This window comes from Lysinibacillus sp. FJAT-14222, from assembly GCF_001278875.1.
Taxonomy (GTDB): domain Bacteria; phylum Bacillota; class Bacilli; order Bacillales_A; family Planococcaceae; genus Lysinibacillus; species Lysinibacillus agricola.
Map to the genome: position 1 here is coordinate 1 of NZ_LIYL01000009.1, position 55754 is coordinate 55754.

Sequence of the window (55754 nt, forward strand, 5' to 3'; positions counted from 1 at the left end):
TTTTCTGCAGTATATTTAACCATAAAAAACTGCACCTCCAATTGTTAGATGTGTCTAACAATTGGGGCGCAGTTCATGGAGGTCATTTTTTATATTGTCGCTTTATATGTTGAATACAATTGCTATATTGTAGCCATGGAGAATTATTTATTTAATATACGATGTAACACTTGAACAGGTACAAACAAACCAACACGACCGTATGGCTCATGTTTCATCGTTGCAAAGACGATTCCGATAACCTCACCATCGGCATTTATGACAGGACTCCCACTGTTTCCTCGATAAACAGGGGCCTCCATCATCATTACAGGTTCCTGCCAATCCTCAAGAGGGGTTGACTCAAGTAAAGTTCCTTCATTAGCAATGCCCGTAAAAGCTAGTGGATTACCGATGAAATATACATGCTCATTTTTGCTATAGCTAGGATTTTCAGCAAGCGATAGGGAAGGTAGCTCATCACCAGTTACTTGCAATAATGCTAAATCAACATCTGGAAAGCTTTGCAGTAACTTGGCTTCCATTAACCCTTCCTCAGGAAAAATGACTAATAATGTTTGAGCATCTTCTACAACGTGTGCGTTAGTTACAATAAGACCATCAGGAGAAATCGCAAAACCAGTACCTTTACTAGAACCTGTAGAGATTTCTACCACGGCTTTTTTATATGTTTTTATATCTTCTTGCGCTGATAGTTGTGCTGACACCTTTAAAAATTCAATAGCTGGGATGGAGTAAATTTGAAAGATAAGTGCAAATGTATTCAGAAACAACACAAATGCCATACTCCAGACAATCCATTTTACAATTGGTTTTTGTTTTTTTGGCTTTTTACCTTGCTGGTGTTCTTCTTGTTCTTGCGCTAACGCTTTTTGCTGTTCATCGAGGACAAGCTCAATCAATTCTTCTTCCGTCAATTCTTCATCTTTTGTTGACCTATGTATATCATGCATAAAACTACCTCCTTATCCAAAATGAAAAGCGCCCAAGCAGGACGCCTGTGAAGTAATTTTTATTCAATTTTTTGTAGGGTCGACGTGATGACAAACGGTTCCTTGTTATTTGTCTTCATCGTGTCCTCAGTACGGATAAGGCCAATATTTTTTACAAAATATTTCGTTGTCGTCATTGAACCTTCTGAGCGTGTTAGCTTAATAACATCACGATAGACAGTTATTCCAGTAGTGGTAGAAGCCGTAGTCGATTGAATTGTCCAACCATTAAAGCTATTTCCTGCTTTTAAAGGCTTCTGTAAAATTGTTTCGATAACTGGAAAGGATGCTGCTTCTTGTGCTGTAGGAAGGATAGGTTTAGTATTTACAGCCTCCTTATAGATAAGTTCAATCGCCAAATCCGTAATGCGGTAAACCTTTAAAATTGTGACAGCTCCGTTATCTTCCATTTGTGCAATATAATTTGCATCGATGTAGGATGTTTGGAGTGTGAAACTAGCAAATTCATTTCCTTCACCTTGAAAATAAGCAGTCGAACCATCAGGTGGGAAAAAGGATGCGAGTTCGGCTTTTTCGTTTTTTTGTTGTTCAACAGGGTGCTGTTTGACTTCAGGGGCTTTGTCCAGAACAGTTGGTATGAGCTGATCAACAGGCTCTGTATTGTTTTCTTCACTACAGCCAACGAGTAATAATGCAAAAGAAAGTACAAATACATTAAGTCTCAAAAACAAACTCCTTTAGCTATTTTCTTTTATTATACGTGAAGTCCATAGTTTATACGAATATTATGAAAACCAGTTTTCTAGAAAGATAATCTGTTTATTGGTCGCATCGACTCATACCCGTAAGATGATAGACATGGCATGAAGAGGGTGCGTGTGGCAGCAATCAACATCAGCGATGATAGGAATAGCACATCCATCCATCTAGCTGCTCTAGCAACACATCAAAGGGCTTTCTTCCGGAACCTAAATCATCATATTGTTTGTATTTACATAAAATAATCGCAGCAGCTTTGTCAAAAATGCCGTGTAACTTTAGCATGGCAAATTTTTTCTCAATAACAGCAATTGTTTTGGATGTATGTTCAAGAAGTAAAATATCTCCTTCATTAATTTGAGGGAAGTAAGGCGTACCAATAAAGCCATACATCGTATTGATATTTCCACCTATTAAACGACCTTCAGCTATACCAGGTTGTACGGTAATCCATGAATGAGGATGCTGTGTTTTTTTAGTCGATTTTTCTAACCAGTTTAGTCGGTCATCTGTCCAAATAGGTGGGATTGGCATGTTATAGGGAATCGATAATGAATGTAAAAACAAGTCTTCAAAATATTGCTCAGTATATTGGATAAATGTTGGAAATTCTGCAAAGGTAGAAGCAACAGAAGGTCCATAAAAGACGGGAACTCCTGTTAGTTATACCTGTACTTTACGAAAGAGATGTAAAAAAATAGCTGAAATGAATAGTAATAGTAGAGCATAAAATAATAATGTTATGTAAACTTATGTGTGTTGATTAGGAAAAAATAGGTTCATTATTGAGCGATAAAAGGATTTTTTTGTTGCTATTTTGCTAATATATTCCCATTTTAACTGATTGTAGCGTAGGGCTACTCGAGTGCTCCTGTCGCTTCGCTTTCGTCGCAGAGCAAAGCTTCCCGCNAAAAGCTAGCCCGTAGCGGAAATCAGAGCCTTCTAATTAATTAGGGTGGATAAAAATGGTTAATCAACACACCTGGTGTAAACTAATAGATTACTTGTAAGTAAGTTTAGAATTTAATATGATAGAGATGAATTACGAAAATGGGGGGCGTTTAGATGTATAGACAAGTAGATGATTTTTTAAATGAATGGTCAGCATCAGCACAAGGAACTATTCAAGTATTAAAAGCCGTAACGGATGAAAAGCTAGAGCAAAGTATCGTGGAAGGTCACAGTACACTTGGCTGGTTAGGTTGGCATTTAGTTGGTGCTGCTGGTTATTTCAGTTTCTTAGCAGGTTTAAAGGTACCAATGATTCGTCAAGAAGATCCTATCCCATCTACAGCTGCTGAAATTGTAGCTGCTTACGAAAACGTAGCAAATAGTGTGAAAGAAGCAGCGGCAAAGCTATCAGATGAAGAACTGCTGGAGGAAGTAAAGGGCTTTAATGGACCAGCTAAAAGAGGTGCATTATTGCGTGTATTAATCGATCATCAAACGCATCATCGTGGACAAATGACGGTGCTCCTACGTCAAGCGGGCTTACCAGTACCAGGCGTATTGGGACCAACGAAGGAAATGCAATAATTTTAATGTAGCAGATAAACTTCTATCTGCTGCGTTTTTATTTTTGACTATTAGGATAGCTACCTATAAAAAACTGTATTCATAGACATGCTGCAATGCTATACATTTGGCATATCATAGCTCCTTTTTGCTAGCGATAGCTTTGTGAATTTTAGGCTCTAATTGATCCGCCAAATGCTTTAAATCTGACAAAGCTGCTGATTCTTCGTCAGCATTGATATTAGCTGCGAAGCCATCTACATCAACTGTGTCCAGTGCATATGGAATATAATTGCCCTCATATTTAAGCAATCTTGCAACTAGTTTATTTTGTTCATATTCCCAAAGTTTTTGAAATGGCTGGTTTCTCTTGTTTTGAAATAAGGATGATTTCGTATCTAGTCATTTACATCGTTAACTTGATGAGCATGGGGTAGTACCAGCAATAAGGAAATGTCAAGAATAAAAAGGGGCCAACCGACAATCAGAAAAAACATACGCTAAGCAAATTTCAACATAACAAAAGCTGACTTTTCCTTAAATAGACGAATTGTGTTGCTTAATTTTTCAGAATCGATCATGCCAATTTTCCTTGTGGTTAGCTTGTACAGAAACTCATAATTTTTGTTCCGCAAACATACTGGGCTTAATGGATTACTTCACGTTGAATTTTGATTGAATATCTTTCTTCAGCCTTTCTTTGAACGCTTTCTCATTTGTGTTTGTTGGAATGTCCTGTGCATCGCCGCCATCAAGGTTGAACTTACCGTTGTTCATATTGATAATGCTATAGCCGTTCATGCCGTTGTTCTTCAGGAACATGATATAACGCCTGCCTTGCTTCATCTCGCGGTATCCATCTACTGCAACTTTTGTTTGTTGTTTGTCGGCTTCCGTGATGATACTAACTGGTTCAATCACTTGCATTTGTGAGCCGATGTTTATTCCTTCAGGCTGCTTAATTATGCGCTCGACGTTTAGATTCGTTAGCGTATAGAAGTCTTGGATCGTGCCGTCTTCGAACTTCGTCGAGTGATGTTCACGGTTAGCAAAGTCATCTATAGGGGATGCGACGAGAATAATGTCGGCACCTTGGCTGAGCTTTTCTGCCGTTTCATACACAAAATACTTAGCTTGAATATCAACCGTATCAATGCTGTCCGTTGCTGATTCAGTGACAGCAACTGTATTTTGATCAGAATCAGGTGTTGTACTATTTTTAACAAAATTATTATTAACTAAAGATAATATTCCAATAGATACAAGTAAACCAGCAGCTACAACGATACCTTTTACATTTTTTCTTTTTCTACTTCTTTGCCTTTCGTTCTTCGCTTTTAAAATGCCGATTTCACTTCTCTTATGAAGCTCTTTTGGGATATCAATTTTCTCAACCTCTTGTTTTATTTTATTACTCATTAACATCATCTCCTTCAAAATATTTATTTCTAAGTTTCTTTAAAGCTCTATATAAAACCGATTTTGCGGTTCCTAATGGCATATCTAACAGCTCGGCAATTTCTTTAAAGGTATAATTTTGATAAAACCTTAAAAGTACAACACTTTTTTCTTCCATCTCCAAACCATCTATCAAGTCCTGTAGTGATAAAGTAAGAGGAATATCTTCTTCTTCGGTTTCTATAAACTCCTCGTATTCTGATCTTATTAGAACCACCTTTCTATTTTTTTTAATTAAATTGATTGCACAGTTCATCGTAATTTTCATCAGCCAGGTTTTAAAATATTCTGGTTTTTTCAATGTATCTATCTTTTTAAATGATTGATAGGCTACTTCTTGAACTACGTCTAAAGCATCTTCTTTGTTTTTGACATATACATAAGCCATTCGATAAATATCTACTTCATATTGTTGGAAAAGCGATAAAAAGGCTTCGTCATGCCCTTTTTGAGCTTTTTTCACTAATCGTATAATAGTAATTCCCCCCTCTCTTATTTATCCTACCTATTAGACAGCTGAAAGTTCAATTTGGCTTAAACTTTTTTGATTTTTTTATAAATAATGAAGTGAGAGTGTATTAACAGAGCATCCATTTGTATTTGAAGCAGCAGTCATCGGTGTACCAGATAATATACGTGATGAAGCTATTAAAGCGTATGTTATTTTACAAACTGGCGCTATTGTAAGTGAAGAGGCATTGATTGGCGTTGTCGGGAACGTTTAGCGAAATTTAAATAGTGAATGGTATAAAAAATTTGAAGGTAGAGAGAAGGGGCTATATGAAAAATGTGAAGATATTATTAGCAAGTTTAGCAGGATCCATCATTGAGTGGTCGATTTTTATTTGTATGGCTCAACGGGATTAGTTTTTACAACATTATTTTTCCCTTCGACTAATCCAGCAATCTCTATTTTAATCGCATTTGCTACTTTTGGGGCTGGATATGCGGCACGTCCAATTGGAAGTTTAATATTTGGACATATGGGTGACCGTGTTGGAAGGAAAGCCTCGCTTATGCTCACTCTAATAGGAATGGGGGGTAGTTCCTTTTTGATAGGTTTATTACCTACCTATGCACAAATAGGATTACTCGCGCCAACGCTATTAGTAATGTTGAGACTTATTCAAGGGATAGCACTTGGGGGTGAATGGGGTGGTGCAGTGTTACTAGCTACTGAATCGGCTACCAAAGGTGTACGAGGTTTCTTTGGTTCCATTCCACAGCTTTGTGTTAGGGACATTTAGTTTTACAATTATTTCTTCGTTAACGACAGAAGCACAATTTATGGCATGGGGATGGCGTTTACCATTTCTTTTTAGCGCAGTTTTAATCGTATTAGCGATATGGATTCGAAGCGGGATCGAAGAAATACCTGAATTTAAATGCAAGAAGGACAGTGGCGAATTAGCTAAATTACCAATTGTCCAAGTGTTTAAGTATAACAAAAAAGATATTTTCCGCATTATTGGTTTAAAAATAGGGGATGGATTCTTTAATATGTTTTTAATGTCGTTTATTTTGGTGTATGCAACTACGTATATAGGCTATACAAGGGATGTCGCGTTATTTACTCTAACATTAAGCTGTGCAACAATGATTGTCACAATTCCACTTGTTGGGTATTTTTCGGATTTTATAGGTCGGAAGAAAATTTATATTGGTGGACTTATAACAATGTTACTGCTAGCTATTCCATATTTCGTAATGATTCCGATCAATTCAACCTATTTCTTTATGTTGCAAATCATTTTACTTGGTGTCGTATGGGCAGCTATTTTTGCGACTCAAGGTACGTTTTTCTCTGAATTATTCCCGGCGAATGTTCGCTATACGGGGCTATCCTTTGGCTATCAAATCGCCGCTGCGATAGTCGGTTTCGGGCCAATGCTATGGACATCTTTAGCAACTGAATATGGGTCATCACCTTATTTATTTAGGACATTAATGATAGCGGGGCTTCTTTTGTCACTGCTACTTGCAATATTTGCACCTGATACTCGAATGATTACTCAATATGAAGAATCTGTCGAGAATGTACAAGAAGATGAATGCATGTCAGATGCTCAAGTGGAAGTGGCAATGACAACCTCTACAAAGTAATGTTATGAAAGAGTAAGCCATTTATAGAAAAACAGGGTTCTCCTTTTTGAATAGGAGAACCCTGTTTTGATATTAGTTTAAGCCTTGGCTATCTTTCCACTCTAGGAATTCATCATAAGTTAATAGTTTATCTAAAATTGTGCCGTCTTCACGGATTTCGATGACACGGTTCGCAATTGTTTGGATGAACTGATGGTCATGAGATGTAAAGAGCATCGCACCTTTGAAGCGCATAAGTCCTTCGTTTAGTGCTTGAATAGATTCAAGGTCAAGGTGGTTCGTTGGTTCATCTAGTAAAACAACGTTTGCAGTGGCAAGCATCATTTTAGATAGCATACAACGAACTTTTTCGCCTCCTGATAAAACTGAAGGAGATTTTTTCACTTCTTCACCAGAGAATAGCATACGACCTAAGAAGCCGCGTAAGAAGCTTTCTGTTTCATCATCAGGAGAATATTGACGTAACCATTCCACTAATGATTTCTCTGAACCTTCGAAGTATTTATCGTGATCATTTTCAAAGTAGCTTTGGGATGTTGTTACGCCCCATTTGACTGTACCAGCATCTGCTTTTCTTTCGTCCATTAGAATATCAAGAAGAGCCGTTTTTGCCATTGGATTACCAAGTAAAATGATTTTATCCTCTTTGTTCATCGAAAAGCGAATATCTTTAAATAGTGTTTCGCCTTCATTGCTTGCTGAAAGGCCTTCCACTGTTAATACATCATTACCGATTTCACGGCCAGTTTGGAAGTTGATGAATGGATATTTTCGGCTAGAAGGTTTAATGTCGTCAAGCTCGATTTTATCCAACATTTTCTTACGAGAAGTCGCTTGGCTTGATTTCGAAGCGTTCGCAGAGAAACGAGCAACGAATGCTTGTAGCTCTTTAATCTTTTCTTCTTTCTTCTTGTTTTGGTCTGCCATCATTTTTTGTGCTAATTGGCTAGACTCATACCAGAAGTCATAGTTCCCAACATATAATTGGATTTTAGAGAAGTCTAAATCCGCGATATGCGTACACACTTTATTTAAGAAGTGACGGTCATGGGATACGACAATAACCGTATTTTCAAAGTTAATTAAGAATTCTTCTAACCATTGGATTGCTTTTAAGTCAAGGTGGTTGGTAGGCTCATCTAGTAATAGAACGTCTGGTTTACCAAATAGAGCTTGTGCTAATAATACTTTGACTTTGTCAGAACCTTCAAGGTCAGCCATTAGCATATAGTGAAGCTCGTCGCCAATCCCTAACCCGTTTAATAATGTTGCTGCTTCTGAGTCAGCTTCCCAACCATTTAGGTCAGCGAATTCACCCTCTAATTCAGCAGCACGCATGCCATCCTCATCAGAAAAGTCTTCTTTTGCGTAGATAGCGTCTTTTTCAGCTTTTACTTCCCAAAGACGTTTGTTCCCCATAACAACTGTATCTAATACATTGAATTCATCGTATTCAAAGTGGTTTTGTTTAAGGACTGATAAACGTTCGTCCTTACCCATTGATACGTTTCCTTCTTGCGCTTCAATTTCACCAGAAAGAATTTTTAAAAATGTTGATTTACCAGCACCATTTGCCCCGATTAAACCGTAGCAATTCCCCGGTGTGAATTTTATATTTACGTCTTCAAATAGTTTACGATCGCCATAGCGAAGACCTACATTACTTACTTGAATCATGCAAGTTCCTCCTTTTTTCACAATGGCACTAGTATATCATGAAATATGTTCCATAGTCTATAAACATTATTAAATCAACGTTTGCGTAATTTAAATTATTGTTAGGCTTAAGACCTTGCACCAGAAACTACAGATAAATTTAAGTCGAAAAAAGTTTAAATTTACATAAATAGATATTGGATAGATAGAAATGTTAGAAATACCACCGTTTAAGGGGATTCTAGTAAATGTAAATATATGTACTTAAAACTTTACAAACTAACAAGGTGAGTTTTCATAATAACAGTAGCTCTTATAAAACTTCCTTATGTTCATCAGGTAAGATGGAGAGCAAATGGTAAGATGTGTATAGCTCATAACGATTCCTCCGTTTGAATGTTGGTGTGGTAACTACATTCTACACGAGGTCGTTATGGGCTTCCTTTATATTGACTTCTAGATGTTGCACTTAATATTACAATCCGTCATTCAAAAAAGTTAGAAGGGGAGATTATAAATGGTGCTTTATATTGCTGGAATTTTAATAGGAATGTCTCTTGTGCTTGAATTAGGTACAGGAAACTTAGGTCTTATTCGAACTGGTATTATGAACGGTTTTTTTTCCTGCATTCATCTTTTCTCTAGGTTGTGCAGTAGGTGATATGGTATATGCTGTGTTATCAGTATTAGGAATTGCGTTGTTATTACAATCAAGTGTTATTTTTCAGGCGATATTATGGATTGGTGGAACAATTATGCTAAGTTATTTAACATATCAAGCATTTAGAGATTTCATTTATCCTAAATCAATCAAAATGGAAGGGGCCGAGATTGAAAAGAAATCTTTGTGGGGGTACTTTTTTACAGGAATTTGGTTAGTCGTATCTGCTCCAACCACATTAGTCTGGTTTGCAACAGTTGGGGGAAGTGTAGTAGGTACAACCATTGACAGTTCTACTGAGCAAAGCTTATTGCCATTCTTCATGGGATTTACAACAGTTTCGATACTTTGGGGAGCTTTACTTTCTTATTTAAATAGTATAGATGGAATAAAGTAATGGGGGTAAAATTGATGCGAATATTTTCATTTGTATCAGGGTTACTTTTTTTATACTTTTCTTTTTATGTGTTCTTTTATGGTTTTAAAAATATACTGTAGAAAAACTAAATGGGAAATTATTGTGTAAATGAACCAGGCGGCTCATAAGGTGAGTTACCTGGTCTTTTCTGTTGTGGTGAATATTAAAAAGTTTCACGAAATTGCTATGGACCACAAATTGAGAAACAAGTGTGCTCCTCAAAATTTTTTTGCACCCAATGATCTATTCTGTTAAAAAAACGGATGAATTCGATGTCCATTGAAGTATTTAAAGAACATGCCTTCAAAGTGATTTGGTTCCATTGTTCATAGTTAACTGAGTTTGGGCCAAAGTAATTAAAATTCGGTAAAATCTCATCTATATGTAAATGTAAAAAAGCAAATGCTTCTTCTGTTAAAAAAATCGATGATTCATGCCAATGTTCATTTTTAAAATCGCCTCTCATAAATTCAAAAACATCACCCCTTCCATGTGAATTTTGTAAAGTAAATATTTTAATCATTTATTCCTCCAGCGTATGGTTAAGTTATAGAAAGGTACACTTGCATCTATTGTAGTTAATTTTTCATCATAATAAAACAATCATAAAGACCTACAAAAAATTTACAGGTTCTGGTTGCTTCATTGCTACATTATCGACTAGAATGATTATGTATCTTCTTTTTGTTTTAGGTTATACATACATATTTATCGTTTCTTGTGCTCTTAATGCATTTGGATAGTTCTTAAAATTGATATTCTGCTATGCCAACCCCAACGTTTCACCACTACGAATATCAGTATAGGTAACTGTCAGTAGTAGACTATTATTCATCATATTTTCGTGCCACAACGTCCAGAAATGGTACCACTTGTTATAGGAAATGAAAGCCTTCGAACTCGTCAGGTTAAATTCGTTTTAGAAGGATTCAATTTCACCGGCTGCATGAAATCTATTTTGAAGAGTACCTAGACTGAAGCGAACCTCTAGATTTGCTATGAACTCAACGTTGAAATGTAAAACTGTTAATAACTATATAAATAGGTCATGCCAACTCTTTCAAGAGATGAGCATGACTTTAAAATAAGAGATACAGATGGGAATTTTATCAATTGGAGGTATGTTATGGGCAAAGGTTTAGTGTGGTCATCCATTTTAATATTAGTAATTTTACTAGGGATAGGAAGCTATTATTTAATAACAGAGATTAGAAGTGAAATGGCACATAAAAAACTTGTGGAAAACTATGAAAAGCCAATTTCTAAAGAAAATATAAATGAAGAATATGATGTGATTGTCATTGGTGGAGAACCAGAAGGAGTTGCTGCTGCAGTATCATCAGCTCGTAATGGAGCAAAAACACTTCTAGTTGAAAGTCGTGAGGAATTAGGAGGGCTATTTACGTATGGAATGCTAAATTTCCTTGATATACCTCGAAATGACGCTAAACGACCAGTCAGTATGGGTATTTTTAAAGAATGGCACGATCTTGTTAGAGGGAAAGATGCATTTGGAATTTTAGATGCTAAGGCTGCCTTTAAAAAGCTTGTCGATGACGAACCAAATTTAACGCTTTCTGTACAAACAGAAGTCATAAATGCCAATCTTGACAAGAATCAGCTAACATCAGTGAAATTAAAAAATAAATATGGTACGTATGTCGTGAAAGGTAAGGCATTCATTGATGCTACACAGGATGCTGATTTTGCTGCAATGTCAAAAGTTCCTTATTTCATGGGTGGAGAAGATATTGGCATCAAGGATAAAAGAATGGCTGTTACCTTGATGATTCACTTAAAAAATGTTGATTGGGATAAGGTGAAGCAAGCAGCAAACTCAAATACTTTCGGTGGTGCTCACCTAAATGATTCAGTCATGTGGGGGTTTACAAAGCTTCATGATGACTATAAGCCAGTACAAGAAGGTACGAGATTACGAGGCTTGAATTTAGCAAAAGTAGATGATGAATATTATATTAACGCTTTACAAATTTTTGGAATCGATGGTTTGAATGAACGTTCAAAACAGGAAGCAATCGAAAAAGGAAAGAAAGAGACAGAACATATTTTACGTTATTTGCAAGAGAAGTTTCCTGGCTTTGAAAATGCTGAAATTGTGAGTTATCCGGAGGAACTATATGTCAGAGAAACAAGACATATATGGACAGAATACCAATTACCGATGTCCGATGTTTGGAAGAATAGTGATCACTGGGATAGTATTGGCTTGGCTGCGTATCCAGTTGATGTACAAGCACAAACACCTCATGATTATGGATATGTTATTTCGACTCCAAAACAATACGCTATTCCTTTCCGTTCTTTAGTACCCAAAGAAATCGATGGCTTGCTTGTTGTGGGTCGTTCTGCAGGTTATTCATCGCTCGCAGCGGGAAGTGCACGTGTCGTTCCAACGGGTATGGTGACTGGGCAAGCAGCGGGAGTAGCGGCAGCATTAGCGATTAAAGACGACGTAACCTTTAGAGCAATGAGCGAGAACAAAAAACTCATCAATACCTTAAGGGAAGATTTAAAAAAACAAGGGGCTTTTGTAGATCCATTTAATATGGATTATCCATATAAAGGTGAATGGTATGATAAATCCATTCAAACATTAATCAATTCCGGACTCGTTGTTGGTGGTTATTCCAATGACTTACATGTTGAAGATTCAGCAACAAAGATTAAGTTTGCGAAAATGCTAAAAGAAGGCGTTCAACGTGCTTGTCCAGAGAAAATGAAAGCGCTAGGAGACAAGCTGGATACCGTTATCTATAAAGTAGCTAATAAAGAAAGTGGCCCAATTACAAGAGATGAAGTTGCAGAATTCTTGACGGAAGTATTAGTAGGCAAGTCAAGTGCAAACAACTGGGATCTATTGATGGAAAAAGGGGTTATCAGTGAAACATTAGCAAAAAGAATTTCTGAAAACAAGGAACTAAAATTAAAAGAGCTGTATGCCATTATGGCTGATGTCATCCATTATGCAGAAAAGGAACATTCCTCGGAATGTTCCTTTTCCTTATAGTTACTGGCAATTATGATGTAGGTTTAGTAAGACCTTGTGACTCAAAATAGTTTACTAGTGTATCTAAAAAGACCGATATTTGGAATACTGTTGCAGGACCTTTTGTTATGAATTCTTCACCGATAGATAAAGAATTAAATGTTATAATCCTGATCACACGCTCCAATTACAACACGAGCGTTAGTAATACCATCACTAGTAGTTAAAGAACTGTTATTAAATGTTTTCTTCACACCATAATTTACAATGAAATCCAACTCGCCTTTAGTGTTAATAGATAATTCAATTGGTACATTTGAACCTGGTGTTATATCAAATGGTTGTTTAGTATCCGATTGTACTGTATCTTCAGTTAAATCTTTAACGTAAATTAAATATAAAAATTCCTCTTTTAAACATTTCTTATTGGACAATAATCTAGCAACAAATTTATTTTACTAGATTTCGTTAGATGCATACTGGATTTTAATAACGGAAAATGATATAGTAATGAAATATTAATGGAGGTATGTGGAAATTGAAGAAGAGAATGGGTACGTTATTAATGTTGAGTGCTGTTATGTTTTCGGGATGCAATTCAGACAATCAAGAAGAGAATAAACAAGAAAAAACTTCGCAGGAAATGCCAAGTGAACAAGTAACAATACCGCAAGACGCAAAACTGATAGGCTCTTCTGAGAATGGAGAAGTTGAACTATATGCTGAAGCGAACGGCGTAAAGCTGGACTTTAATGGTAAAGTGAAGGATTTTGATTGGACATTTTATGACGATATTCAAACAAAGCCACAAGTATTTTATACGGATGTTACAGGGGATGGAAATGAAGAAGCTGTTATCATCATAAAAACAGGGAACGGTACAGGGTTAGATACTGATGAAATTCATGTCGTGAATAAGGATTTAACAGAAATCAAGGTTCAAGGCTATGAAGATATTGTTGCTAATAATATTGAGTCAAATGTTGTTAAAAATGATAATGGTACATTAGGAATTACTGTTAAAGTTCAAGGAAAAGAACACAACTTTGATTATGAATTCGATCCAGCGCCAGATTTACAACAGGATCAACTTGCTTTTGGTGGCATAATTATTTATTTTCTAGAAAATCAAAAAATAAAATTAAATCTTGTTGGATCTGTCGGAGTATCCCCAACGTATGTAGCTGATTTTAATATCACATATAAATTTGATAGTACTAAGAACGAATTTATTGTTGATCAAATAGAATTTAAACCAGTTAAAAACTAGAAAAAAGCAGACCATATATATAAAGAGAAGCACCCTTTATTGAGGGCACTGAAAAAGTCGATTTGCCACAAAAAAATGTGATGCAAATCGACTTTTTTTGAGTTTGTAAATCCAACAAAAGATAGATTTATAATATAAAAAATGAATTTCTTTAGTTTTTCAGTGCTCTCCCTTTATTGGGGGCTTTTTCCTTTCAATTTTTTCTGAATTAACATTGGAAAAAAACTTATATGGAGGTAATGAGATAGTGAATGATTAGTTTTATCAGTTGTTTCTAGTGCAGTTCAGCTATAACTAAATAGACTGTTGACTTTAAATAACAGCTCCTGTAGAATGTATCAAAATTACAGTTTAAATTCGATGAAAAAGAGAGTAGTTTATGGAGCTATTGGAAAGCGAGTTAGGGATGGTGTGAGCCTAATGCAGGAACCATAAATGAAACGCACTTTGGAGAAGGTTCTCGAACTAGTAGTAGAGAATATCGGGGAGTCACCTCGTTAACAATGGAAAGTGGTCATATGATATGGCAACTAGAGTGGTACCACGGGATAACTATGCTCTCGTCTCTATTTTAGAGACGGGGGCTTTTTTTATTTTTTATAGATTTTGGGAGGAGAATGAGCATGAATACACAAATCGCGAAAAGCATTGCTATGGCATTAAATAACGAACTGACGGTCACTGAAATTCAAAATTTACTAGAAAAACCGAGAAATTTAGACTTAGGAGATGTGGCATTTCCGTGCTTTACATTAGCTAAAAAGTTTGGGAAATCCCCTCAAAGTATCGCCACTGATATTCAAAATAATTTAAGCTGTGACGTCATACAAGAGGTTCAAGTGGTAGGTGGATATGTCAATATATTTTACCATCAGCCAACGATTACACAGCAGGTGCTTAACCAAATAGTAAAAGAAAAAAATTTATATGGAACTCATCAGGCATCAAAGGGAAATGTAGTTTTGGATTTTTCTTCACCTAATATAGCGAAGCCTTTTTCTATGGGCCATTTACGTTCTACAGTGATCGGCAATGCTTTGGCCAACATTGCTGAGAAAATTGGCTATAAAGCAATTCGTATTAATCATTTAGGTGACTGGGGAACACAGTTTGGCAAATTAATCGTAGCCTATAAAAAATGGGGCGATCAGCAAACTATTGAAGCTGCCCCAATAGAGGAACTATTAAAAATATATGTGAAGTTTCATGAAGAAGCGGAGCAGAATGACACCCTCAATGAACAAGCACGTGCCGCATTTAAAGCATTAGAAGATGGGGATGAAGAGGCGTTAGCTCTATGGCGATGGTTTAGAGAGGCATCACTCGAAGAATTCAAGACCATTTATCAACTGCTTGGGATTGCCTTTGATTCATTCGATGGGGAGGCCTTCTACAATGACAAAATGGTTGCTGTTGTCGAGGAGCTGGAAGAAAAAGAGCTGCTTGTTAAATCTGATGGCGCTTATGTCGTTGAAATAGACAATATGCCACCATGTTTAATAACTAAAACAGACGGTGCAACGCTTTATGCTACACGTGATTTAGCAGCTGCTTTTTATCGTCAACAACAATACGATCCTAAAAAAATATTTTATGTTGTAGGGAATGAACAATCTCTTCATTTTAACCAATTATGTAAGGTCATTGAGAAGATGGGATACGATTGGGCAAAAGACTTACAGCATGTGCCTTTTGGGATGATCCTAAAAGAGGGTAAAAAAATGTCAACCCGTAAAGGGAAGATCGTTTTATTAGCAGATGTACTAAAGGAAGCGATTGCTACGGCGAAACGAAATATCGAGGAAAAAAATCCAAAGCTAGAGCATAAAGAGAGCGTCGCACATCAGGTTGGTGTAGGAGCGGTTATTTTTAATGATTTAAAAAATGATCGTCTACATGATATTGAGTTTTCCATTGGAAACATGATGAATTTCGAGGGAGAAACGGGGCCATATATTCAATATACTTATGCACGTATCTCATCTCTTTTAGAAAAATCAGAGGAAAAGAGTAACGAAGTATCTCTCGCAACATTAGGTGAGCAAGCATGGCCAGTTATTTTATTATTGGAACAGTTTCCGAAAGTAATTACCAACGCTTTTGAGCAAGCAGATCCATCACAAATTGCTAAATATGCCTTACAATTAGCGCGTCTATTTAATAAATATTATGCGCAAAATAAAGTATTGGTCGATGACAACCTAAGAAGCTCACGATTAGCATTTTGTCAATGTGTAGCCATTGTTTTAAAAGAATCGCTAGCACTGTTAGGGATTGCTGCACCTAAACATATGTAAGTGGTTATCAAACACAGCTACTTCATCGAGGTAGCTGTGTTTTTCAATCATTTATGGCCGTGAAATTGACCGCAACTAGAAAAGATGGTAAAAAGGAATTCGGAGGTCTGACAATAATGTTAGATTTTAGCGAATTTTTAGACCATGTAATAAGAGAGAAGGTTTTTAGAAGGTATGGAGAAGAAGCAATGGCGTGTTTCCATGGTACTTGTGGTTGTTAGTATTTTTTTCGTTGCGCTCAATATGCGCCCAGCAGTCACAGGAATTGGACCACTATTTAATGTACTTTTGGAGTCGCTCCATGTATCAAATACAAAAATGAGTTATTTAACATCTATTCCGGTGTTTTGTATGGGACTCTTTGCACCATTCGCAGTACCATTACAACGAAAACTCGGAACAAAAACTGCTATCGCGCTCTTAATAATCATCATTGCATTAGCGAATGGGCTACGTTTTTTAAAAGAAAGTTATGTTTTACTTGTTGTCACAAGCTTTGCTGCAGGATTCGCCATTGCGCTTATTGGACCAATGTTAAACGCTTATATAAAGAGGAAATTCCCAAACCGTTTTACTACGGTTGTAGGTATTTATTCATTTGGAATAGGAACAGGGGCAACACTGAGTGCAGCACTCACAGTAACATTTTATAATCGTTTTAATGGGAGCTGGACGATAGCGCTCGGCAGTTGGTCAGTACTAGCAATAATTGCTCTATGCATATGGATACTGGCTATACAAAACGAGGAGGTCGAGCTATCAGATACAGATATAATGCCTGAAAATGTAGCAAGAAATCCGTGGAAAGATGTCCGCGCTTGGACAATATTAATTTATTTTGGCTTACAAACATCGTTGTTCTTCTCAATAATGTCATGGCTAGCACCGATGTTACAGGATAAGGGCTATTCCCTTGTCGCTGCAAGCTCTATGCTAACATTTATGTCCATTGTACAAATGGTAGGAAATATTTTGGTCCCTATACTAATGGAAAAATGGTCGAGTCGAATCAAGTGGCTTTTTTCTTTAGGGATCTTAGGTATTATCGGCTTTGCGCTACTATGGGTAGGCTCCGGTGCTTTATTGTGGATGGCGGTGTTAATAATAGGCGTCGTATTAAGTGGCTTATTTCCAATCGGTTTATTGTTACCATTGGACGAGTCCAAAAATGACGAGGAGGCAAATAGCTGGTCATCTATGGTGCTTTCAGGTGGGTTTATGATCAGCGCTATTATTCCTATACTTATTGGTTATTGCTATGATGTGACTGGTAATCATTCATTTACCTATGCTATTTTTATGACATTGATGCTTGGCATTGTAGTTACTACAATCATTCTAAAGAAAAAATAATGTTGAGGCATGCTAGAAAGCATGTCTTTTTTTATTAATAATATTTTGAGCGCAAATTATAAGTCATTTTTCATAGTAAAACTAAAATAGAGGCGTTTTTTATAGGTATAACGAATTGAATAAAAGGTGGGAGTCGTATTTTCATAACATAGTGCATGTAATAATATTATTATGTAAACTTGAAACGTATAAAAACCTTGTTTATGATAGAAAAGAAGATGTTTAACTTCTTTCACCGGTTGTCCAAACATCCATTGAAAGAAGTTAAAGCCTCCGGCGGATGTCACGAATTCGGAAAAGAGTTCTTTGTGCAAGCACAAGGCCGAATCCGAACACAATTATGCCGAGGCATAATTGATAGAAAGTTTTGGTGAACGTATGCGGAAAAAGATGCTCATTCTTGGAGCAACAGCTTTACTATTAACTGGCTGTGAAAATGAAACAGTGGCGGACATGTTTCAGACTAAAAAGGCCGATGTAAACTCGGAAAAGGTTGTGACGAAACAGGAAGAAAAAATTGTACCAGAAGTAAAAGTAATTGGCGAGAATGGCATTGGTGCAGGGATCATTGTTAAAAAAGAAGACGCTAAGCTTTATATTGTGACAAATGGTGCACTCGTAGCTTCAAAGCCAACTGCGCTCGTACAATTTAATAATGATAAGCTTGCGGAAGGTAATGTACACTATATGTCTACAGCACATAATATCGCCATTTTAGAGGTTACATACAACGCATCGGTAAAGGTGCCGACCGTCTATAACGGGGAATTAAATCAGTTAGCTGTTTATGTCGATAGCTTACCGTACACAATTAAAAAATATAGTGACAGAGTAGCAGCCTATTACATAGATGCACAACAAAACATACCTTTAGGAAGCCCTGTTCTAGGAGCAGAGAATGGTGAAATTGTAGGCATCTATTTTAAACGCCAGCAAAACGGTGTTTCACAGCCGTATATATTGCCATTTAAAGATATTGTGCAGTTATCGGATGAATGGATTGAAGATGGTATGAAGGTAAGTGATCGACTATCTCAATCGAAAAGCTTGTATCCGTATATAGAACAGGGTGACAAAGAAGCAGTCCAAAAAGCTATCGATAAATATGGCAAGAATGTTTTTGCGTATAATGCCGATGAAATAAAGCTATTTTTAAATACTTTTCATAAGCATTTAAAAGCAGCTGTTGAGATACAGGATGCCAGTGTCATGAAACCTTTCGTAGGTACAGACGATTTACAAAGCACATTGGATAATATGGTTGCGTATTATGCCTCCAAACAAGCAAAAATTCATTTTTCCAATACGATGATTAAAAACATCAACATGGAAGGACAAAATATTGTTGTTCGTGCAAAAACGGAATATGTACTAACGAATTCTGCTGGTCAAGAGGCACTTGCGAACTCTATGATGGTATATGAAATAAATAAAAATGAACAGGGCGAGTACAAGTTTATTCGTCTAACAACTGAGGAGTGAAAAGTTGGATGGAGCAAGCAAGACAAATGCTACAACATCATTTTGGCTATGATTCATTTCGCAATGGACAGGCACAAATTATAGAACAAACATTACGAGGTCAATCAAGTCTTTGCGTGATGCCAACTGGCGGAGGTAAATCCATTTGCTATCAAATCCCGGCACTTATGCTAGATGGCCTCACAGTCGTCATATCCCCTTTAATTTCTCTTATGCAAGATCAGGTAGAAGCATTACGTGCCGCAAATATTCCAGCCGCGTATATTAATAGCACCTTATCCGTACAAGAAGTGGATGAAACGATGCAGCTTGCGAGTGCAGGTTATTTAAAGCTACTTTATATTGCGCCAGAGCGATTAGAAAGTGCAACGTTTTTACAGGTATTATCGAATTTATCTGTACCATTGATTGCTGTGGATGAAGCACACTGTATATCACAGTGGGGGCATGATTTTAGACCAAGTTATAGAGCAATCCAAAAATTATTTACATTATGGTCCCAAAAGCCAGCTGTCTTAGCACTGACTGCAACAGCTACACCAGCTGTTTGTGATGATATAAGACAATTACTAGAGATTGACGAGCATTCAACTGTCATTACCGGATTTGCACGCGATAATTTAGCTTTCTCAGTGTTAATTGGTGAAAATAAAGAGCGTTACATTAAAAATTATTTAGTGAAAAATAAAAATGAAGCGGGCATTATTTACGCAGCTACACGAAAGGCTGTAGACGCAATCTATGAGCTTTTAAGTCGCTCGGGAGAATCTGTGGCAAAATATCATGCGGGACTAAAAGAGGACATGCGTATGTCAGAGCAGGAGCGCTTTTTAAAAGATGAGGCGCGCATTATGGTCGCTACCAATGCATTTGGAATGGGGATTGATAAGAGTAATGTACGCTTTGTCATACATTATCAAATGCCGCGCAATATGGAGAGCTATTATCAGGAAGCGGGACGTGCAGGACGTGACGGCTTACCAAGTGCTTGTATTTTACTGTATGCATCAGGCGATGTCCAAACACAACGCTTTTTAATAGAACAGACGCAGGATGAAACACGAATTGCACAAGAATTAGCAAAGCTACAAACGATGGTTGATTATTGCCATACAGAGGGCTGTTTGCAAAATGCTATCTTAACGTATTTTGGCGAAGAAGCAGGAGTACCTTGTAGTCGTTGTGGTAATTGTAATGACGGACGAGAAGTTAAAGATGTGACGGTAGATGTACAAAAGGTGCTAGCCTGTGTTGTTCGAATGGGGCAAAAATTTGGCAAGACGATGGTGGCGCAGGTGCTAATTGGCTCCAAAAATCAAAAGGTCGCTGAATTTGGCTTTGCTCGGTTATCTACCTATGGCATTTTAAAAGGTCAATATTCCTCAAAGGATGTTTTAAGCTTTATTGAGTTTTTAATTGCTGAAGGCTTACTTGCCGTTAAACATGGCACGTTTCCGACCATTTATGTATCAGAGGAAGGTAAAGAGGTTCTACTCGGGAATCGAACAGTTATGCGAAAAGAAGCTGTCACTGTGCGTAAGCTTGTAGACAATGACCCGTTATTCGAGCACTTACGATTACTGCGTAAAGAGATTGCAGATGAAGAAAAGGTACCACCATTTGTTGTGTTCTCTGATAAAACATTACGTGAATTATGTGATAAAAAACCAACGGAGCTTGAAGATTTACGACATGTTAGTGGGATTGGTGAAGTAAAATTCGAAAAATACGGCAAGCGTTTCTTCGATGCACTCCAGTCTTTTTTGAAAACAACAACAAACTAAATGGAAAAGGGAAGTGCTTAATTCAAAAGAATTAGGCACTTCCTTTATATTCGCAAAGTATTACCCCCCGCTATTTCTCCCAAAGCTCGATCAGTCGACCATCAGGATCTTTAATCCAAATAAACTTTCCAAATTCACTAATCTCTTTTTCCTTTACAAGAGGTACACCAATATGTTCAAGATGCTGAATCGTCTCATTTATGTCATGTACTTGGAAATTTAACATCACTTGTTGTTCTGTTGGAAAATAACTGTCTTCTTCGGTAAAGAAAGAAAAGATCGTCTCATTTCCTGATTGGGGTTTAATCACAGTCCCATTCCAATTTTCTATTTCAATCTTCAATACTTCACTGTACCATTTTTTAATAACATCTAGATTCTTTGTTCTCCAAAATATTCCTCCGAAACCTTTTATCATCGTATCTAATTCCTGTCTGTCTTTAAATTTTTTCGTTTTTCAATTTTATGTTTAGTTCCTTCTTCAACTATACCGCTCGAATAGTTTAAGTACAATTTTTCACATCGATTATTTGGGTGGGCTACTTCATGTAAAACGATCGTTAGTTGAAGGATTTGATTTCATATTTATAAGATATATTATCATCTAGAATTGATAATATATCGTCTAAGTCAAAAAGCTGTTCTATGTAGTGTACACCTGCTGAATAGTTATTTTTGATTAACTTATTCCCTAATATTGAGGCTACATTACCTGTTATCTCTGTATTATTTGAACCAAATAATACGGATTCAATAATTCCTTTTTTTCCCTCGATTTCCCCATGTACTTCTGCTTTAATTAAATAATCATTTGAGCCAATATTTAATTTATCAAAAATATGTAAAGCTCCCACAAATATATTTATAAAAATATTTTTAAAGAATTTATATTTTAATAGCTTGAAAGTTCCTACCTTTTTAAGTATAGCTAATTCTTTTGTTGTAAAGTCCGAGTCATAAAAAAAGCGAGAAGATACGTTTTCTAAAGGAAGCGTTTTAGTGAGAATATGTTGGTCAGCCAGATTAAATCTATAAGCAATCCTTTTCCCAAACTTTTTTGGTAACTCTACATATTTACCATCAGTAAAACTACTTACATACTTATTTTGACCATTTTCACATATCGAAAAATTATTATTTATATTATTTAGCAACCATTCTACTCCGTCATTTCCGTGCTTTTCACCAATCCCAAGCATTAAATAAGTGTCCGTACGGTTAACTTTATTAACCTGATTGACTAAATTTTTAACCATTAAATTTGATAAACCTGGAGATAAACCTACCCCCAATACTAATGTTGTTCCCGATTCAATGGCCTTACTATGTAAACTTTCAATTTTTGATAGGATAGTATAGGAAGGGGAAATATCTATATAATTAACTTTATTTTGAATACACATTTCAACGAAATTAGTATCTTTTTGGTCAAGGCACATTATTACTAACTGTGTGTGTGTAAATACTTCATGGGATGTCTCTAAATTATAAATATCTAGTTTCAACGGCAGAACCTTGTCATTCATAGACAAAGAAAACCTTTTTGCCTTTTCAAAATTTCTACCAGCCGCGATAACTTTTCCAGGGTAAATCTGAGATAAAGATTTACAGATTACGGTACCGACTTGACCATAACCGCCGATTACTAAAATATTTTTCACTTGAAAACCACCTTCTCATAGTTTAAAACAACTTACACAATTTTAATAAAATACCCCTGTAGAATAATTAATAGTAATGTTTTATTTTCTCTATCTTAACATAAATATCCATCCATCTTTTTGCAAGGAGAACTAAAATGGAAGTAGGCTAACAAATAAAACACAACTCATTCCCATTTTGTATTTAAGGGAATTACAAATGAGTTAAGAAAAATGAATTTACGTAACAGGTATTTGGCTTTTTTCGTGCGAAGATTTTCCGGAATAATGGCGGTACAGCTAGTAGTACCAAAACAAAAATGAACCCGGAATTGATATTCCGGGCTTGATTCTCACTTACTTATAGTGCTCCATGACACACTGCCTCGCTTCCGCATTGATCTTAAATTTTTAAGACAACTGTGCTTTAGCTTCATTCAGCTTTGATGGTCCTTCTGAGTTACCGGTCAGCCCCACTCATCAGGTTAACCCTCCTTGTCATTGGATTTGAAGTGAAATCTTAAATAGTATAGGCCGTTCATTATTTTTTATACACGTTATTTTAAAACTTCCTTAAAAAAGATGAATTTCAGATGGATCAGAGGTCGTTTTTTATCATACGCTTCAAAGTAGCAAAAAGCCCTTGAGTATATAAATGATTGGTTTTTAACACTAACGATTAATGTAACAAGCATAAAAAAGGTCGAATCCTTAGTATTTTGGAATTCGACTTTTTCTGATTTTTAAAAAATCCATTTCGAACGAGCCCAAGACCTGTATAGATCCTGTTTTTATCGAGAAATACGTTTTTAAAATTAATTTGTAATACGTTATTCTAACTTGGAGATATTAAATTTGAGGTATTTTAAAAACTCTCGAGCTGCCAAAGAAAAATGCTTTTTCTTTGATCGTACCCATCCGAAAGATCGTTGATGAGATTCAAAATTTATTAATGGTATCGGAATAATATCTCCACTATTAACATAATGATCATCTATTAGTGCTATATTCATCAAAAAGCTTATCGCTAAACCATCTGCAACAGCCTTTTTAATGACTTCGGTATTGTTAGAAGTAAATAAAATATTCATGGGTCCGTATTTATTCATAAATATAGAAATGGAATCTTTCCATATTACCCCATCATACATCACTATTGTTTCATTTATTAACTCCTCAGGCGTTATATAATCACTGAATGCATATGGAGAATGTTTACTGACACATACCATAATTTTTCCCTCTAATAAGGTTTCGAAAATCAGCTCTTCATGTGCATTCCAATCGATTCCATCAAGCATAGATAATCCGATGTCAATCCTTCCTTGTAGAACATCTTCAATAATATTGGGTGACTTTTTTTCTGTCATGAGAATACGAAAGTTAGGATAGTCTTTTTTAAAGTTAGCTAACGTTCCAAGTAAAATTGGTAGGAAAAAGCTAGGGCTGGCCGATAAATTTAATTCTCCGTTTATTAATGATGCTTGCTCTTGCGCTTCTTCTTGTATTTCTTCAATCTTCACGGCAATTTCATACGCTTTTTTAATAATGTTTTTACCCTCTGCGGTAGGCTGGGCGCCTAACCGTGATCGTGTAAACAATTGAATTCGTAATTCTTGCTCAAAACTGGTAATTGCCTTACTAATGGTCGATTGTGAAACATGAAGGTTTTGGGCAGCGACGGAAATTGAACGCGTTTTAGCTACTTCAACAATATATTTTAATTGCTCTAAATGCACAACGTTACCCCCTTTTATATGAATTTCATTCAAGTTTATATGATATATTACCATTTTACTTTACCTACAACCATATATAAAATAATTATCAAGAATATTATAACTATTCTAAAAACAGGTAGATGAAACCGCTTTCTAATTTAGAAGGAATGTGTTTTGGAGGGGAGTAAAGTATGCATGAAACAGTACAAATCGAAAATATTCAACATTTAAAAGAGAGGCTACTTGAGTTCATTTACAACGAGTTGTTACCGTTTGAAAGTGAACATGGAATTGATTCAGAAAAAGAGATTTCAATGGAACAGATTAAATGGGTCAGAAAGCGATCAAAGGAGCTCGGATTTTATGGTATCAACCTTCCTAAGGAGGTAGGGGGACAGTCACTTAGCCTAAAAGGGCTATGTATCCTAAAAGAAGAACTGGCAAAATCAGGGGCGGCTTTATGGGGGCATGTTTTAGGTGAAATAGGGGGACCTTTACGCATTGGTCAGATGTTAAAAATATTTACGCCGGATCAAATAACAAAATATGTAATGCCAGTGATTAATGCTGAAGCGGGATGCTGCTTTGCGTTATCAGAACCTGGGGCAGGATCCGATGTCCGTGCTATTCAAACCACGGCAGTACGCGAAGGTGATAATTATATATTACATGGTAAAAAGCATTTTATTAGCGCTGCTCCATATGCAGATTGGGGTATTGTTTTGGCGAAGGAGATTGTGGATCCAGCTAGTGAAAGAGTAACTGCTTTTATTGTAGAAAAACAAGCAGAGGGAAGACCAGGGTTTGAATTAGGAAACATTCAGGTTCCAATTTCCGGAGAAAGGAGCACGGCCGAGCTAATCTTTAATTATTGCCGAGTGCCATCTGCCAATATTCTCGGTCAAACGGGCAAGGGGTTAATGCTCGGACTCGGCAGAATCAATGAAAATAGGGCTTCGTGGGGAGCTACCTATCTTGGCGTAGCACAACGGCTATTGGACTTATCTATCGATCATGCCAAACAGCGGATTCAGTTTGGACGTCCAATTGGAGAATTTCAAGCAATTCAACATATGTTAGCGGAGATGGGGACTGAAATATACGCGGCACGTTGCATGCTCTACGATGTGATCGAAAAGATTGACCACGGTGAAGATGTAAGAGGGAATGCATCAATGGTTAAATTGTATTCCTCTGAGGTTGCTAATCGAGTTGCCGACAAGGCTGTTCAAATCTTTGGCGGACAAGGGTTAATGAAAGGACACCCTGTCGAGAAAATGTACAGAGACGTACGAATGTTTAGGATTCTGACTGGTACATCTGAAATTCAGAAAAACATGATTGCCAAAGAACTGCTGAATAAATAAAAGAAAAAAGCATAGCCGATTCTACTATACATTCTGGGATATTCGGAGTTTCAAATTGGAAACAACTATTTTTAACAATTATTATTGTATTTTACTAGAGAGAGGAAGTTTTCATGGATACTTTAACTTTTCAGGCTTTTCTGTTCAATAGTATAAATAAATTTGATTACCAGCCGGCACTTACTTGTGTTGATACAGATGAAACTATTACTTACAAGGAATTACGAGCTAATGCTGAGGAGGTAGCGAGCCAGTTAATACGTCTTGGTGTACAAATTGGAAGGCATGTTGCGGTTTTGATTCCAAATAGTATTGAAAATGTCGTATATAATCTTGGTGTAAGTCGATGTGGGGCAACCGTCGTCCCATTAAATGATAAGCTCGGTGTTAGAGAGATCGAGTTTATCTTGAGAGATGCCGAGCCCGAAGTTGTTATTATGGCAACTCAGAAGCATGTAGAATCTGTCCTTAACTATCAAAAAGAGGCAGGTAAAAACAATGTAACAGTTATTGGTCTGCCAGGCTTTGGTGTTGAATACCCAGAAGAATTTTATTCTATTGATTTAGATGATAAAAAAGGTAGCGTTGCGTTCCCTGTTGCCTCATTAGAGGACTTAGCAATTATATCGTATACAGGTGGTACAACAGGGACGCCAAAAGGGGTCATGCACTCTCAACAGGGGTTTGGGTCCTCACTCATGGCTTCATGTATGGAATATCCTTACGATGACCAAGAAAAGGTTTTGTTTTGTACACCTATTATTCATGCTGCAGGTGTGCTACTACAGAGGTCATTAGCATCTGGATGTCATGTGTATATCATGAAGGCATTTCATCCAGAAGTATTTATGCAGATTGTACAAACAGAACGGATTACAAGCACCTTTGTGGTTCCAACTATTATTTACCGATTGATTGATGAGGCCAAGAAAAAAAGCTATGACGTGAGCTCATTGCGTAATATAAATTATGGTTCATCGCCTATTTCTTCAGAACGTCTGAAAGAAGCATTTGAAATCTTTGGTCCTATTTTTAGACAGCAGTATGGGATGACTGAATGCAGTATTGTCATTGCGAGACTTACAAAAAGCGATCACCTCTTTGCTTATGAGAACAATCTTGAAGTGTTAAAAAGCTGCGGAAAACCGTGTATGCTCACTCAAATTCGTTTGGTTGACGCTAATGGGCGAGACGTGGAACCATTACAACCGGGAGAAATTGCTGTCAAAACCCCTTCTGTCTCCGTTGGGTATTACAAAAGACCAGACCTGACAGCAGAGGCATATCGTGATGGCTGGTTCTTTACGGGTGATATCGGAAAACTGGATGAACAAGGATATCTTCATATTGTCGAACGTAAAAAGGATTTGATCATTTCTGGCGGTTTCAATGTATACCCCGCTGAAGTAGAAAGGATCGTGAACCAGCACCCTAAGGTGGCAATGAGCGCTTGCATAGGCATACCGCATAACGATTGGGGTGAGGCGGTCTGTATATTTGCTGTGCTGCGTAAGGGTGAAACTTGTAAGAAGGAAGAATTAATCGAGTATTGTAAAGAACGTACTTCTATTTATATGGTTCCAAAAGAGGTATTTTTTGAGACGTCATTACCGTTAACAATGGTAGGGAAGATTGATAAGAAAGAGCTAAGAAAACCTTTCTGGGAAGGAACAGCACGTTTGGTGAATTAGAAAGATGCAATTAGATTTTTTACCATCAATTCGGTTGGTATTTTCAAATAAAAAATAAAAGTCCTAATAAATGGTGTTTTTGAAATTTGTTAAGTTAGGTTATGATTACGACCATTAAAGGAATACCGCAAAGGGTACGAATCATATAACGATACTTCAAAAAGGAGTGAATAAAAATGCAAGTATATGCTGCTGATAAAAAGCGTAAATCCATTATAATCATTTTACTATTTATTGGGATGGTATTAAGTTACATTGATAAAACATCAATGAACATAGCCATCATTCCAATTCAGAAAGCATTGGACCTTAACTCTTTTGAATCCGGTTTGGTTTTAAGTATCTTCTTTTTCAGCTACGCTCTGATGCACCCAATAGGAGGGTGGCTTACCGATAAGTATGGTGCACGTAATGTGTTGGTCTTTTCCATCTTAGGATTTTCGCTCTTTACGGCACTTACAAGTCTTGCCTGGTCATTTATTTCACTACTTTTAATTCGTTTCCTGTTTGGTATAGCGGAAGGCAGTGTCTTTCCTGCCAGTATGAAATCGATTTCTGACAACTTTAGCGAAAATGAAAGAGGAAGGGCCAGTTCATTCTTTCTATCTGCACAAACGGCAGGTGGTGTCATAGGTTCCGTTGCAATAGGTTTTTTGTTGGTTTTCTTTGAGTGGAGATGGATGTTTGTAAGCATTGGGATTTTAGGAGTTTTTATAGCGTGGGCCAGTTGGATCTATTTGAAATCTCCAGAAGATAACCAAATAAATAATAAAGAACAAAATAAAAATAAGATTCCTTACAAAATGGTATTTAAAACCGATAATTTTTGGAATTTCTTCTTTACGAAATTTTTTTCTAATATCGTGAATTGGGGGATGATTACCTGGATGCCGTCTTATTTGGTAAGTAAAGGTTTGGACTTGTTATCTGCAAGTGTCTTGATGGCCATCCCCTATGTTGCTTCCTTTATCATGTTTAATGTAAGCGGCTTGATTTTAGATAAGTATATGGCTGGAAGAGAAAAATACCTAGCAATCGGAGGATTACTATCTTCCAGTGTCTTTCTATTTTTGATGTTCAATGCAACGTCTGTCGCTCTTGGGATTGTTTATTTGACCTTTAATGCTATCTCAATCTCTTTTATCGGAACAGCATTATACACAATGATTATTAAGTATTCAGGTAAGGAATTAACGGGGTCTGTGACAGGATTTGTTTCCTTTGGCGGACAGATTGCCGGGGGGATCTCACCAATGGTCATTGGGTTTGTTCTTACTATTTTCAACGGATCTTATACGGCTGTTTTTTGGTTTTTAATCGCTGCTGCATTGGCAGGGGCAATTGCAGCACTAACGATTAGAAATAAAGGTAAAGAATCAAAAGAAGATGTGCTTATAGAGCCTTCTTTTTAATGAAGGAGAGATTGTCATGCAGAACTTAACAAATAAAATGCAAGCTTTTCCGCCAAATTCAGCAGATATCGTGACAAAGGATAATTGGCTTACTTCAATAAAAAATTTGCAAGGGTATTGTCATATCGGTGAATTGAGTCCTTGCCGTATTATCTGGAGAGGAAGCCAGAAGCCCTCCCTATTATCATACGCTAAAGATTCATTAGATCTGGAAAATATATACGTGAATAAGGATGAAAATGTGTTATCGTATCTTGAAAGAACGAATACAGATGCTTTTTTAGTGTTGCATAAAGGAAAAGTTTTGTACGAAAACTATTTTAATGGCTATAAATCGTATCAGCCTCATGCGTTGAACTCTGCTACAAAGTCATTTGTTGGATTGATTGTTAGTTTACTTGCTGATGAAGGGTTATTGAATTTAAATAAAAGGGCCTCCTTCTACATTCCTGAATTAGAAGGAACAGGACTTGGTGATGGAACTGTTCAGCAATTGCTTGATATGCAAGTCCCTGTGAAATATATGGAAGCAAACACGCCAATGGGAATAGGCCGTGGGACACCAATTTTTATTGCATCTGGCTCAATACCAAAACCTGATAACTATAATGGACCGGAAAACCTATACGAATTTATGATATCAAGCAAAAAAGATATACCACCTGGTACTGTATTTAAGTATGAAAATGGGCAAACAGAAACGTTGGGCTGGATTATCAAACGCTTAACAGGAAAAAATTTAGCAGAATTAATTCAAGAATTGATATGGTCTAAATTGGGTGCAGAAGAAAATGCCTTGATGCACTTAGATCAAATCGGTACAGACATAGCCAGTGGTGGAATGCGGGCTACATTGCGAGACTTGGTACGTTTTGGGGATATGATGTGCAACGATGGTTACTATAATGGCCAACAAATTATTCCGGAGCATATAATTAGGGGAATTCAAAAGGGTGGGGACCCAAAATTTCTTGCGGGAAGTACTCATAATTATCTTTCAGGATTCTCCTATCATAATCAATGGTGGGTTAGCCATGATCGATATGGGGGATATTCAGCTCGAGGAAAGTTTGACCAGCGAATACACATTGCATCAAAAGCTGATACAGTCATTGTAAAATTATCTTCTTATCATTCGCCTAAATCAGAAGGAATAGATGTGTATAAAGCGATAATAGAGTATCTAGTAAAGCAATAACATCAGGGCTGCCCAGAAGAGCTTGAATTTTATAAAGGCACTACCTAACAGTTACGTTCACAGAATACGAGACTTTCAAAAAAGGGATAGGGAAGGGTTACGGTTTATGGAGGCATTAAATAACTGGAAAGAAGAAACAGGCGATAGTGTAAAATATGCACAGCAGCATTTAGCGAATGAAAGAACTTATTTAGCGTGGATACGGACTAGTATATCTATTGTCGGTGTAGGGTTTTTGACCACTTCTTTGCATTTTACGATTAAAATTAACGCGAATGAATATATTCATATCGTAGCGATATGCCTTGGCATCTTCGCCTGTTTCGTTGGTTTTATAATAGGAGGTTTGGCTACTTTTCAATATTCAAGGAAAAGGAAAGAAATCCAGGATGGTATATTTAATCCTTCAAATCGTTGTATTTTTATTACTTCGTCACTTTTCTCCATCTTAATTTTCATTATTTTTATGTATCTTTCTTTCTTATTATTTCTGTAATCTATAAATAGCTCGCAATTAATAAACATCAGTACGCTGACGCTAAAACAAATTTTATCTTACTAAAAAACACGTATTTTGACTAAACCAAAATACGTGTTTTTTAGTATGCTATTGATGAAGGAATTGCTCTAATTTTCCCAATGCTCAGTGATGAACTGATCTCGACCTGAAAGCGCTCGGTCCTTCTGATAATGCTCCGACTCTTTTTGATAATAGTCCTGATGATAATCTTCTGCAGGGTAGAAGTGCTTGGCATCGCGAATTGTGGTTACAATAGGTTTATCAAAGCGACCACTTTTCGCAAGCTTCTCCTTGGAAGCTTCTGCAATTCGCTTTTGCTCTTCTGAATAGGTGAAAATAGCCGTCGTGTATGATTCACCACGGTCATGGAATTGGCCATAGGCATCCGTTGGGTCGATTTGCATCCAGTAGATATCAAGGAGCTGCTCATAACTAAAAACGCTAGGATCGAATTCAATTTCGACTACTTCTAAATGGCCAGAAGTACCTTTTTTTACATCTTCATAAGTAGGGTTTTCTAAATGGCCACCCATGTAGCCCGAAGTGACCTTATGTATACCATCCCATTCAACAAATGGCTTTACCATACACCAAAAACAACCGCCAGCAAATGAAGCTTTCTCAATCATGTTCATCATCCTTTCTTTCGTGAAAATATTATAGCATTATTTTGTTCATTACTGGCAAATAGGGTGTAAAATAACTAATAAATAGATATTGAGAGGATTCGTAACATAATATAAAATGAAACTTTCCTTAAGATGAATCGTTAAATTAACTATAAAAAATAGAGGAGTTATTATTATGGAAGAGCAAGAATATTCAAGACGCTCACAACGTCCCCCAAAACGCCGATTGCGTAAAGGGAGAGCATTGTTCACATTGTTATTACTTTTTGTCATTGTTATTGTGGGTTATTCCGTTATGCAATATCGAAGTGGGCTAGAATTGGCAAACGATACAAAGGTAGCCCAGGAGGATTTCAGTGGCGATACAGTAAAAGATGATGTTGAAAACTATTTATTATTAGGAGTCGATACTCGTGGTGAAGAAAAATCACGTACAGATACAATGATGGTATTATCTTGGAATAAGAAAACAAATGATATTAAACTCGTCTCCTTCATGCGAGATATTTATGCGGAAATTCCAGGTTACCAATCCTATAAGCTTAATACGGCTTACTATTTAGACGGTGTTCAATTATTAAAGGAAACGATCAGCAATATGTTTGGTCTTCCAATTCATCATTATGCTATTATCGATTTTAAAAATTTCGAATCACTTGTAGATATTTTAGCGCCAAATGGAGTTGAAATCGATGTAGAAAAGGATATGTCCGAAAATATTGGCGTTTCATTGAAGCAAGGTGTGCATAACTTAAACGGTAAAGAATTACTTGGCTATGCTCGATTCCGCCACGATGCTGAAGGGGATTTTGGTCGGGTAGCACGTCAGCAAAAAGTTATCGAAGCATTAAAGAATGAAATTTTAGCGCCTCAAAATATGTTGAACTTACCAAAATTCGTTGGTGCAGCACAAGGCTATGTAACAACAGACTATTCATCTGCAGGAGAAATTCAGCAAGTGCTTAAAATGGTGTCAAAAGGTAAAGTCAAAATAGAAAAAGCAACTATACCAATTGAAGGCAGTTATAGTTTCAAAAACTTTAGTCATGCTGGCGATTCAATTGTTATTGATGTAGAGAAAAACAAAGCATTTTTACGTGATTTTTTAGGCATTTCCTTGGAGTGATGTTTCGCAAAATCCAACTTTATCCTGTAATATAAAGGTATAGGATTTGTATTGGAGTGAGTATATGGAAAAAGAAAGACCAAAAGAGCGGTCGAATTTCTTTTCAACGAAATTTATTCGCTTTTTAGGTGGTAAAAATTTATTTTTTATACTGCTTATTTTATTATTATCGGCATGCGTTATTTTCATGTTTCAAAAAGTTTCCTTTATATTTACCCCGCTAAAAGTTTTATTTGAGGTGGTTATTCTACCTGGGGTACTTGCCATTATCGGGTATTATTTATTACGCCCATTATTAGGGCTTTTAGAAAGATGGCGTATCCCAAGAGTTTGGGGTATTTTTCTTCTATATATCGCTGTAATTGGCATAATAACGTTATTAGTAGTACTTGTCTATCCATTTTTACGTGATCAATTCACTAATTTAGCGCAGGAATTTCCAGGATACTTTATGGCGCTAACACAAAATGTTGTCGATTACTTAAACAATTCACGCTTCAATGAGTATTTGGATAAAATAGGCTTTAACTATGACGAGGTTGTCAAGAATTTTACAACGGATATGTTTGAAACGGTAAAAGATACGGCTACGAATTTAGCACAAGGTGTGGCATCCGGTATTACTGGCTTCCTTTCTACCTTAACAGGAATTGTTCTATCATTAGTGACAGTGCCATTTATTTTATTTTACTTACTTAAAGATGGTAAAAAACTACCGAGCTTTATTTTAAAAATGTGCCCGCCACGCATGCGTAAAGAAGTGCATGCAATTTTGCACGATATGGACAAGCAAATTAGTTCTTACATACAGGGGCAAATTTTAGTGTCAATGTGTATCGGTGCTATGGTGACAATCGGATTTTTAATTATCGGTATGAAATATGCCTTATTGCTTGGGTTCCTTGCGATGATTACGAGTGTGGTTCCTTACTTAGGGCCGGTTATTGCGATTACACCAGCTGTCATTATCGCTCTTGTTACATCACCGTTTATGCTTATTAAGCTAGCCATTGTATGGACGGTAGTACAGCTGATTGAAGGGAAATTCATTTCTCCTCAAATTATGGGTAAATCACTTAGTATCCATCCAATTACAATAATTTTCGTTTTATTAACGGCTGGTTCTTTATTTGGCGTACCTGGTGTTATTTTAGGGATTCCAGGCTATGCTATCTTAAAAGTGCTTGTGACACATTTATTTAATCTATTCAAACAGCGTTATAATCGATATGAGGATGAAGATCATCAAAAATATGAAGTGTAAGAAGAGACAGCTATTGCGAAAGTGCAGTAGCTGTTTTTTCATAGGGCTATTTTTAACTTAAAGTTGAAGCAACGTAAAATCAAAGCTAAAAAGCATGGAATTAGTAAGCACGAAGTCTACGTATTTGTTGCAAGAGATAGAACGGTGTCTTCAGTTTTAAGGTCGTGGTGATCGATTATAATAAAGATTGATAAAAATCATCTCTTTAGTTATTCTTTGAGATGATTTTTTTATTGGACATTTATGTTAATATCGCTATGAAGATCTATAATATTATTTGTAAAGATGGTGAAATGATGGAACAATTGCTAAAGGAAATGTTGTCTCCGAGCAATCAATATAAAGTTCAAATTATTAAACGTAAGGATGGTCTTTATACTACAGAAGTATATATGTGGCAAGAAGACAGCGGATATGAGTATTGGAGTCCTATTAAAAAAGGATTGACTTTGATTGAGACGGAGGAAAGTGCAGTGATATTGGCCATTGAACATTTAAGAGAATACTCTGGTGAAATTATCAATCTTTAGTTACTTTACTAATGGGTGCGTTTCTAAAACAAGTGAAGACGTAACGGTGCAGTTATTTGAAGAAAGGTATTAAATTATAAGGAGTGATGATTGGGTAGATTTGGTATTTATTCGTCCCGGTCAAGGAGAACATGCATTATATATACCAAAAGTTTACAGATAAAGATGAACAACTTGTTAAATTATCGAACGAAAACGGTCAAGAAGGTATTTGATAAACGAAAGAAATCAATCCGTATACTGCCTTTAAATGTAAAGAATATAGTGGCTTACTCATTCATGATCGTGACGAGGCAACAATGCTTCAATTTTTCTCATTAGTTGATTTACCAAAAAACATTAGTCCACCTGATAAACCGATACTTGAAGATTACATAGTAAGCTATAGCAAAAACCCTTCCAACAAGTAAGTTAGAAGGGTCTTCATTTTGTTTACATGATTAATTTTTTGGCGTTACTTGCACTTGTGCTAAGCGGTCAATAGCTTCCTGTAACAATTCTTTTGGTTGAACTAACGCTAAACGTAAATAACCTTGTCCAGCCGAGCCAAATACTGTACCAGGAACTGTCACAATGCCAGCCTGTTCAATTAGTTTAAAGGCTAGATCTGTACAGTCAATATCGTACGGATATTTTGCCCATACGAACATGCCACCATTTGAAGGGGCTGCATCCCATCCTAATTCACGTAAGCCGTTCATTAGTGTTTTATGGCGTTCTGAGAATGTTTCACGTAGGCTTGCTGTAATTTCCTCTGCGTTATCAAGTGCTACGACCGCAGCATCTTGAATTGGCTCGAAAATACCGAAATCTAAATTTGATTTTAATTGCTTTAATATTGTAATCATCTCTGCGTTGCCCGCAATATAAGCGATACGTGTTCCAGCAAGGCTAAAGCTTTTCGATAAGGAGTTAATTTCCATACCAACTTCTTTTGCTCCAGGAGCGGCTAAGAAGCTAATTGGGCCATCACCTGTAAAGTAGAACTCAGAGTAAGCCGCATCATGTAGAACGATGATGTTGTATTTTTTAGCAAAGGCAATGACTTTTTCAAAATAGGCTAATGAAGGCATTGCTGGTACTGGATTACCTGGTAAGTTTAAAATCAGTAGCTTTGCTTTTTGAGCAATTTCTTCAGGCACAGCATCTAAATCTGGTAAATAGTCGTTGTCAGCTGTTTGTGGCATGTAGTAAGGCGTTGCGCCTGCTAGATGAATCCCTGCATCATAGGCAACGTAAGCTGGGTTTGTGGATAAGACGATATCTCCGGGGTCACAAAAGGCAATTGGTAAATGCACTAAGCCCTCTTGAGAGCCAATCGTTTGAATGATTTCAGAAGCGGGATCTAAATCTACATTGCTACGACGTTTATAATAGCGGCTAACAGCTTCATAAAAACGTTGTGTGCCCGTTAAAGTATAGCCATAGGATTCTGCTAAACCCGCTCTATAGGATAAATGCTCGCGAATTTTAGCGTGGGGGGGAAGGTCTGGACTACCTAAGCTTAGGTCGATCATTGTCATCCCTTTAGCTTGCTGTTGTTTGGCAAAGTTTTTTAAATCTCCGAAAATTGCTGGTGTAAATAATGACATTTTTTTAGATGGTACGATTTTCAAACGAGTACACTCCTTATAGTTGTATAACAGAATAGTAGTTCACATTTTATCATACTAAAACACATAAAGGGAAAGTTATTCTGAAAAAAGAATATATTTCAATAATGGAGAAGATGTGTGCGTAGACTAGCGGAAATGTTTTAGCTAATGATGGAAATAATAATTTTGACGGAAAATAAGTAGCATTTCTGCTATCATAATAAAATGGAAGGGGGCTGATAGGAATGAATGTTTATTCTTTAAGTGGTCCAAGTGGAACAGGGAAAAGTACAAGCGCACTTGTTTTCGCCCATAAAATCGGGGTAGAGGCTCTTATTGATGATGGTCTTCTAATTGTTAATGGTGTGAAAGTAGCAGGAATCTCCGCAAAATTTGAGAAAAATACGATAACAGCCGTTCGTCGAGCCATTTTTACAGATGATACCCACCGTGAGGAAGTAAAAAAAGCACTTGATACATATAAGGTACAGTCGATTTTACTGATCGGAACGTCCGATAAAATGACAAAGACGATAGCTCGACAGCTTGAGCTTGGTCCAATCGATAAATATTACTATGTTGAGGAAGTGCGTTCCCAAAAAGAAATTGCAAAAGCACGCTTTATTCGACAGACGCAGGGGAAGCATGTCATGCCAATACCTTATCGCCAAGTCGAACAAAATTTTTTTAAACTGTTAGTACAAAAAGGCAAGGAGATTTTTTCTTCAAAGCGTGAAAAAATAGGTGAGACAACGATTGTGCGCCCTGATTTTCAACAGGAATATATAGAGATTCGCAAGCATGTTTATGTGCAGCTTTTAACGTATTGCTGTGCAAAACAAGATATCGTACACAAGGTTGAGCAAGTTCAATTTGTATTAGGTGAGCTAGCGCAAGCAACGATTACACTACAGCTAAAGCTACCAATTAATTATTCATTACCGGATCGATTGTATGAATTACAGCAAACGTTGCAGGCAGAATTTAATCAGCATTTTGGATATGAATTAGATGCGATTCATCTTCACATTAAGTCGGTAGTTCTTAAACGTAAATCATAAAAAACAGGTACTCCATTCGCAAGATAGGCGAGCAGAGTACCTGTTTTTTATTTTGATTGACGTGTAAAGTGAGGCTGACGTTTTTCTACAAAGGCACGGCAGCCTTCTGCAAAATCCTTTCCTACAAACGGTGTTGAACCTTCCCATAATGTTGGTACACTGTCCACACATTCTTGAACAGATTGCTTCACGGCTAGTAAGGATTCAGGTGACATTCCAGCAACAAGCTTACCCATGCGAATCATGTATTTATTTAAATCTTTTTCAGCTACTAAATAGTTGAGCATGCCAAGCTTAAAGGCTTCCTCGGCTTTAAACATGCGCCCCGTAAATACTAAATCCTTCGTTGTAGAAGGGCCTACAAGTTGAACTAAACGCTGTGCAAATTTGTTATTTAAGGTGATTCCTAATTTACCGACAGGGATACCGAGCTTTGCTTTCTCGGAGCCAATGCGGATATCACAGGCTAATGCAAGCTCTAAGCCAGCACCCATTGCGGGACCATTAATCACGCCAATTGTTGGAATTGGTAAACGCTCAATAGTGGAGATCGTTTTTTCCATATGTACAAAGGCTTTTTCGGCTTTATCAAGTGAAATGGCGTTAAATTCTTTAATATCAGAGCCGGCAGTAAAGTTTTCGCCAGATCCGCGTAAAATCAAAACTTTATTTTTCGGATTATCTAATACTTGCAGGGCAATTTTCGCTAATTGATCCCACATATTTGCTGTTAGTGCATTTTTGGCCTGTGGGCGATGGATCGTAATAATCGCAAGCCCAGCTGTTTCTTGATAAATAATTTTTGCGTCTTCTGCTTCAAGTCGAGTTGTTTTTACTTGCATACTTGAACAGCCCCCTATGTTAAAAGTTAATACACTTATTATATAACACAAACGGCAATAAACACTAAATTATACGAATTTTCATGTAAATTAGCCCTGTTATACAAGAATAGGGCCTTATTAAAGAAATTGTACTACAACAGGGTGAGGGAAATTACTATTGTAAGAAAACAAAAGATATGAGACACTGCTATCGGAACGTTTGTTTCTTCATTGTAAAAGGAGCATTTGAACACTGGAAGCGGGATCGTGTATGAAGTATACAGATTATCCGACATTACTATTTATATAAATAAAATAAACCTACGCACCCAAAATATAGTAAAATATAGTTAAAACACGCACAGTTAACAAGGAGGGAGCTAGATGGTCACACTGAAGGAAGCATGGAACAGCTATTTATTACTTTTACAGTCTTTAAAGAAAAGTGCTGCAACCAAAAAGCAGTACAATCTAGATGGACATCAATTTTTAGCGTTTGCTCATGAAAAAAACTACTTGTTTGTGGATCATCAATTAAAAGAATTGTTATTTATATATAGTAATTATCTGAAGGAAACCTACGAAAATATCAACACATTTAATCATAAAATTGCTACATTGCGAGGCTTTGTTGACTTTGTCTTTTTACGAGAGTGGGTGGAGCCTTTTGATTATGAGGTCATTTTACAGCCAAAAAAGAGGCACAAAGAAGCTTTAAAAGTACTGACAAAGAAACAATTGATGCAAATTGCAAATGTCTGGCCGACCTATTTTCAATATGCTAAAACGATGGAGCATGCTTGGTTAGCAAGACGTAATGGCTGCATTGTTCAAATGCTTATAGAAACAGGATGCAAGCCAGCAGAACTTGTACGTATGAAATGGGCTCATATTAACTTCGACTCATCGGTAGTTTTCATTTCTAACCAAAATGGACGTAGAGAAATAAAGCTTTCTCCAATAGTAATGGACATGCTAGCGCATTACAAAGAGGCAACAGAGGAATTACATGAAGAAAAGATGGGAGAATGGGTTTGGGTAAGCGAGGCTAGTCAATCAAAAGCCATCTCAACGAAAACAATTGAGCGAATTTTCCAAACGATGTCAAAGGATATTGGAACGAATGTCAGAGCAACAGATTTGCGATACACCGTCATGCAAAAAGCCTTTCAAAGTGAAAAAACAATCGAAAATATTCAGGAAAAAATGGGCTATGTGCGAAAATGGGTGCTTACTGAAAGGCAGGAGCGTTTTGAATAGCTTTCAAGTATCATAGAGGGAATTATCCAGAACAAAAGTCGAAAATGGTATTTTATGAGAACCTAGAAAATTGAAATGGGAATCTATATGCGTTCTATTGAAGGGTTTACAATTAATGGTTTTAAAATCCAATATATTGAAACAACGAACTATGATCAAAAATTACTACCTCTTGTATATATCCCTGGTGCTATGGGAAATGCCGAACATTTTATTGTAGAAATGTAATCTCTTTTTCCTAGACATTGTATCTCTATAAGTTTAAGAGGGAGAGGAAAAAAGTGAAGCTCCACAAAGTGGTTACACTTTTGAAGAACATATATTGGATATTACTTCAGTTATTAAGGAGAGCAATATTAACGCCTACTGTTTAATGGCATATTCTATGGGTGTTCCGGTGTTCCCTATGCGATAAAATATGCAGCCATGAATCCTAACGAAATCAAGGGCCTGATATTATGTGATTATCCTGCAAAATATCCTCTAATTCAAGAAACATGGATAGAGGCCGTTGATAAATTAGAGGGCAGGGATCATGTAGGTAGAGGTATTCAGATGGATTCAAAGGAAATAGTTTTATGGGAGGAATTAAAGGAAATTGGTTGTCCTGTCTTAGTTCTTAAAGCTGGTAAAGAGGGATCTTTACTAAACACAGATGATGCAGAAAAATATAAAAATAACTTGAAAAATGTTGAAGTTATAGAATTTTCAAAGTCAGGGCATGAATTATGGATTCCAGACTATAACAATTTTATTAACACAATAACAAATTATTTTTAAAAAATTGATATCTAAATATTATATTAAAACCCAATCAATTATACCTTGGCATAATTGATTCATTCACTCTATTGGATTGTTATTTAAGGTGTACAAATCATTATCAATAACAATTTAAATAATTCGATTTATTACTTGTCGTATCTAGTAATGGTATAGAAATTATAGATTTAGCAAATGCAGATGACGGTGGTATTTTATTTTGGTTGAGAAATTAACATCTATCTTAAATAGATAATGAATATTTGTACTTAAAGTAAGGGGGGGCGACCTTTTCAAAGATTTTTAATGATCGTAGCAGAGTCGGCTGATGAAAATATTGATGATATTACCGATATTGCTATGCTAAATGTAAATCAATTCCGTAGTCCTGAGGTAATCGCAGAAAAGGATATAAATAAACTAGATATATATGAAGGAGAGGAAGAATCGGAGAAAAATGATGAAAAAGGAAGGCTTGATGTCTTTTTCAAAGTAAATATCGTTGATGAAAAAGAGAAAACTAATGAACAAAAATTAATCCTCGCTGTAGAACAAAAGGTAAATGCAAGAGTAGACGTAAATCAATGCGATAAATACTTACGAAAATTTGAGGAGACTTTTAAAGATGATAAGTTTCTACTTGTTGGGTTAGTCCCGAAAAGCCAAATGAAAGAATCGAATGAAGCGACTTTCGGGAGTTCTAGATGGATTGGAATTGATTATCAGCAACTAGTAGACATCGTTCTAATGCCTTGTTTGGATAATCCGGACTTAAATATATATGCCAAATCAATTATTCAACAGAATGTAGACGCGTTACGGATGCCATATAAAAATAAACGTGAAAAACTAGCTACTATAGAAGAAAGAATTTTGGTTCGCTCTATATACGACCGATTTGAAGATGTTATAAAAGCAATTACGAAAATATCCAACGAAGACGACAGTAACGAAAGAGACTATGTAAAGATGGTCGTAACAGAAACATATAGTGATGTGTTTAGAACGATTCGATGGATCCTAGATGAAGAAAATGATGTAGATGAATTATGGAATTTCTCCTCGCCATTCCAAAGAACTATCCATAAAAGATGGGACGAGCTAACCATTATCATTACGCATGGAGGAAATGAAATGGTCATAAATGGCGAAAATGTTCCGGAACTTTGGAATAAGACATTACGATGGATTGAGGAACAAGGTCTCCCATTAAGACAACTCGTTGATGAAGGTATTATTCTTGGGAGCGGTGATCGTGGAAAACGGTATGCAATAGCGATGCAACCAGTCCATTTGAATAGAAGAAAATTTACTACCATTCGTGAGTACCAGTCTATTTTAACAGGTGAAATCTATTCCCTAGAAGCGAAAATCAATTCTGAAAGTGCTATGCTAACCATTGCTAAGCTATTAAAAAAGCTTGGTGTTGAGGTTGAAACACCGCTGATAGAGAGCAATGGGATGTTTGTCAATATTTAAGTGAACTAATTAATTTTGATAGGTAAAAAACAACATTAGGATAGAAACCCTAATGCTGTTTTTACCTCTTAAATAACTACAGTTTTCAGTTGCGAAAGAATCTGGTTGGCGTGTGTAATAAAGTGAGTAATGTAGTTAATCACAAGGTTGTCTGCATTTTTTTCGCATTTAGTACAGTCACGGAAAACCATATCATAAGTAAGTGAGATTTTAATTGTATGTTCTTGGCAAGCGCATATGTTTTTAATCATTAGCTGAGGCTGGGACATAACTAAATGGTTCACTTGTAAAGGGGTAGCGTCAGGAAAATGCGGATTTACAACGATATGGAAATTCTAAATTAAAAAGCCCAACTTCTCTGCAAAACAAAATAGAGAAAGTGAGCTTTTCAGTTACTTCATTATTTTTATTTGAACTAATATAAAACTGCTAAGTTGATTTTTTAGCTCAGCTATTTATTGAATTCATTAACTGGAAGAAGTATTCAGGTTTATGAGTCTTATTTAGGTTATACCATGAATGTAATGCATCTGGTGTAAATACATCTATTTTTTTTAGTACCTCCATTGCAAATTCCAGAGGAGCTATTCCTGATGCAGTAACTAAATTCGCATCAGATACCGCAGATCCCAACTCATAGAACTTTTCTCCTTTATAGTTAGGACATACCATTTTAGTATATTCTAAGTTATTACTTGTATGCTTTCTAGTATCTAAGTATCCCATATTCGCAAGGGCCTCAGTTGCACCACAAATTGCAGCAACAATAGTGCCAATCTTTAAAGCTTGGCCAATTCTTTCCAAGATAGGTTGATGAATATCTTCTCTCCAAGTAGTCCCTCCTGGTAAAATTAAAAGATCTTTACTCTCAAGAGTACATTCATCAAGGGAAATATCTGGTTTTATACTCAGTCCTCCCATGGTAGTAATAATTCCTTTATTAGCTCCCACTGTAATTACTTTTAAAGGTGCTAAATCCTTTTTGAAATATCTTCCTGAGTTTAGTTCAGCAATTAAATATCCATATTCCCAGTCTGACATTGTATTAAATACATAAAGATAAACTTTTTTTGTTTGCATACAATAACACTCCAATCACAATTGATATAGCCTATTATAATATAACTTCCCTGACAGTTAACGTCAGGGAAGTTATCATACTTGATGAAATTTTATTAATTCCGACAGAACTTCAATAAGTCTTTTCTTAAGACTTATTGGCTCAATAACTTTAATAGATTTATTGTACGGTAAAAGTAAATAAGGTACATATGTATGTATCATATCTTTTTCAAGAAGAAAAACTGCTTGATTTGAAGTCCGTTCTTGTAAATAATGTCCTAAAAACCAATGTTGGCAAATATCAGCCAATACACTTTTATCCCCATTAATAACCAAAGAAATAATCCCTTCCTTATCTTCTATAGTTGGAAGAAGATTTTTTATAAAAAAGTCACGTGCTGAAAAATTTTCTGGCCGGTTAAACTTATTTTCGGTTAGCATTAGACTTTCAATTCGATCTACTCTAAAACTACGGATATCATTCCTAAGATGACAAAATCCAATCACATACCACTTATTATTCCAATAAATAATTCTGTACGGATCAACCAATCTATACTTTGATTGATCTTCGCCATTTTTATGGTAAAGAATTTTTACTGAGTACCCGTCAGCTACGGTCTGCTCCAACTCCTTCAAGAAAGGTTCCATAGAGAGGGAACTTAATCGACTTATTACTTCAAGACTTCTCAAATGTTGGTTTATCTTTGTTTCCTGCTCTTGATTTGAATATTTGCTTAGCTTTGAAATAGCCCTATTTAGTGCTTCACCACCATAATATCCAGCTTCTTCTGCAAAAACAGCAGCATGATAAAGTGAAGTTTGCTCCTCAAAATCAAAAAATAGAGGAGCCTCAATAAAATTGTTCAATAAAGTGTATCCACCGTTATGTCCTGGTTCTGAAATTATAGGTACGCCACTTGTTGAAATTGTATCAATATAACGATACACAGTCCTTATATTCATCTCTAACTTTTCTGAAATTTGTTTTGCAGTAATTTTTTCACCTGAACGAAGCATCCATAGAATTGCTAACATATTGTCAATTTTAGGCATATAATTCCACCTCTATATGAAATTTATTTTCTATTATATATTTCCGATTTTTGGTATAACTCATTAACTGTTCCTTTCCGATAGCTTTCTATATAATGAGGCCCTAGACACATTTGTAATTTCACAAATTTGATTTACAGTCATATCTCCCTCTTTATAAAGCTTTACTGCATAATTTATTCCTACATGATTTTTATGGTACTTCTTTAACCGACCTTTAAACTTTCCTTCTTTCTTAGCCAGTTCAATCTCTTCACGCTGCCGCATACAGATAAGATCACGTTCTAATTGGTGTACACCCGCCATAACCGTAATTAAGAATTGGCTGTAGGGATTATCTTCTGATAAATCTAGCCATGTATCTTTTAAGGATTTTAAATTTGCCTTTTTACTCCGTATGTTATCGATTAATTCAAATAAATCTTGTGTACTACGAGTAATCCGAGTTAAGTCTGTAACATAAATGATGTCATCTTCTTGTATATCCTCTAACATTCTTTGAAGTTGCTCACGATCTTTTGTTGCTCCGGAAACTTTTTCTTCAAAAATAATATCCATTCCGATTTCGTTCAGTTGCTGAAATTGCCTTGAAGGATTCTGGCTAGTTGAACTGACACGTAAATAACCGATTTTTCGCAAAATATCACCTCATTTTTGAGACAAGTCTTATGAGACGCTCTTAACATATGAATTTTATCAGTCTCTTACACTTGTATCAATAGACTAATAAATTGAAAAATTACAGAAATGGGATGATACTTAATGAAAATTGCGAGAGGTAGGGAATTGCTTACATCAGAACAGAGACAGGCTCTTATGCAAATTCCTGAAGATGAGTGGGTACTAGCAACCTACTATACTTTATCGAAACGGGATTTAGAAATTATAAATAAGCGGAGGAGAGAAGAAAACCGTTTAGGATTCGCCATTCAATTAGCCGTTCTTCGGTATCCCGGTTGGCCATACACTTATATCAAAAGTATCCCAGATTCAGTCATACATTATATATCGAAACAAATCGGTGCCACTCCTTTTTCGCTTAGTCTTTATCCCCAAAGAGAAAATACACTTTGGAATCATTTAAAAGAAATTCGTAATGAATACGACTTTGTAACTTTTACTCTAAAAGAATATCGAATGACATTTAAGCATCTTCATCAATTAGCTCTTGAAAATGGTGATGCTATTCATCTACTTCATGAATGCATTGATTTTCTAAGAAAAGACAAAATCATATTGCCTGCTATTGAAGAATTATTGCACCATATGTCACCTCTAGGTTGGAAACATATTAATTTACTTGGAGAATACCATTTTAATTCAGAAAAAATGGTCTCGTTAGATTCTTTAAGACCATTGAAACTTTCTTAACGTTGTTAAAAATGGAGGAATCGGCTTGAAAATGGGCTTAGCGTTGTAAATCCGCATTTTCCTGACGGTACCCCTAAAAGACTTTAAGGAGGGGACATTAACTCTACCTGAATATATGAAAGGGACAATTAATTATTCTATATAAAAAGGACATATTTCTTGTGGAAGTTAGCGCCTGAATTTTAACGTATAATTTAACCTCATTTAAGTACACTTCCTTCAATAAAGCTCTGCTACTTGATTTAGAAAATACTAGTTTAATAAGAAGGAGATTATTTTCTACTATCGAATATTCTATATAAGAATAGATATATTTCTAGATGAGGTGTTCGATTGAATAAAATTAGAACGGAAACTGAAAGATTAGTTATTCGATTTCTTGAAGAAGGAGATTATTCTTCTTGGCTTATCCAATATGAAAATCGTTTACCTTCTCAACATAAATACGATGAAGGTAAATTAGATATGAGCATCTGTACGCAAGAATGGTTTCGTGATTTAGTTACTAAACATCATCAGATGGCTGAGGATGACAAGGTCTATGTATTTGGAGTGTTTAGAAAAGAAGATCATACTCATATTGGATTTATAGACTTTTCGACAATTATGAGGGAAGAATTTCAATGGGCAAGGTTCGGATATACAATTCATAACCACTTTTGGAGAAAAGGTTATGGGCAAGAGGCTGTAAAAGCAGCCATTGATCTAGCGTTTGAAAAATTAAACTATCATCGAATAGAAGCTCACATAAACCTTGATAATATAGCATCTATAAAGTTAGCAGAAAGTGTTGGAATGGTTTATGAATGCACGAGGAAAGGATTCATATACGAGAACGACAAATGGACTGATCATCTAGTTTACTTTATAAACGCAAAGTAAGTTTATAAGTAGACAAGAACGATGATGTTTCTGGTATACATTCTCTTAAGAAGAAAAATTTTAAAAAACAATAGATCATAATAACCCCCCTGATTCTTCTACATAGCGTAGAAAAATCAGGGGTTTAATTTAAACCATTGCACGTTTTATTACAAATGATTCAATGCTTTGACACTCACTTTAACTGTTAAATCATGCTTTCCACCGGAATAAACACCTTCAACCGGGCTTATATCAGAATAGTCACGGCCAATGCATAAAATAATGTGATGTTCTAATACTTCTACATTATTAGTTGGATCGAGACCAATCCAGCCGATTCCTGGTATCATAACTTCTACCCAAGCATGGGTTGCAATATCACCGATCAAGGCAGAGTTTTCGTCGACGTATAAATAACCGCTCACATAGCGCGCTGGAATTCCTTTAGCTCTTAGCACCGCAAGCATGACATGTGTGAAATCCTGACAAACACCTCGCTTAAGGGCGAAGGCTTCACTTGCCGTTGTCGTTACGTCGGTTGCACCCGGATCATATTCAAAAGTCGAGTATAAATATTGCATTAAATTTAATGAAAATAGTACAGGATTTTCAGCATGACCAATGGCATGATACACTTCCTCTAACTGATTGTCTGTCATATACGTAAATTGTGTAAACTTTAAATAGGGTAAATAATGCTCATAAAACAATTGCGAGTGAAAGATGGTCTGCATCTCTGGTGAATATTGAATACGATGAATAAATGGTGCACGTTGAATGCTGACAATAGAGGTCGTTTGAATTTCTAGTTCTTGATGCTGCTCTGGTATATAAAAAGTGCCAACCGTATTGCCCCATATATCTGTATGCTCACGCGTTAAAGATGAAGGTGTAATGGCAATGCGATAGGATAATAAGCGCTGACGCTCATCGCCTCTTGGCTTTAAGCGGATTGTATTTAAGCTTTGATCGACTTCAGACTCATATTGAAAAATATTAGTATGTTGAATTTCAAATTTCATTGTGTCCGCTTCCTTTGAATTACTGACTTGCTTGTTGAAAGGGAGCTGTCGTTGATTCCTTTCAAGGTTGTACGCTGGGTTCATATAAATGATAAATTGTTGAAAATGTATTGCCAAAATCAATACATTGACACAATCTTTCCTCCATTAATAAAATCGTTTCTTCTAATGTACTATTCCATACATCTACATTCAATATGGCAAATAATAAACTTTTTAATGGGGCATGAAGCTCTAAAAATTTTGCTGAAAGAGGATCGTTTTCTAAACAAATAAATGCTTCTTCTAATTTTTGTAAGCAAAACATTACCGAACGTGGGAAATGCTTATCCTGTAATAAATATTGAAGTACACACTGTAAGTTGGTTTGGCGATGCTTTTGTAAATAAGACTCCGTCGCCTCTGATAAATCGAGTAAAAACGAACCGTCCGCTTCTACTAAGGAGATGGCTATTTCTTTATGTTGCTCCAGTATAATTAAAGCCATACGAATCGTTTTTTCTGTACGCTCTAACCATTTCCCAACTTGCATGAAATAAAAGGGTACATCTCGATCCATCGAGCCTTCGATAAGTCCGGTAACCGTCAAAGAAGTTTTACGAACGTTTTGTAAAAAAGAGTTAAGAACGATAAGTGGAATGGGTCTTTCACGTTCCAATATGTCTTGCTGTAAGGATAAATAAAAGGCGTTTTGCAATTCCCAAAGCTCAATGGGGATGCTATCTCGAGTTACACGCGCATTTTCTCTAACGGCACGTAAAGTAGCATGAAGGGCGTTCCCATTATTAGTAGAAAAGAGTAGATATTCAATAAGTGGATTAACTCGAATCGACTCATATAAGGTCAAGTACTCTTCCTTCGAGGCGCATATATTCAACACCGCTTCCCAATGATCGATGTATTCATTTTCTTTGCCAGATTGCTCCAACATATTCAACAGCTGTACTTGTAATATATGTGCATTCGATTGTGATCGTTCACTATATCGTGCCATCCAGTATAGTGCATCGGCTACTCGACTTAGCATACTGCAATTCCTCCTTTAATATCCACGTATCTTTTGCTCCTCCACCCTGTGAAGAATTCACGACTAAAGATCCTTCTTTTAATGCTACACGCGATAAACCACCAGGAAGCACATAAATATCCTCACCCTTCATCACATATACACGCAAATCGACATGACAGGGATAGAATCTCCCATCCTGGAAAGCTGGTGCTCTAGACAGACTAATCGTTGGCTGTGCAATGTATTGATGCGGGTTTTCCATAATTTTTTCCTTATAAATAGCGATTTCTTCATCACTCGCATGCGGACCAATTAGCATATCATAGCCACCAGAGGCACTAACATTTTTAATGACAAGCTCGCTCATATGTTCAAGAACCCAATCTAGCTGCCAATCATCAGCTAGATGATAAGTCTTCACATTACGTAAAATAGGCTCCTCTTTCAAATAGTAGCGGATCATATCCGGTACATAGGCATACATCGCTTTATCATCAGCAACACCGTTACCAACTGCATTTAAAATAGCAATATTTCCAGCTTTATAAGCATCGATAATATGAGGAACTCCGAGTAAAGAATCTTTACGAAAAACAACAGGATCTAGGAAATCATCATCAATTCGACGATAAATAATATCAATTTGCTCTAAACCATAGATTGTTTTCATATACACTTTATCGTCTTGGACAACTACATCATGCCCTTCGACAAGTTGAATATTGAGCTGTTGTGCTAAAAAAACATGATCGTAATAGGCTGAATTATACATGCCAGCTGTTAAGAGGACAGCTTTAGGTTCTCTATCTGGCTCCATACAAGGTGGCCGATGAGCAAGGAGTGCCTTCTTCATAAAGGTCATTTGTTTGTCGAGTGACTGGATCGAATGTTTAGAGAAAAATTCAGGATACACTTCCTTCATCACAGATCGATTTTGAAAAACATAGGAAATACCTGAAGGATTGCGTAAATTATCTTCTAACACGTAGTAAACACCATTTTCATCACGAATTAAATCGATACCAGCTAAAAAAATATGATTATCAATAGGTACTTTTACACCAAGCATTTCTTTATAAAAATACGGATTGTTTTCAATGAGCTGCTTCGGAATAAGCCCATCCTCAAAAATAGATTGTTCATGGTAGACATCATGTAGAAAGCAATTTAAGGCTTTCACACGTTGCTTCATCCCAGCTTCAATTTCTTGCCACTGTTCATGTGGAATAATAATAGGAATAAAATCAAAGGGCATTGTCCGTTCTGTTCCACCTTGTGCTCCATATACGGTAAATGTAATGCCTTGTTTAAGGAATCTAGATTGTGCTTGCTGATATTTTTCCGCTAATTGATCCTTTGTGAAAGCATTGAGCTTATGGTGGAAAGACCGATAATGAGGCTTCGGTTGATTGCCATCTAACATTTCATCAAAAAACAAACCAGATTCGTAAAACTTCATCATATGGATCGCCCTCCGAATTTAAGTAGTAGAGAAAACGTGTTACACTAAATATGAATCAATTTCGCCTTGGCGTAATTGAAGTAAATGGGTACCAATTGAAAAGGAACCACATTCGCATTCACCTCATTACTATAAGAGGAATGAAGATAAATACATATAAAAGGAGCTAATAAAATGACAATCATTAATTTAATGCAAGCTTATGAGCTAGACAAGCTTTCGAAATTAGATTTTACTAATGAGGAGATTGTGCGCACATTGCAAACAGGGGATTTATCAGTTTGGCAGGAAAAAGTACCAAACTATGAATTTTCCGAAACAATGGCACTTTATCAAGAAGGGGAACAATTATTTTTGGACGCTCTGCATGGTAACTACCGTATCAAATATGTAACTTTGCCAGGCATTCAACGTTTACTGTATCTTCGTTTCCAATTAGCAGAAGGTAAGGATTATCAATTATTAGAAACAGGCATCCAACATTTAACTTGTAATGAGGAAACAATCGAGAAGCTTCATCATATGCTATCAACAAATTGGTCTCTAGCAAAACAAGTAGATGGGACGTATAGTATCTTTATCTCGTAAACGGATTTTGTCCTAGCTTAATTGACGCTTCGCTTTCTCACGGGTAAACAATGCGCCCAAAATGACAAAAGCCAAATAATTCCACGCGCGTTGTGAGAAGAATCGACATGTATAGTTACCCACCTTTCCATTTTTCAAATCGTCTCACAGCACATAGTTCATTTAGTCCACTAGATTTAAATATTCATTTTTTTTGCGCTTTATGCCTAAAAAGTGAAATTTCCAAAAAAAACTTTAAAAAAGGTGATTTTTCTTTCTAAAAGAGAATCATCTTTTTTTGTTATCAAAAAAAGAACATGCGTTCCGTTAAGTAAAAAAAGATCTTTTATTTCACCATAAAGTTCCCAAATTTATATTTGGGAACGTTTTTTATGGTAAAATAGAGCAAATAGAGGTGATTTTATGGAAAAAACCAAGCTTCCTAAAATAATGAGAGACTTCCTTGTCTATTTAACGACGATTAAAGGGAAGTCTCATCGCACAAGAAAAGAATACGAATATGATTTGACATTATTCTTCCGTTTCTACATAGCCATTCAGAATGATCTTGATAGTTCAGATATAACGAAAATAGATATTTCTACCATTACAATACAAGAAATTCGTGAAATGACACTGGAGGATCTATATTTATTTATGGAGTATTGCGAGATGCAGCGCGGAAATTCTGCATCTGCGAGAGCACGTAAGGTTGCAACGTTGAAATCATTTTTTAAATACCTTAAAGGGAAACGCCGGCTTATTGAGGAAAATCCGGCTGATGAATTAGAAACACCAAAAATAGGACGAAAAAAACCTATCTATATGAATATTGAAGAAGCCACACAATTTATCGATGGCATCCAGCCAAATCGTGCTTCACCAAGAAATTATTGTATGATGATGTTTTTCTTAAATTTAGGGATTCGTGTAACAGAGCTTTGTCAGATAAATAGATCATCTATACAAGGGCGCTACTTAACGGTCGTAGGTAAAGGCAATAAGGAACGGACAGTTTACTTGAATGATAGCTGTATGCAGGCACTTGCAGACTATGAAAATAGTGGAAAGACAACATATAAAGGCGAGGGAGAGGAGCCTCTTTTTGTCTCACAAAAGGGAACACGCTTTACACGTCAAACCGTTGCAAAAATCGTTAAACAAATTAATCAACAATCTGGACTCCAAAAAGAACGACTGACGCCACATAAATTACGACATACATCTGCAACAATGATGTATAAATCTGGGGCAGATATTCGAAGTCTTCAGCATATTCTGGGTCACTCAAGTGTTGCAACGACACAAATCTATACACATATTGAAGATGAAGAGCTGCAGCATGTACTCGAAAATAATCCATTCAATATTGTTCGAGCAAGATAATTTTTACGACGATTTTCAAAATTATAGAGGAAATTTACTTCATCTATAGAATACTTTACATTGTATAGAGCATATACAGAATAGGAATCAAAAATCGTTTGGTAAGGGGAGTAGCTTATGAATCAATTAATAAACGACCATCTATGCGAAACAAGAAATAACTTAGTAGAGGAGATTAAATCATTAAGTGATACTCAATTCAACGCTAAGCCTGATACAAACAGTTGGAGTATAGCACAGGTTTGCCATCACTTAGTTTTAGTGGAGGAATCTTCAGTTAAAGCGATTGCATGGGGATTAAAACAAGTAGATAATAAACAAACGGAACGAAAAAATGTTCAACTTATTGTAGATAGAACAAAGAAAATTACAGCACCAAAAATTGTTGAACCAGCTGAAGACTTTTTTACAGTTCAGCAAATCATTGAGTTGCTAGACGATTCAAGAAAAAAATTAACAACTTTCCTTGATACAATCGAAGATCCATCCATATTAGTGGAAAAATCCGTGAAGCATCCTGCTATTGGTGAATTACCTCTTGATCAATGGGTAGAACAAATTCATTTTCATGAACAACGACATATTGGACAAATAAAAGAAATCAAAGATTCATCAAAGTTGAGCACTAATGAACTTCCTGGAGACTAAATACAAAGAATGGAAAAAAAGCAAAGCACGACATTGGAGAAAGACAATAAACCTGTTGTCGTAGATATCAGCAATACGAAGAAAGACGATGAATCAATAGGATCTTCGCACCCTGTTGAGATTAATGAAGAGGTATCGTCTCCCTCATAAGTAAATCATATTTTACTTATGAGGGAGGCTTTCCATTTAAAGTGTCCGTATCAAATACTGGAACAAAAAGTTTTTATTACAAAATTCAAAATATAGATAAAGAAACAAAAATTGTAAATAGTGTTTTAAAGGGTAACGAAAGTTTTGAAAAGGTATTTAAAGGATTTCCCAAAGGAGCTTATTTCATAACTTACCGTGTACAAGATGAAGAGCAATCAGTAGATATAAAACTAAAGGTAAAGGTAGAGTTACTTCCTTAATGTTTTTACTATTCGAAATGAACGAGAGCCATTGTTTTGATCAATCTTTTTCAAAACAATGGTTTTTGTTATGTCATTATATTAATGCTTCAAGGATATTTTTAATTGTAAAGCTTGACGAAATGAATCATCTGTTATATATTAATAAAAAATAACAACAACTGTTATAAAACAGTTTTGTTCTAGGAGGAATTTTAATGACAAAGTATCGTGATGGTTATGAATTTTATTGTGAGATGTGTGACCGCTATGGTTTGGAGCCAATTTCATTCCGCTATTATGTATTACAGTTATCACCGCAGCAACTTTCAACTTATAACATGCAAGCCAAACAATTAGGAGTTTAAAAGGTACTGTTAAAGGATGTGGTTATTACGGAAGCCAATGTGAATATTTTATGATAAGCCCAGCCATACTAATTTAAATGGACTGGGCTTTTCGTATATTTAATAGAAATATCAGATAATTTATTGACATAGCAAACCATCTGTTATATATTATTAACAAATAATAAATCTGTTATATAACAAGAAAAGAGGAATGCATATGGCACATTATAAATCCGGTTATGAATTTTACTTGAAAAAGTGTGAACAATTTGATTTAGAACCCATTAATTTCTATTATTATGTCAATCAATTATCACAAGAACAATTAGAACATTATAACGAAGCAGCGCAATTGAAAGGAAGTTATTAGGATGACAGATTATCGAGAAGGCTATGAATTTTATCGACAAGTATGTGAGAAACATGATTTAGAGCCAATAAATTTTCACTACTATATTTTAAACTTATCTCAGGAGCAACTAAATGCTTACAATGAACGAGCCAAAACATTGGGAGGTCAAATAGAATATGAAGTCTCTTAGCTTATAAAATGCCTTACTGCCTGTATGTGACAGTAAGGCATTTTTGGCGATATATCATATAATAACCGTAAAATTACAGTGAAATCATAAATTCTAAAGCTAAATAGGCTAAACATAACATAACATATAGAATAGAACTAAGGTAATTAAAATCTTTAGAAACTGTCTTTTTAAGTAAGTTAAAAGACCTTATTTTTTGTCCATTTTATCGAAAATTACCAAATATAGATTTGAAGGTTTTGACATTTGGGTTGAATTAACTGCTTTTCTAAGACTATAATATAATTACATAAAAAAGGGCGACATCCCACAACTTTTCACCTCGCTTTAATATAAAGCAAAAGTACCAAACCCTTCTTATTTTAATGAACGGAGAATGAAAATGATGAATATCACGCCTAGTAGTATCAATCAAGTTAACTACAGTCTGAAAGAATTACAAGATATCTTTTCTGCAATGAATAGTTCCATCATTGTAGCAATTACAGATCGAACTGGTAGAATCACGTTTGTTAATGATCATTTTTGCAAAATTTCTAAATATACTCGTGAGGAATTATTGGGACAGGATCACCGTTTACTCAATTCAGGATTCCATCCAAAATCTTTCTTTAGAGAGATGTGGAAAACTATAGGCAAGGGTGATATGTGGAATGGCGAGGTCTGTAATCGCGCGAAGGATGGTAGTCTTTACTGGGTGAAGACAACGGTTATTCCTTTTCTTGATGACAATGGCAAACCGTATCAATATATTGCTATACGAGTTGATATTACCGCCCAAAAGGATATAAAAAAGATAACCCATATTGCTTATCACGATGAATTAACGGGGCTACCAAATCGTCGTAAGTTAGAACAACGTTTAGAAAATGAATTCCATCAATCTCGACGTACAGGAGAAAAGTTTGCGTTATTATTCATTGATGTAAATCGTTTTAAAAACATTAACGATGGACTTGGTCATATCATCGGGGATATGTTCTTAGTGGAAATGGCGAATCGTCTACGGAACGTTGATTATACATCCAATTCCATCTACCGCCATAACAGTGATGAATTTGTTATTATACTAAACGATGTTGACCGAATTGAGGAAAAAGCCGAGGAAATAATCAGCGTCTTTAATAAGAGTTTTATTGTCGATACGTTTGAATTTTACGCAAGTATTAGTATTGGAATTAGTATTTTCCCAGATCATGCAAACTCTGTTGAGGAATTATTGAAAAATGCAGATATCGCTATGTATGCTGCGAAATCTACACGCGGTAATCAGTATCGCTTATATCGTCCAAATATGGAGGAAGTCAATGATAAATGGCTATTACTTGAAACAAAATTACATCAAGCGTTAAAAAAAGATGTTTTGGAATTACATTATCAACCCAAAATCAATTTAAAAACGAATAAAGTGATTGGTATGGAGGCCTTACTTCGCTGGCATGACCCTGATCTAGGTTATATGCCACCGGATCATTTTATTCCATTTGCTGAGGAATGTGGGCTCATTAATGATATCGGTGTATGGGTGTTAAGAAAAGCATCTGCACAGGTAAGGGCTTGGAATCAGGTACATAATTTAAACTTACGAGTGGCCGTGAACATTTCTCCGATTCATATTAGTACAACAGGCTTTGTTGACATGATACATGAAGTTATTGCAGAAACAAACATAGATCCGCACTTCTTAGAAATTGAAATTACAGAAATGAGTATGCTAGATTATACGGAAGACTTAATTAATACAATCAAACAATTAAGAGCACTTGGTATTACGATTTCATTAGATGATTTTGGAACTGGTTATTCATCGCTGAATTACTTAAAGACATTCCCGGTAGATGTTTTAAAAATAGATCGTGCATTTGTTCGTGATATTGTGCCTGAAAAATCAGGCATTGCTATGATTTCAGCTATGATCTCTTTAGCACATGCCTTAAATCTGCAAGTAGTAGCTGAAGGTGTAGAGGAAGAAGCCGAATTAAACGTGCTGCGTGAACATGGCTGCGAGTACGTACAGGGCTATTATTTCAGTAAGCCGTTATCGGTAGAGGACTTTACGAAGCTAATAGTTGATAGTAACATGTAGTTAAAATGGGGGATCTTGTCTTTAGTTTAGGACGAGATCCTCTAAGTGTTTACGGTTACTTTATGACAAACCCAGTACACATAGCCAGTCCAATCTCCATTAGGTGCTCAATCCTTCGAACCTATTATAATTTTTGTTTCGCCTATAAATCTAACAGAACAATGGAAACGCCCACCCAAGTAGTTTTTTACGCGAACTAATTTTTGAAGATAAATGGAAAATTTACGCTAAAATGTTTTATAGATTATTAACGTCAATTGGGGGAGCGGTGACTTGAAGAAAAAAGTAATAATTATTGTTTCTTTGTTGTAATTATACTGTTGCATTCAACACTAATTATGGCATTAAGAACACATATATTTTTTATGGGTTATCCAAAAGCCGCAATTTCTTCAGGAATTATTGAAGATAAAGATAAATTTGCTGAATTAAATGCCAAAGCTTACACCCTAACAAATCCTCCAATAGAAAAAGCTACTCAGGGCGAATTAAGAAACTTTTTGGTGAGGAAATTTGGATTTTTACACTTTGCAGAATACTTAGGTGATACTTAATAACCTTCGTCAGTCAAACGGAGGCTTTGTATTATATATAGTTCAGCCAGAACTTTCTGGTTGAGCTTTTTTAATTTAATCGATCAGTAGCCAGGGTAGAACTTACGGAGGCGTGGGACATTGATCCCGTCGACTAAACTGCTCACCCCTACTTGTAGAATTATGTTTGAGGCTGGTTGGGACTTAGATCTCGCATCTCTTATAGTTTCTGTAATTGCATTGTCGTTTACTTTTACACAAAAAACTAAACGCAGGAAGCCACCTTCAAATCGAGAAAGAAGGTGGTTTTTATCATGTTTTATGCGATGGTTGGGGGATTGAGTTGTAGAGGTAGCTGACCGATAAAATTTGCTAATAACCAAATATTCTGTTGATTTCTCACAGAAGTGAGCTTCAAGAAGCCCACTTCTTCAGAGGTGGGAGGAATGAAGTACTTTTTCTTTATAGAACATATGTTTATATTGTATATTGTAAATAATCAAAAAAAGAAAGGAGTGACGGGTAATGACGAAAGGGAAGAAAGATTGTTTTATTATAGAACTCAAGTTACTTATAGATACATGGCAAAAGGATCTCCTATTAAAACGTTTT

Annotated in this window: 55 protein-coding genes, 1 pseudogene and 1 other annotated feature; of the genes and pseudogenes, 35 read left to right on the forward strand and 21 right to left on the reverse strand. The window is 36.0% G+C overall.

What is annotated here, in order from left to right:
• Nucleotides 1-143: 143 nt before the first annotated feature.
• The 3 genes from AN161_RS03660 to AN161_RS03670 form a co-directional block, all read right to left on the reverse strand.
• Entirely contained in the window at nt 144-953 is an 810-nt protein-coding gene (locus AN161_RS03660; protein WP_053593027.1) for a serine protease, read from the reverse strand.
• 59 nt (nt 954-1012) lie between these two features.
• A complete protein-coding gene (locus AN161_RS03665; RefSeq protein ID WP_053593028.1) occupies nt 1013-1678 on the reverse strand; it encodes a hypothetical protein in 666 nt (221 codons plus the stop codon).
• 169 nt (nt 1679-1847) lie between these two features.
• A complete protein-coding gene (locus tag AN161_RS03670; protein WP_075807168.1) occupies nt 1848-2279 on the reverse strand; it encodes a hypothetical protein in 432 nt (143 codons plus the stop codon).
• Between the two features lie 498 nt (nt 2280-2777).
• Between AN161_RS03670 and AN161_RS03675 the strand changes: the two genes are divergently transcribed.
• The gene (locus tag AN161_RS03675; RefSeq protein WP_053593030.1) at nt 2778-3248 is read left to right on the forward strand and encodes a DinB family protein; all 471 of its coding nucleotides are present in this window, start codon (nt 2778-2780) and stop codon (nt 3246-3248) included.
• A gap of 114 nt (nt 3249-3362) precedes the next feature.
• On the opposite strand, the gene AN161_RS29395 is transcribed toward AN161_RS03675, so the two are convergent.
• The 3 genes from AN161_RS29395 to AN161_RS03685 all read right to left on the reverse strand — a co-directional run bounded on the left by AN161_RS29395 (nt 3363) and on the right by AN161_RS03685 (nt 5148).
• Entirely contained in the window at nt 3363-3539 is a 177-nt protein-coding gene (locus tag AN161_RS29395) for a hypothetical protein (RefSeq protein WP_158002963.1), read from the reverse strand.
• Between the two features lie 342 nt (nt 3540-3881).
• The gene (locus AN161_RS03680; protein ID WP_053593031.1) at nt 3882-4646 is read right to left on the reverse strand and encodes a hypothetical protein; all 765 of its coding nucleotides are present in this window, start codon (nt 4644-4646) and stop codon (nt 3882-3884) included.
• Nucleotides 4639-5148, reverse strand: coding sequence for a sigma-70 family RNA polymerase sigma factor (locus AN161_RS03685; protein ID WP_082339625.1), 510 nt, complete (start codon nt 5146-5148; stop codon nt 4639-4641). The genes AN161_RS03680 and AN161_RS03685 overlap by 8 nt, the downstream gene beginning before the upstream one ends.
• A 151-nt stretch (nt 5149-5299) precedes the next feature.
• On the opposite strand from AN161_RS03685, the gene AN161_RS27305 reads away from it, so the two are divergent.
• The 3 genes from AN161_RS27305 to AN161_RS03690 all read left to right on the forward strand — a co-directional run bounded on the left by AN161_RS27305 (nt 5300) and on the right by AN161_RS03690 (nt 6788).
• On the forward strand, nt 5300-5410 hold the full coding sequence (locus AN161_RS27305; RefSeq protein WP_082339641.1) for a hypothetical protein: 111 nt from the start codon (nt 5300-5302) through the stop codon (nt 5408-5410).
• 105 nt (nt 5411-5515) lie between these two features.
• Nucleotides 5516-5932 (forward strand): MFS transporter, encoded by a 417-nt coding sequence (locus AN161_RS30460; RefSeq protein ID WP_241774495.1) that lies wholly within the window; start codon nt 5516-5518, stop codon nt 5930-5932.
• Complete coding sequence (locus AN161_RS03690) at nt 5895-6788, forward strand: MFS transporter (protein WP_241774496.1); 894 nt, start codon at nt 5895-5897, stop codon at nt 6786-6788. The genes AN161_RS30460 and AN161_RS03690 overlap by 38 nt, the downstream gene beginning before the upstream one ends.
• A gap of 72 nt (nt 6789-6860) precedes the next feature.
• Here the strand turns inward: AN161_RS03690 and AN161_RS03695 are convergent, their stop codons facing one another.
• Nucleotides 6861-8465: an ATP-binding cassette domain-containing protein gene (locus tag AN161_RS03695; protein ID WP_053593033.1), complete on the reverse strand. Its 1605-nt coding sequence runs from the start codon at nt 8463-8465 to the stop codon at nt 6861-6863.
• Nucleotides 8466-9076: 611 nt separating this feature from the next.
• Between AN161_RS03695 and AN161_RS03700 the strand changes: the two genes are divergently transcribed.
• Complete coding sequence (locus tag AN161_RS03700) at nt 9077-9502, forward strand: LysE family transporter (RefSeq protein ID WP_277815920.1); 426 nt, start codon at nt 9077-9079, stop codon at nt 9500-9502.
• Nucleotides 9503-9707: 205 nt separating this feature from the next.
• Here the strand turns inward: AN161_RS03700 and AN161_RS03705 are convergent, their stop codons facing one another.
• On the reverse strand, nt 9708-10046 hold the full coding sequence (locus AN161_RS03705) for a hypothetical protein (protein ID WP_053593035.1): 339 nt from the start codon (nt 10044-10046) through the stop codon (nt 9708-9710).
• Nucleotides 10047-10649: 603 nt separating this feature from the next.
• Between AN161_RS03705 and AN161_RS03710 the strand changes: the two genes are divergently transcribed.
• The gene (locus tag AN161_RS03710; RefSeq protein ID WP_053593036.1) at nt 10650-12551 is read left to right on the forward strand and encodes an FAD-dependent oxidoreductase; all 1902 of its coding nucleotides are present in this window, start codon (nt 10650-10652) and stop codon (nt 12549-12551) included.
• Between the two features lie 134 nt (nt 12552-12685).
• Here AN161_RS03710 and AN161_RS03715 read toward each other — a convergent pair whose 3' ends face one another.
• Nucleotides 12686-12964, reverse strand: a complete 279-nt coding sequence (locus tag AN161_RS03715) for a hypothetical protein (RefSeq protein WP_053593037.1) — start codon at nt 12962-12964, stop codon at nt 12686-12688.
• Nucleotides 12965-13059: 95 nt separating this feature from the next.
• Between AN161_RS03715 and AN161_RS03720 the strand changes: the two genes are divergently transcribed.
• The 5 genes from AN161_RS03720 to recQ all read left to right on the forward strand — a co-directional run bounded on the left by AN161_RS03720 (nt 13060) and on the right by recQ (nt 20716).
• A complete protein-coding gene (locus AN161_RS03720; protein WP_343069219.1) occupies nt 13060-13800 on the forward strand; it encodes a hypothetical protein in 741 nt (246 codons plus the stop codon).
• 351 nt (nt 13801-14151) lie between these two features.
• Nucleotides 14152-14371: a binding site (T-box leader), on the forward strand.
• Between the two features lie 46 nt (nt 14372-14417).
• Nucleotides 14418-16097, forward strand: coding sequence for an arginine--tRNA ligase (gene argS / locus AN161_RS03725; protein ID WP_198926834.1), 1680 nt, complete (start codon nt 14418-14420; stop codon nt 16095-16097).
• A gap of 174 nt (nt 16098-16271) precedes the next feature.
• Complete coding sequence (locus AN161_RS03730) at nt 16272-17450, forward strand: MFS transporter (protein WP_053593040.1); 1179 nt, start codon at nt 16272-16274, stop codon at nt 17448-17450.
• A 354-nt stretch (nt 17451-17804) separates the two neighbouring features.
• Nucleotides 17805-18932 (forward strand): hypothetical protein, encoded by a 1128-nt coding sequence (locus tag AN161_RS03735; protein ID WP_241774497.1) that lies wholly within the window; start codon nt 17805-17807, stop codon nt 18930-18932.
• 8 nt (nt 18933-18940) lie between these two features.
• The gene (gene recQ, locus AN161_RS03740; RefSeq protein ID WP_053593042.1) at nt 18941-20716 is read left to right on the forward strand and encodes a DNA helicase RecQ; all 1776 of its coding nucleotides are present in this window, start codon (nt 18941-18943) and stop codon (nt 20714-20716) included.
• A 70-nt stretch (nt 20717-20786) separates the two neighbouring features.
• Here the strand turns inward: recQ and AN161_RS03745 are convergent, their stop codons facing one another.
• The 3 genes from AN161_RS03745 to AN161_RS03755 form a co-directional block, all read right to left on the reverse strand.
• Entirely contained in the window at nt 20787-21134 is a 348-nt protein-coding gene (locus tag AN161_RS03745; RefSeq protein ID WP_053593043.1) for a VOC family protein, read from the reverse strand.
• A gap of 142 nt (nt 21135-21276) precedes the next feature.
• Nucleotides 21277-22377 (reverse strand): saccharopine dehydrogenase NADP-binding domain-containing protein, encoded by a 1101-nt coding sequence (locus tag AN161_RS03750; protein ID WP_053593044.1) that lies wholly within the window; start codon nt 22375-22377, stop codon nt 21277-21279.
• 809 nt (nt 22378-23186) lie between these two features.
• On the reverse strand, nt 23187-24095 hold the full coding sequence (locus AN161_RS03755) for a LysR family transcriptional regulator (RefSeq protein WP_053593045.1): 909 nt from the start codon (nt 24093-24095) through the stop codon (nt 23187-23189).
• 173 nt (nt 24096-24268) lie between these two features.
• Between AN161_RS03755 and AN161_RS03760 the strand changes: the two genes are divergently transcribed.
• The 5 genes from AN161_RS03760 (at nt 24269) to AN161_RS03780 (ending at nt 30241) form a co-directional block, all read left to right on the forward strand.
• Nucleotides 24269-25444 carry an acyl-CoA dehydrogenase family protein gene (locus AN161_RS03760; protein ID WP_053593046.1) on the forward strand — a complete coding sequence of 392 codons (1176 nt, stop codon included), beginning with the start codon at nt 24269-24271 and terminating at the stop codon, nt 25442-25444.
• A 113-nt stretch (nt 25445-25557) separates the two neighbouring features.
• Nucleotides 25558-27135, forward strand: coding sequence for an AMP-binding protein (locus tag AN161_RS03765; RefSeq protein ID WP_053593047.1), 1578 nt, complete (start codon nt 25558-25560; stop codon nt 27133-27135).
• 176 nt (nt 27136-27311) lie between these two features.
• Nucleotides 27312-28547, forward strand: a complete 1236-nt coding sequence (locus AN161_RS03770) for an MFS transporter (RefSeq protein WP_053593048.1) — start codon at nt 27312-27314, stop codon at nt 28545-28547.
• Nucleotides 28548-28563: 16 nt separating this feature from the next.
• On the forward strand, nt 28564-29745 hold the full coding sequence (locus AN161_RS03775; RefSeq protein ID WP_053593049.1) for a serine hydrolase domain-containing protein: 1182 nt from the start codon (nt 28564-28566) through the stop codon (nt 29743-29745).
• Between the two features lie 106 nt (nt 29746-29851).
• Entirely contained in the window at nt 29852-30241 is a 390-nt protein-coding gene (locus AN161_RS03780; RefSeq protein ID WP_053593050.1) for a DUF202 domain-containing protein, read from the forward strand.
• A 131-nt stretch (nt 30242-30372) separates the two neighbouring features.
• Here AN161_RS03780 and msrA read toward each other — a convergent pair whose 3' ends face one another.
• Entirely contained in the window at nt 30373-30894 is a 522-nt protein-coding gene (gene msrA, locus AN161_RS03785; RefSeq protein WP_082339638.1) for a peptide-methionine (S)-S-oxide reductase MsrA, read from the reverse strand.
• 175 nt (nt 30895-31069) lie between these two features.
• Between msrA and AN161_RS03790 the strand changes: the two genes are divergently transcribed.
• The 3 genes from AN161_RS03790 to AN161_RS03800 all read left to right on the forward strand — a co-directional run bounded on the left by AN161_RS03790 (nt 31070) and on the right by AN161_RS03800 (nt 33814).
• Nucleotides 31070-32020 carry an LCP family protein gene (locus AN161_RS03790; protein ID WP_053593051.1) on the forward strand — a complete coding sequence of 317 codons (951 nt, stop codon included), beginning with the start codon at nt 31070-31072 and terminating at the stop codon, nt 32018-32020.
• Nucleotides 32021-32084: 64 nt separating this feature from the next.
• Nucleotides 32085-33284, forward strand: coding sequence for an AI-2E family transporter (locus AN161_RS03795; protein WP_053593052.1), 1200 nt, complete (start codon nt 32085-32087; stop codon nt 33282-33284).
• A 296-nt stretch (nt 33285-33580) separates the two neighbouring features.
• The gene (locus AN161_RS03800) at nt 33581-33814 is read left to right on the forward strand and encodes a hypothetical protein (protein WP_053593076.1); all 234 of its coding nucleotides are present in this window, start codon (nt 33581-33583) and stop codon (nt 33812-33814) included.
• A 440-nt stretch (nt 33815-34254) separates the two neighbouring features.
• Here the strand turns inward: AN161_RS03800 and AN161_RS03805 are convergent, their stop codons facing one another.
• A complete protein-coding gene (locus AN161_RS03805; RefSeq protein WP_053593053.1) occupies nt 34255-35430 on the reverse strand; it encodes an aminotransferase class I/II-fold pyridoxal phosphate-dependent enzyme in 1176 nt (391 codons plus the stop codon).
• Nucleotides 35431-35654: 224 nt separating this feature from the next.
• Here AN161_RS03805 and AN161_RS03810 point away from each other — a divergent pair, with 224 nt between their 5' ends.
• Nucleotides 35655-36470, forward strand: coding sequence for a hypothetical protein (locus AN161_RS03810; protein WP_053593054.1), 816 nt, complete (start codon nt 35655-35657; stop codon nt 36468-36470).
• Nucleotides 36471-36517: 47 nt separating this feature from the next.
• Here AN161_RS03810 and AN161_RS03815 read toward each other — a convergent pair whose 3' ends face one another.
• On the reverse strand, nt 36518-37312 hold the full coding sequence (locus AN161_RS03815; protein WP_053593055.1) for an enoyl-CoA hydratase/isomerase family protein: 795 nt from the start codon (nt 37310-37312) through the stop codon (nt 36518-36520).
• Nucleotides 37313-37678: 366 nt separating this feature from the next.
• Here AN161_RS03815 and AN161_RS03820 point away from each other — a divergent pair, with 366 nt between their 5' ends.
• The 4 genes from AN161_RS03820 (at nt 37679) to AN161_RS03830 (ending at nt 40795) form a co-directional block, all read left to right on the forward strand.
• The gene (locus AN161_RS03820; protein WP_053593056.1) at nt 37679-38554 is read left to right on the forward strand and encodes a tyrosine-type recombinase/integrase; all 876 of its coding nucleotides are present in this window, start codon (nt 37679-37681) and stop codon (nt 38552-38554) included.
• A gap of 87 nt (nt 38555-38641) precedes the next feature.
• Complete coding sequence (locus AN161_RS29400; protein ID WP_158002964.1) at nt 38642-38782, forward strand: hypothetical protein; 141 nt, start codon at nt 38642-38644, stop codon at nt 38780-38782.
• A 198-nt stretch (nt 38783-38980) separates the two neighbouring features.
• On the forward strand, nt 38981-39334 hold the full coding sequence (locus AN161_RS03825) for a hypothetical protein (protein ID WP_053593057.1): 354 nt from the start codon (nt 38981-38983) through the stop codon (nt 39332-39334).
• Between the two features lie 288 nt (nt 39335-39622).
• Nucleotides 39623-40795, forward strand: coding sequence for a PD-(D/E)XK nuclease family protein (locus AN161_RS03830; RefSeq protein WP_053593058.1), 1173 nt, complete (start codon nt 39623-39625; stop codon nt 40793-40795).
• 447 nt (nt 40796-41242) lie between these two features.
• On the opposite strand, the gene AN161_RS03835 is transcribed toward AN161_RS03830, so the two are convergent.
• From AN161_RS03835 to AN161_RS03845, 3 genes are all read right to left on the reverse strand, one after another.
• Complete coding sequence (locus AN161_RS03835) at nt 41243-41875, reverse strand: type 1 glutamine amidotransferase family protein (protein WP_053593059.1); 633 nt, start codon at nt 41873-41875, stop codon at nt 41243-41245.
• A gap of 75 nt (nt 41876-41950) precedes the next feature.
• On the reverse strand, nt 41951-42913 hold the full coding sequence (locus AN161_RS03840) for a WYL domain-containing protein (protein ID WP_053593060.1): 963 nt from the start codon (nt 42911-42913) through the stop codon (nt 41951-41953).
• 63 nt (nt 42914-42976) lie between these two features.
• On the reverse strand, nt 42977-43552 hold the full coding sequence (locus AN161_RS03845) for a recombinase family protein (protein WP_053593061.1): 576 nt from the start codon (nt 43550-43552) through the stop codon (nt 42977-42979).
• A gap of 123 nt (nt 43553-43675) precedes the next feature.
• Between AN161_RS03845 and AN161_RS03850 the strand changes: the two are divergent.
• Both AN161_RS03850 and AN161_RS03855 read left to right on the forward strand, forming a co-directional pair.
• Nucleotides 43676-44161: pseudogene (locus AN161_RS03850) on the forward strand (DUF4158 domain-containing protein); the annotation flags it as partial.
• A gap of 456 nt (nt 44162-44617) precedes the next feature.
• Entirely contained in the window at nt 44618-45166 is a 549-nt protein-coding gene (locus tag AN161_RS03855) for a GNAT family protein (protein ID WP_053593063.1), read from the forward strand.
• Between the two features lie 149 nt (nt 45167-45315).
• On the opposite strand, the gene AN161_RS03860 is transcribed toward AN161_RS03855, so the two are convergent.
• The 3 genes from AN161_RS03860 to AN161_RS03870 form a co-directional block, all read right to left on the reverse strand.
• Nucleotides 45316-46170, reverse strand: coding sequence for a transglutaminase family protein (locus AN161_RS03860; RefSeq protein ID WP_053593064.1), 855 nt, complete (start codon nt 46168-46170; stop codon nt 45316-45318).
• A 61-nt stretch (nt 46171-46231) separates the two neighbouring features.
• Nucleotides 46232-47197, reverse strand: a complete 966-nt coding sequence (locus AN161_RS03865; RefSeq protein WP_075807170.1) for an alpha-E domain-containing protein — start codon at nt 47195-47197, stop codon at nt 46232-46234.
• Entirely contained in the window at nt 47151-48641 is a 1491-nt protein-coding gene (locus AN161_RS03870; RefSeq protein WP_053593065.1) for a circularly permuted type 2 ATP-grasp protein, read from the reverse strand. The genes AN161_RS03865 and AN161_RS03870 overlap by 47 nt, the downstream gene beginning before the upstream one ends.
• A gap of 174 nt (nt 48642-48815) precedes the next feature.
• On the opposite strand from AN161_RS03870, the gene AN161_RS03875 reads away from it, so the two are divergent.
• The 9 genes from AN161_RS03875 (at nt 48816) to AN161_RS03915 (ending at nt 55163) form a co-directional block, all read left to right on the forward strand.
• Nucleotides 48816-49229, forward strand: coding sequence for a hypothetical protein (locus AN161_RS03875; protein ID WP_053593066.1), 414 nt, complete (start codon nt 48816-48818; stop codon nt 49227-49229).
• Nucleotides 49230-49631: 402 nt separating this feature from the next.
• Nucleotides 49632-50594 carry a tyrosine recombinase XerC gene (locus AN161_RS03880; protein WP_053593067.1) on the forward strand — a complete coding sequence of 321 codons (963 nt, stop codon included), beginning with the start codon at nt 49632-49634 and terminating at the stop codon, nt 50592-50594.
• Nucleotides 50595-50711: 117 nt separating this feature from the next.
• Nucleotides 50712-51242, forward strand: coding sequence for a DinB family protein (locus AN161_RS03885; RefSeq protein ID WP_053593068.1), 531 nt, complete (start codon nt 50712-50714; stop codon nt 51240-51242).
• 191 nt (nt 51243-51433) lie between these two features.
• Nucleotides 51434-51652, forward strand: a complete 219-nt coding sequence (locus AN161_RS03890) for a hypothetical protein (protein WP_053593069.1) — start codon at nt 51434-51436, stop codon at nt 51650-51652.
• Nucleotides 51653-51849: 197 nt separating this feature from the next.
• Nucleotides 51850-51999, forward strand: coding sequence for a hypothetical protein (locus AN161_RS03895; protein ID WP_053593070.1), 150 nt, complete (start codon nt 51850-51852; stop codon nt 51997-51999).
• A gap of 199 nt (nt 52000-52198) precedes the next feature.
• Nucleotides 52199-52351, forward strand: a complete 153-nt coding sequence (locus tag AN161_RS03900) for a hypothetical protein (protein ID WP_053593071.1) — start codon at nt 52199-52201, stop codon at nt 52349-52351.
• Between the two features lies 1 nt (nt 52352).
• Nucleotides 52353-52523 carry a hypothetical protein gene (locus AN161_RS03905; RefSeq protein ID WP_053593072.1) on the forward strand — a complete coding sequence of 57 codons (171 nt, stop codon included), beginning with the start codon at nt 52353-52355 and terminating at the stop codon, nt 52521-52523.
• A 382-nt stretch (nt 52524-52905) separates the two neighbouring features.
• Nucleotides 52906-54609, forward strand: coding sequence for an EAL domain-containing protein (locus tag AN161_RS03910; RefSeq protein ID WP_053593073.1), 1704 nt, complete (start codon nt 52906-52908; stop codon nt 54607-54609).
• Nucleotides 54610-54947: 338 nt separating this feature from the next.
• On the forward strand, nt 54948-55163 hold the full coding sequence (locus tag AN161_RS03915) for a hypothetical protein (protein WP_143114596.1): 216 nt from the start codon (nt 54948-54950) through the stop codon (nt 55161-55163).
• The last annotated feature ends 591 nt before the right edge of the window (nt 55164-55754 follow it).

What these genes read in the sequence shown, in the direction of transcription:
- AN161_RS03900 (WP_053593071.1), top strand. Translation starts at nt 52,199, where the DNA reads ATGGCACATTATAAATCCGGTTATGAATTTTACTTGAAAAAGTGTGAA.
- AN161_RS03790 (WP_053593051.1), top strand. Translation starts at nt 31,070, where the DNA reads ATGGAAGAGCAAGAATATTCAAGACGCTCACAACGTCCCCCAAAACGC.
- recQ (WP_053593042.1), top strand. Translation starts at nt 18,941, where the DNA reads ATGGAGCAAGCAAGACAAATGCTACAACATCATTTTGGCTATGATTCA.
- msrA (WP_082339638.1), bottom strand. Translation starts at nt 30,894, where the DNA reads ATGATTGAGAAAGCTTCATTTGCTGGCGGTTGTTTTTGGTGTATGGTA.
- argS (WP_198926834.1), top strand. Translation starts at nt 14,418, where the DNA reads ATGAGCATGAATACACAAATCGCGAAAAGCATTGCTATGGCATTAAAT.
- AN161_RS03720 (WP_343069219.1), top strand. Translation starts at nt 13,060, where the DNA reads ATGTGGAAATTGAAGAAGAGAATGGGTACGTTATTAATGTTGAGTGCT.
- AN161_RS29400 (WP_158002964.1), top strand. Translation starts at nt 38,642, where the DNA reads ATGCGTTCTATTGAAGGGTTTACAATTAATGGTTTTAAAATCCAATAT.
- AN161_RS03835 (WP_053593059.1), bottom strand. Translation starts at nt 41,875, where the DNA reads ATGCAAACAAAAAAAGTTTATCTTTATGTATTTAATACAATGTCAGAC.
- AN161_RS03705 (WP_053593035.1), bottom strand. Translation starts at nt 10,046, where the DNA reads ATGATTAAAATATTTACTTTACAAAATTCACATGGAAGGGGTGATGTT.
- AN161_RS03675 (WP_053593030.1), top strand. Translation starts at nt 2,778, where the DNA reads ATGTATAGACAAGTAGATGATTTTTTAAATGAATGGTCAGCATCAGCA.
- AN161_RS03730 (WP_053593040.1), top strand. Translation starts at nt 16,272, where the DNA reads ATGGAGAAGAAGCAATGGCGTGTTTCCATGGTACTTGTGGTTGTTAGT.
- AN161_RS03880 (WP_053593067.1), top strand. Translation starts at nt 49,632, where the DNA reads ATGGAAAAAACCAAGCTTCCTAAAATAATGAGAGACTTCCTTGTCTAT.
- AN161_RS03710 (WP_053593036.1), top strand. Translation starts at nt 10,650, where the DNA reads ATGGGCAAAGGTTTAGTGTGGTCATCCATTTTAATATTAGTAATTTTA.
- AN161_RS03780 (WP_053593050.1), top strand. Translation starts at nt 29,852, where the DNA reads ATGGAGGCATTAAATAACTGGAAAGAAGAAACAGGCGATAGTGTAAAA.
- AN161_RS03795 (WP_053593052.1), top strand. Translation starts at nt 32,085, where the DNA reads ATGGAAAAAGAAAGACCAAAAGAGCGGTCGAATTTCTTTTCAACGAAA.
- AN161_RS03825 (WP_053593057.1), top strand. Translation starts at nt 38,981, where the DNA reads ATGAATCCTAACGAAATCAAGGGCCTGATATTATGTGATTATCCTGCA.
- AN161_RS03695 (WP_053593033.1), bottom strand. Translation starts at nt 8,465, where the DNA reads ATGATTCAAGTAAGTAATGTAGGTCTTCGCTATGGCGATCGTAAACTA.
- AN161_RS03905 (WP_053593072.1), top strand. Translation starts at nt 52,353, where the DNA reads ATGACAGATTATCGAGAAGGCTATGAATTTTATCGACAAGTATGTGAG.
- AN161_RS03875 (WP_053593066.1), top strand. Translation starts at nt 48,816, where the DNA reads ATGACAATCATTAATTTAATGCAAGCTTATGAGCTAGACAAGCTTTCG.
- AN161_RS03760 (WP_053593046.1), top strand. Translation starts at nt 24,269, where the DNA reads ATGCATGAAACAGTACAAATCGAAAATATTCAACATTTAAAAGAGAGG.
- AN161_RS03660 (WP_053593027.1), bottom strand. Translation starts at nt 953, where the DNA reads ATGCATGATATACATAGGTCAACAAAAGATGAAGAATTGACGGAAGAA.
- AN161_RS03810 (WP_053593054.1), top strand. Translation starts at nt 35,655, where the DNA reads ATGAATGTTTATTCTTTAAGTGGTCCAAGTGGAACAGGGAAAAGTACA.
- AN161_RS03680 (WP_053593031.1), bottom strand. Translation starts at nt 4,646, where the DNA reads ATGAGTAATAAAATAAAACAAGAGGTTGAGAAAATTGATATCCCAAAA.
- AN161_RS03915 (WP_143114596.1), top strand. Translation starts at nt 54,948, where the DNA reads ATGGCATTAAGAACACATATATTTTTTATGGGTTATCCAAAAGCCGCA.
- AN161_RS03815 (WP_053593055.1), bottom strand. Translation starts at nt 37,312, where the DNA reads ATGCAAGTAAAAACAACTCGACTTGAAGCAGAAGACGCAAAAATTATT.
- AN161_RS03800 (WP_053593076.1), top strand. Translation starts at nt 33,581, where the DNA reads ATGGAACAATTGCTAAAGGAAATGTTGTCTCCGAGCAATCAATATAAA.
- AN161_RS03830 (WP_053593058.1), top strand. Translation starts at nt 39,623, where the DNA reads ATGATCGTAGCAGAGTCGGCTGATGAAAATATTGATGATATTACCGAT.
- AN161_RS03885 (WP_053593068.1), top strand. Translation starts at nt 50,712, where the DNA reads ATGAATCAATTAATAAACGACCATCTATGCGAAACAAGAAATAACTTA.
- AN161_RS03775 (WP_053593049.1), top strand. Translation starts at nt 28,564, where the DNA reads ATGCAGAACTTAACAAATAAAATGCAAGCTTTTCCGCCAAATTCAGCA.
- AN161_RS03860 (WP_053593064.1), bottom strand. Translation starts at nt 46,170, where the DNA reads ATGAAATTTGAAATTCAACATACTAATATTTTTCAATATGAGTCTGAA.
- AN161_RS03820 (WP_053593056.1), top strand. Translation starts at nt 37,679, where the DNA reads ATGGTCACACTGAAGGAAGCATGGAACAGCTATTTATTACTTTTACAG.
- AN161_RS03765 (WP_053593047.1), top strand. Translation starts at nt 25,558, where the DNA reads ATGGATACTTTAACTTTTCAGGCTTTTCTGTTCAATAGTATAAATAAA.
- AN161_RS03745 (WP_053593043.1), bottom strand. Translation starts at nt 21,134, where the DNA reads ATGATAAAAGGTTTCGGAGGAATATTTTGGAGAACAAAGAATCTAGAT.
- AN161_RS03910 (WP_053593073.1), top strand. Translation starts at nt 52,906, where the DNA reads ATGATGAATATCACGCCTAGTAGTATCAATCAAGTTAACTACAGTCTG.
- AN161_RS03840 (WP_053593060.1), bottom strand. Translation starts at nt 42,913, where the DNA reads ATGCCTAAAATTGACAATATGTTAGCAATTCTATGGATGCTTCGTTCA.
- AN161_RS03865 (WP_075807170.1), bottom strand. Translation starts at nt 47,197, where the DNA reads ATGCTAAGTCGAGTAGCCGATGCACTATACTGGATGGCACGATATAGT.
- AN161_RS03895 (WP_053593070.1), top strand. Translation starts at nt 51,850, where the DNA reads ATGACAAAGTATCGTGATGGTTATGAATTTTATTGTGAGATGTGTGAC.
- AN161_RS03770 (WP_053593048.1), top strand. Translation starts at nt 27,312, where the DNA reads ATGCAAGTATATGCTGCTGATAAAAAGCGTAAATCCATTATAATCATT.
- AN161_RS03870 (WP_053593065.1), bottom strand. Translation starts at nt 48,641, where the DNA reads ATGATGAAGTTTTACGAATCTGGTTTGTTTTTTGATGAAATGTTAGAT.